The organism is Nitrospinota bacterium (assembly GCA_016217735.1).
Classification (GTDB): Bacteria; Nitrospinota_A; UBA7883; order JACRGQ01; family JACRGQ01; genus JACRGQ01.
Genome location: JACRGQ010000071.1, coordinates 1 through 43911 on the forward strand (window position 1 = coordinate 1; position 43911 = coordinate 43911).

At 58.6% G+C, this 43911-nt stretch carries 46 protein-coding genes, 1 tRNA gene and 1 pseudogene; 14 read left to right on the forward strand and 34 right to left on the reverse strand.

Annotation, left to right across the window (positions count from 1 at the left end):
* The coding region (locus HZA03_11815) for an IS110 family transposase (GenBank protein MBI5638642.1) at nt 1-119 on the forward strand (119 nt) is incomplete at its 5' end.
* Between the two features lie 483 nt (nt 120-602).
* Here HZA03_11815 and HZA03_11820 read toward each other — a convergent pair.
* From HZA03_11820 to HZA03_11830, 3 genes are all read right to left on the reverse strand, one after another.
* Nucleotides 603-1388, reverse strand: coding sequence for an aldo/keto reductase (locus HZA03_11820; protein MBI5638643.1), 786 nt, complete (start codon nt 1386-1388; stop codon nt 603-605).
* Nucleotides 1389-1406: 18 nt separating this feature from the next.
* Entirely contained in the window at nt 1407-3209 is a 1803-nt protein-coding gene (locus HZA03_11825) for a phosphoenolpyruvate carboxykinase (protein MBI5638644.1), read from the reverse strand.
* Between the two features lie 153 nt (nt 3210-3362).
* Nucleotides 3363-4121: a sulfite exporter TauE/SafE family protein gene (locus HZA03_11830; GenBank protein ID MBI5638645.1), complete on the reverse strand. Its 759-nt coding sequence runs from the start codon at nt 4119-4121 to the stop codon at nt 3363-3365.
* Nucleotides 4122-4341: 220 nt separating this feature from the next.
* Between HZA03_11830 and HZA03_11835 the strand changes: the two genes are divergently transcribed.
* A complete protein-coding gene (locus HZA03_11835; protein ID MBI5638646.1) occupies nt 4342-4710 on the forward strand; it encodes an RNA-binding protein in 369 nt (122 codons plus the stop codon).
* Nucleotides 4711-5034: 324 nt separating this feature from the next.
* Here HZA03_11835 and HZA03_11840 read toward each other — a convergent pair.
* The 4 genes from HZA03_11840 to HZA03_11855 all read right to left on the reverse strand — a co-directional run bounded on the left by HZA03_11840 (nt 5035) and on the right by HZA03_11855 (nt 8122).
* Nucleotides 5035-5121: transfer RNA gene (locus tag HZA03_11840), tRNA-Leu, on the reverse strand.
* A gap of 117 nt (nt 5122-5238) precedes the next feature.
* On the reverse strand, nt 5239-6114 hold the full coding sequence (locus tag HZA03_11845; GenBank protein ID MBI5638647.1) for an acetyl-CoA carboxylase carboxyltransferase subunit beta: 876 nt from the start codon (nt 6112-6114) through the stop codon (nt 5239-5241).
* A complete protein-coding gene (locus HZA03_11850; GenBank protein MBI5638648.1) occupies nt 6111-7634 on the reverse strand; it encodes a 2-isopropylmalate synthase in 1524 nt (507 codons plus the stop codon). The genes HZA03_11845 and HZA03_11850 overlap by 4 nt, the downstream gene beginning before the upstream one ends.
* 287 nt (nt 7635-7921) lie before the next feature.
* Nucleotides 7922-8122, reverse strand: a complete 201-nt coding sequence (locus HZA03_11855) for a hypothetical protein (GenBank protein ID MBI5638649.1) — start codon at nt 8120-8122, stop codon at nt 7922-7924.
* Nucleotides 8123-8229: 107 nt separating this feature from the next.
* On the opposite strand from HZA03_11855, the gene HZA03_11860 reads away from it, so the two are divergent.
* A complete protein-coding gene (locus HZA03_11860; protein ID MBI5638650.1) occupies nt 8230-8634 on the forward strand; it encodes a hypothetical protein in 405 nt (134 codons plus the stop codon).
* A gap of 137 nt (nt 8635-8771) precedes the next feature.
* Here HZA03_11860 and HZA03_11865 read toward each other — a convergent pair whose 3' ends face one another.
* From HZA03_11865 to HZA03_11895, 7 genes are all read right to left on the reverse strand, one after another.
* Nucleotides 8772-9029 carry a type II toxin-antitoxin system mRNA interferase toxin, RelE/StbE family gene (locus HZA03_11865; GenBank protein ID MBI5638651.1) on the reverse strand — a complete coding sequence of 86 codons (258 nt, stop codon included), beginning with the start codon at nt 9027-9029 and terminating at the stop codon, nt 8772-8774.
* Between the two features lie 4 nt (nt 9030-9033).
* Nucleotides 9034-9240, reverse strand: a complete 207-nt coding sequence (locus HZA03_11870) for a hypothetical protein (protein ID MBI5638652.1) — start codon at nt 9238-9240, stop codon at nt 9034-9036.
* A gap of 381 nt (nt 9241-9621) precedes the next feature.
* Nucleotides 9622-10002, reverse strand: a complete 381-nt coding sequence (locus HZA03_11875; protein ID MBI5638653.1) for a hypothetical protein — start codon at nt 10000-10002, stop codon at nt 9622-9624.
* Nucleotides 10003-10332: 330 nt separating this feature from the next.
* Nucleotides 10333-11274 carry a general secretion pathway protein GspK gene (locus HZA03_11880; GenBank protein MBI5638654.1) on the reverse strand — a complete coding sequence of 314 codons (942 nt, stop codon included), beginning with the start codon at nt 11272-11274 and terminating at the stop codon, nt 10333-10335.
* A complete protein-coding gene (locus HZA03_11885; protein MBI5638655.1) occupies nt 11271-11930 on the reverse strand; it encodes a type II secretion system protein in 660 nt (219 codons plus the stop codon). Before HZA03_11885 ends, HZA03_11880 begins: the two co-directional genes overlap by 4 nt.
* A complete protein-coding gene (locus HZA03_11890; GenBank protein ID MBI5638656.1) occupies nt 11927-12355 on the reverse strand; it encodes a prepilin-type N-terminal cleavage/methylation domain-containing protein in 429 nt (142 codons plus the stop codon). The genes HZA03_11885 and HZA03_11890 overlap by 4 nt, the downstream gene beginning before the upstream one ends.
* Nucleotides 12352-12870, reverse strand: coding sequence for a prepilin-type N-terminal cleavage/methylation domain-containing protein (locus tag HZA03_11895; protein ID MBI5638657.1), 519 nt, complete (start codon nt 12868-12870; stop codon nt 12352-12354). Before HZA03_11895 ends, HZA03_11890 begins: the two co-directional genes overlap by 4 nt.
* A gap of 245 nt (nt 12871-13115) precedes the next feature.
* Here HZA03_11895 and HZA03_11900 point away from each other — a divergent pair.
* The 3 genes and pseudogenes from HZA03_11900 (at nt 13116) to HZA03_11910 (ending at nt 17866) form a co-directional block, all read left to right on the forward strand.
* Nucleotides 13116-13694, forward strand: a pseudogene (locus tag HZA03_11900) (TetR/AcrR family transcriptional regulator).
* Nucleotides 13695-13697: 3 nt separating this feature from the next.
* Nucleotides 13698-14786 carry an efflux RND transporter periplasmic adaptor subunit gene (locus tag HZA03_11905; protein ID MBI5638658.1) on the forward strand — a complete coding sequence of 363 codons (1089 nt, stop codon included), beginning with the start codon at nt 13698-13700 and terminating at the stop codon, nt 14784-14786.
* The gene (locus HZA03_11910; GenBank protein ID MBI5638659.1) at nt 14783-17866 is read left to right on the forward strand and encodes an efflux RND transporter permease subunit; all 3084 of its coding nucleotides are present in this window, start codon (nt 14783-14785) and stop codon (nt 17864-17866) included. The genes HZA03_11905 and HZA03_11910 overlap by 4 nt, the downstream gene beginning before the upstream one ends.
* A gap of 9 nt (nt 17867-17875) precedes the next feature.
* Here HZA03_11910 and HZA03_11915 read toward each other — a convergent pair whose 3' ends face one another.
* Genes HZA03_11915 through vsr form a run of 11 tightly spaced genes read right to left on the reverse strand, consistent with a single transcriptional unit; the run spans nt 17876 to nt 26649 of the window.
* Complete coding sequence (locus HZA03_11915; GenBank protein MBI5638660.1) at nt 17876-19252, reverse strand: PAS domain S-box protein; 1377 nt, start codon at nt 19250-19252, stop codon at nt 17876-17878.
* A 25-nt stretch (nt 19253-19277) separates the two neighbouring features.
* A complete protein-coding gene (purQ, locus tag HZA03_11920; protein MBI5638661.1) occupies nt 19278-19967 on the reverse strand; it encodes a phosphoribosylformylglycinamidine synthase subunit PurQ in 690 nt (229 codons plus the stop codon).
* Between the two features lie 8 nt (nt 19968-19975).
* Nucleotides 19976-20440, reverse strand: a complete 465-nt coding sequence (locus HZA03_11925) for a cyclic nucleotide-binding domain-containing protein (GenBank protein MBI5638662.1) — start codon at nt 20438-20440, stop codon at nt 19976-19978.
* Between the two features lies 1 nt (nt 20441).
* On the reverse strand, nt 20442-20690 hold the full coding sequence (gene purS, locus HZA03_11930) for a phosphoribosylformylglycinamidine synthase subunit PurS (protein MBI5638663.1): 249 nt from the start codon (nt 20688-20690) through the stop codon (nt 20442-20444).
* Nucleotides 20687-21385, reverse strand: a complete 699-nt coding sequence (locus tag HZA03_11935; GenBank protein MBI5638664.1) for a phosphoribosylaminoimidazolesuccinocarboxamide synthase — start codon at nt 21383-21385, stop codon at nt 20687-20689. The genes purS and HZA03_11935 overlap by 4 nt, the downstream gene beginning before the upstream one ends.
* A 32-nt stretch (nt 21386-21417) precedes the next feature.
* Nucleotides 21418-22713 carry an adenylosuccinate lyase gene (locus HZA03_11940; GenBank protein MBI5638665.1) on the reverse strand — a complete coding sequence of 432 codons (1296 nt, stop codon included), beginning with the start codon at nt 22711-22713 and terminating at the stop codon, nt 21418-21420.
* A 12-nt stretch (nt 22714-22725) separates the two neighbouring features.
* Nucleotides 22726-23496, reverse strand: a complete 771-nt coding sequence (locus HZA03_11945) for an MBL fold metallo-hydrolase (GenBank protein MBI5638666.1) — start codon at nt 23494-23496, stop codon at nt 22726-22728.
* Entirely contained in the window at nt 23493-24437 is a 945-nt protein-coding gene (locus tag HZA03_11950; protein ID MBI5638667.1) for a hypothetical protein, read from the reverse strand. The genes HZA03_11945 and HZA03_11950 overlap by 4 nt, the downstream gene beginning before the upstream one ends.
* Before the next feature lie 57 nt (nt 24438-24494).
* Entirely contained in the window at nt 24495-25100 is a 606-nt protein-coding gene (locus HZA03_11955) for an Eco29kI family restriction endonuclease (GenBank protein MBI5638668.1), read from the reverse strand.
* A gap of 7 nt (nt 25101-25107) precedes the next feature.
* Nucleotides 25108-26277, reverse strand: coding sequence for a DNA cytosine methyltransferase (locus HZA03_11960; protein ID MBI5638669.1), 1170 nt, complete (start codon nt 26275-26277; stop codon nt 25108-25110).
* Nucleotides 26278-26649, reverse strand: coding sequence for a DNA mismatch endonuclease Vsr (gene vsr / locus HZA03_11965; protein ID MBI5638670.1), 372 nt, complete (start codon nt 26647-26649; stop codon nt 26278-26280).
* A 136-nt stretch (nt 26650-26785) separates the two neighbouring features.
* Here vsr and HZA03_11970 point away from each other — a divergent pair, with 136 nt between their 5' ends.
* On the forward strand, nt 26786-28159 hold the full coding sequence (locus HZA03_11970) for a sigma-54-dependent Fis family transcriptional regulator (GenBank protein MBI5638671.1): 1374 nt from the start codon (nt 26786-26788) through the stop codon (nt 28157-28159).
* Nucleotides 28160-28510: 351 nt separating this feature from the next.
* Complete coding sequence (locus HZA03_11975; GenBank protein ID MBI5638672.1) at nt 28511-31594, forward strand: fibronectin type III domain-containing protein; 3084 nt, start codon at nt 28511-28513, stop codon at nt 31592-31594.
* A 150-nt stretch (nt 31595-31744) separates the two neighbouring features.
* Here HZA03_11975 and purD read toward each other — a convergent pair whose 3' ends face one another.
* Nucleotides 31745-33013 (reverse strand): phosphoribosylamine--glycine ligase, encoded by a 1269-nt coding sequence (purD, locus tag HZA03_11980; protein MBI5638673.1) that lies wholly within the window; start codon nt 33011-33013, stop codon nt 31745-31747.
* A 98-nt stretch (nt 33014-33111) separates the two neighbouring features.
* On the opposite strand from purD, the gene HZA03_11985 reads away from it, so the two are divergent.
* From HZA03_11985 to HZA03_12005, 5 genes are read left to right on the forward strand one after another with little or no spacing between them, the layout of a single operon-like run.
* Complete coding sequence (locus tag HZA03_11985; protein MBI5638674.1) at nt 33112-33798, forward strand: hypothetical protein; 687 nt, start codon at nt 33112-33114, stop codon at nt 33796-33798.
* Nucleotides 33773-34087 (forward strand): hypothetical protein, encoded by a 315-nt coding sequence (locus tag HZA03_11990; GenBank protein ID MBI5638675.1) that lies wholly within the window; start codon nt 33773-33775, stop codon nt 34085-34087. The genes HZA03_11985 and HZA03_11990 overlap by 26 nt, the downstream gene beginning before the upstream one ends.
* Entirely contained in the window at nt 34080-35000 is a 921-nt protein-coding gene (locus HZA03_11995) for an NYN domain-containing protein (GenBank protein ID MBI5638676.1), read from the forward strand. Before HZA03_11990 ends, HZA03_11995 begins: the two co-directional genes overlap by 8 nt.
* A 58-nt stretch (nt 35001-35058) precedes the next feature.
* On the forward strand, nt 35059-37257 hold the full coding sequence (locus HZA03_12000) for a response regulator (GenBank protein MBI5638677.1): 2199 nt from the start codon (nt 35059-35061) through the stop codon (nt 37255-37257).
* A 42-nt stretch (nt 37258-37299) separates the two neighbouring features.
* Nucleotides 37300-37692: a response regulator gene (locus HZA03_12005; GenBank protein MBI5638678.1), complete on the forward strand. Its 393-nt coding sequence runs from the start codon at nt 37300-37302 to the stop codon at nt 37690-37692.
* 50 nt (nt 37693-37742) lie between these two features.
* On the opposite strand, the gene HZA03_12010 is transcribed toward HZA03_12005, so the two are convergent.
* From HZA03_12010 to HZA03_12045, 8 genes are all read right to left on the reverse strand, one after another.
* Nucleotides 37743-38336: a polyisoprenoid-binding protein gene (locus HZA03_12010; GenBank protein ID MBI5638679.1), complete on the reverse strand. Its 594-nt coding sequence runs from the start codon at nt 38334-38336 to the stop codon at nt 37743-37745.
* Between the two features lie 81 nt (nt 38337-38417).
* Nucleotides 38418-39206, reverse strand: a complete 789-nt coding sequence (ccsA, locus tag HZA03_12015; GenBank protein ID MBI5638680.1) for a cytochrome c biogenesis protein CcsA — start codon at nt 39204-39206, stop codon at nt 38418-38420.
* Nucleotides 39203-39832, reverse strand: a complete 630-nt coding sequence (locus HZA03_12020; protein ID MBI5638681.1) for a bifunctional precorrin-2 dehydrogenase/sirohydrochlorin ferrochelatase — start codon at nt 39830-39832, stop codon at nt 39203-39205. Before HZA03_12020 ends, ccsA begins: the two co-directional genes overlap by 4 nt.
* Nucleotides 39832-40290, reverse strand: a complete 459-nt coding sequence (gene nrdR, locus HZA03_12025; protein MBI5638682.1) for a transcriptional repressor NrdR — start codon at nt 40288-40290, stop codon at nt 39832-39834. The genes HZA03_12020 and nrdR overlap by 1 nt, the downstream gene beginning before the upstream one ends.
* A 70-nt stretch (nt 40291-40360) precedes the next feature.
* Nucleotides 40361-41605 (reverse strand): serine hydroxymethyltransferase, encoded by a 1245-nt coding sequence (locus tag HZA03_12030; protein ID MBI5638683.1) that lies wholly within the window; start codon nt 41603-41605, stop codon nt 40361-40363.
* A gap of 13 nt (nt 41606-41618) precedes the next feature.
* Nucleotides 41619-42197, reverse strand: a complete 579-nt coding sequence (rpiB, locus tag HZA03_12035; protein MBI5638684.1) for a ribose 5-phosphate isomerase B — start codon at nt 42195-42197, stop codon at nt 41619-41621.
* 124 nt (nt 42198-42321) lie between these two features.
* Nucleotides 42322-42741 (reverse strand): hypothetical protein, encoded by a 420-nt coding sequence (locus tag HZA03_12040; GenBank protein ID MBI5638685.1) that lies wholly within the window; start codon nt 42739-42741, stop codon nt 42322-42324.
* Nucleotides 42742-42749: 8 nt separating this feature from the next.
* Nucleotides 42750-43106, reverse strand: coding sequence for a hypothetical protein (locus tag HZA03_12045; GenBank protein ID MBI5638686.1), 357 nt, complete (start codon nt 43104-43106; stop codon nt 42750-42752).
* Between the two features lie 124 nt (nt 43107-43230).
* On the opposite strand from HZA03_12045, the gene HZA03_12050 reads away from it, so the two are divergent.
* The gene (locus HZA03_12050; protein ID MBI5638687.1) at nt 43231-43815 is read left to right on the forward strand and encodes a hypothetical protein; all 585 of its coding nucleotides are present in this window, start codon (nt 43231-43233) and stop codon (nt 43813-43815) included.
* The last annotated feature ends 96 nt before the right edge of the window (nt 43816-43911 follow it).

A 43911-nucleotide genomic window follows, 5' to 3' on the forward strand; every position in this document is an offset into this window, starting at 1 on the left:
CGGGAAAACCGAAAAAAGTGGCCCTTATCGCCGTCATGCGGAAACTGCTGCACATCGCCTACGGCATACTTAAAAACAAAACCGCCTTTAACCCGAAATTGCACATGAAAACCGCTTGACGTGCAAGACCGTATCTACCAAGTAAAATCCCGCGCCGCAATATTGTTACCCGCCAGCTTCCCTGATAGAGTAATCCCCATGACCGATGATTGATGCGGTGTCCGCAAGCGGATTCGAGTTCATAAAACTCGGCGCGGACGAGATAAAAGGATTTTTCCACCAGCTTTTTTACGTCTATCGGGTTATGTAAGCAACACCCCCCAGCGCCGACCTCCTCTCCGTCATTCCCGCGAAGGCGGGAACCCAGACATATTATCAAAGCTCTCTTTTTCCCCCTCTTGCTGCGCCGCGCCAATCTGTCGGCCCGCTGGGCCGATAAGGGAAGCTTGGATAATGTTTCTGGGTGCCGGGTCAAGCCCGGCATGACAGAGCGAAACGCGCCGCGCTCTTTAGGTAGGTACCCATTTTAATGGGTACATCATGCCGCAAGGCATGATCCACTCCTTTGGCGCTACGCGCCAACGTACACCAAGAAAAGAACGCTACTTCACGCGGAGGTGGTCGCCGATGCGGCGCATCCAATCCATCTCGTCCGGCGTCATCGGGCCGCGGTCAAGCGCGGCGAGCGCCTCTTCCGCCTCGGCCATGTTCTTCGGCCCGGCCATGCAGACGTTGACGGCGGGATTGGTGAGCACGAACCGGTAGCAATCCGACGCGCGCGGAGTCTGCTCCCCTTTCGGCATTTTCCCCGGACTGACCAGCCCGCCCCAGCGGGTGGCGGTATAGGTGACGATGCCGGGCCGTTCCGCCGATGGAATCGCCTCGAACACTTCCTTCTCGGCCCCGCGATGGGCGGCGGAGTAGCGCACATGGAAAATATCGAAATGCCCCGTCTTGGCGAACTCGGCGAACATGGCGCGGTTGTGCCCCGATATGGCGATGTGGCGCACCCGCCCTTTCTCCTTCATCTCCAGCGCGGTATCGATGATCGATTGCGGTGGCATATTGTTCCACCAGCCGAGCAGCAGCACGTCGGCGTACTCCAGCCCGGTCTTTTTAAAGAAGCGGTTCATGCTCCAGCGCATCAGCCACGGCGCGCGCATATAAGTCTGCGCGGCGACGATCAGCTTGTCGCGCCGCCCCTTGGCGGCGATGTTCTTGATGGCCTGATTCATGCCGGGGCGGCGGATGGAGCCGTGATAGAAATAGTTGCAGCCCCGCTCGAAGGCCATCTCGAACGCCGCGGCCGGCGCGCCGTAGCCGCCCGAAAAGCCGAGCCTGCCGGCCACGAGGCCGCTTGTCCCCAGTTCATTTTGCGGCGCGTGCATATCGTCCTCCCCCTGAAATCAGCGATCGGGCCGCCGGGCCATATCCTTGAGCAATTTGTAAAGCTCCATCGCCACGGCCTTTGGCCCCTCCTGCTCGAAGCCGGGGATGCCGAGGCGCGTGCGGACCTGCCCCACCCTCACGCCGGTTTCGAACATCCGCTTAAAAACAGCCGCCGCCACTTTCTCGTGCGCCGCGCGGCGCTGATACGCGCCGAACGGATTGGCGAAGTAGGTGCGGACCAGCCCCTTCTCGTCGGTGGTTCCCTTCGCCAGGCGCGAGCCGTCGCGGAATACCTGCAGGGCGTCTTCGGCGCGGGGGAAAAATTCCACCGCCGGCTTGCCGTCGTCCAGATGCTCGTAGTTGTTGGCGTAAAACAGCATGTCCACGGGGTAGCCCATCATCACGTGGTGGTAGGCGGTTATCGGCATGATGAGCCGGGCGTTCTTCCGGTCGGGGTTGATGAAGATGGAGCGGTCCACCTCGTCGTAGGCGTATTTCGGGTGGAGGTCGTCCAGCCGGACGAATGCGCCGATCTCGGTGCCGTAGCCGTGTACGCGGCCGTCCTCCTTGATGGCGAAGCTCCCCATGTCGTCGAAGATCACCTTGATGTCGCTGAAGTACTCCTCGGCGACGGCGCGCAGCGCCTCCAGCGTTTCGCTTTTGCCCGCGCCGGAATCACCCACGAAGGCGATGTTGGCGTAGCCCCCCTCTTTCAGCTTGATGTGCATCATCGCGCCGTGCAGCGGCAGGCGGCCGCGGTTCAGCATCGCCACGTTGTGCAGCGTCAGCGTCATCTTCTTGAAGTAGCCGAAGTAGCCGACATCGGCGTTGCGTTGCACCATCCCGGTGATGATGCCGCTCTGGCGGTCTTCGAAAAACTCGGTGTACTCCTTCATCCCCTCCCCCGGCACGCCGAACAGCACAACCAGGTCGGGCGTCTTGCCGCTGATGTCGTCGAATTCGGCCAGCTCGAACAGGTTCGCCATCGAGAGCGCCTGCGCGATGTAGTCGTGATGGAAATAGATGAACGCGGTCAACTCGCCCACCTTGGCGGGGAAGCAGAACCACTCGCCGGCATCCACCGTGATCGGGCCGTGCGGCCCGGGTATCTCCTGAAACGTCCCCTTGCGGGTGTTGGATTTCGAGTAGAGGATGAGCGGCGGCTCGATGAGCGTGATGCGGATGAACGGCACATCCTTGAACGCCTGCAGGAAGGCGGGACATTTCCACTCTATCCGCTCCAGCAGCATCGCCATGTTCGCCCCGGCGGGGAGTTGGCGGTAGACCTTCGGGTCCTTGCCGGAAAGGTGTTCGCCGATGAGGCGGTTGGTGCGCAGAACGAGGTCGCGCAGGTTCCCGCATCCGGCCATGAACTGGTCGTGGTAGATGTCGATGGACTTTTGGCCGGAGCCGTGCGGCATCTCGAGGAAGACATAGCGCTCGAAACGCCGCCAGTAGTTGTAGAGGTCCCGCCGCAGTTCGTATATCCATTCGCGGTCGTCCCCCTTGTTCAGCACGCTGCCGTATTCGGGATTGAGCGCGATGATCTCCTCCGCGCTGTGTCCCACCAGCAGGCGGAGCAGCCGCAGCACGAAATCGGGAATCTCCTCCGGCTTCATCTCCGGGCGGCGCTCGCGCAAAAAGAGATAGCCGGGAGTCCGCTTGTTCTCGATGCGCCGGATGAAGCGGACGAGTATCTCATGGAACAGCGTGCTCTTCAGCAGCTCCTGCGGCGTGCGGCAGTAAATGGCGGCGTAGTCGATGATGACTTTCTGGTCGCCGATGATGGTGAACGGATTTTTGGACGCGGCTACCGGCATATTTTGCATTGGCGCCCGGCTCCATTTGATTTCATCAGTCAAGTATACCGCACTTTCCAGAGGGGCATTTTCCGGTTTTTAGGAGCGGATGGAGAATTTGGCGGACGTGGGGGATTTTGGGGGGAAAGAAAGAATTGAAGGGTGCCGATGGCATCAATTTTTCGCGGAGGACGTGGCATAGCGCCCCCCCATGTAAATGAGCACGCAGGCAAAAAGCGCCCGCAGCCAATCGGCATCAATGGCCGCGGCCGCCATCCCTCCCGCAAAAGCGCCGGCGGCAATTCCCGGCAGCAGCCACCACAACGCTTCGCCCGCCACATTCCCCAAACGGTTGTGGGCCGCCGCGCCGGCGATACCCGCCGGAACCATCGCCAGCAGAGAGCTTCCCTGCGCCACATGCTGCCCCATCCCGGCCAGCAACACCATCGCGGGCACCATGATCGACCCGCCCCCAACCCCCATCATGCCGGAGAGAAAGCCGGTGGCCGCCCCCGCCGCCAGCAGCCAGAAGATTTTGGACCACACGCCGGGAACGCTCCCGTGTATCAGCCACGGCTTGGCAATTAATAGCGCGGCGACCCCCAGTTGAAAAATCCCGAAATACCGTTTGAGCTTGTCCGCCGGAAGGCGATGGGCGCTCCGTGCGCCGGCTCCCGCCGAGAGCACGGCGGTGGCGGCCAGCGCCCCCGCCGCCAAAAAATCAACCGCGCCGGAAAACGCATAAGTGGCGGCTCCGGCCATGCCGGTGAAGACCAGCGCCGCCAAGCTGGTGCCATGCGCGCGGCGCTGGGAAAACCCGGCCATGCCGGTTAACATCGGCACCATGACGATGCCTCCCCCCAGCCCGACCAGTCCGCCGAAAAAACCGGCGGCGGCGCCAATGCCGAGATAAAGCCCCTGCGTTCTGTTCATGCAGAGCATATGATAGGGGATGTTCCAAATAGCGCAAAATATGCACCTTACCCTTTCGCGGTACAAGCCCTCCGGCATTGGAAAAAATAATTTTCCAACTTTTCCTGTTTGTGTTATCATTTTTATGTTAGTCATGCTCCGCATTTAGGGATCCATTAAGCTTGGGCTTAAGTTCCGGTCGGCGGGGTCATATTATGTTCCGTGTTTTTTTGGAGTTCTAATGGGCAAGAAACTGTATGTGGGCAACCTACCTTATTCAACAACCGATGAATCGCTGCGCGAACAGTTCGAGCAGGCGGGGACGGTGGAATCGGCAAAGGTGATTATTGACCGCGAAACCAACCGCTGCAAAGGGTTCGGATTCGTTGAAATGGCTACCGATGAAGAATCGGAAGCGGCAATCGCTCAACTTAACGGCGTCAGCATCGAAGGGCGCGCCCTGCGCGTGGCCGAAGCTAAACCGCAAGAACCCCGCACCGGCGGCGGTGGCGGTCGTGGCGGTTTCGGCGGCGGCGGCGGTGGCCGTGGCGGTCGTGGCGGCGGTGGCGGCGGCTACGGCGGTGGTGGCGGTGGCGGCGGACGCTACTAACCGATAACGAGTTTTTAAAACCCCGTGTGCTTCGGCCACGGGGTTTTTTTTGTCCTTATTTCCGCTTTTGGCGGGATTATTTTCCACGCTGTGATGAAAACGGCCTATTGCCTATCCTTTTTGAATCCGCCCATCGGGCCGATACTTATGATGCAAAAGTGGATATTGACGCCGGAGGCCGGACTCGCCATCTCTCGCCTGCGCGTCACGCTCCGGCTCGTTCAGGCCGGCTCGTCTCCTAACCGGACTTCCATGTCCGGTTGCGCTCCCTCTTCGGTCGCGCCGGATACTCGCTTCGATCCCGGTTAATGATTGTTGAAGTAGTGGTGCCGGAGGCCGGACTCGAACCGGCACATAGTCGCCTACGGGGGATTTTGAGTCCCCTGCGTCTACCAATTTCGCCACTCCGGCGCGAACGGTGATTCGGGGATTCTAGACCGATTAATGGTGCCTGTCCACCAATTTACACACGCCGCTCGCGGGGGTGCCTGCTCAAATCGGGAACGCCCCTTTTCTTGCCGGTTGGCGTCAGGCGGTGGCGGAGGGAGCGCGGCGGGCCATTTTGGTTCCCATGTGGCGAAGCATGCCGGCGATGGTGGGCTTCAGATCATCGCGTTTCACAATGACATCCACAAAGCCGTGCTCCACGAGGAACTCCGATTTTTGGAAACCTTCGGGAAGTTTTTGGCGGATGGTCTGCTCGATGACGCGCGGGCCGGCGAAGCAGATCAGCGCATCCGGCTCGGCGATGATGATATCCCCCAACATGGCGAATGATGCGGTGACGCCTCCCGCGGTTGGATGGGCCAGCACCGACAGGTATGGCAATCCGGCCTCTTCCAGCCCGGCCAGCGCGGCCGACGTTTTGGCCATCTGCATGAGCGAGAACGCCCCTTCCTGCATACGCGCGCCGCCGGAGCAGGAGACGATGATGACCGCCGCGCGGTTATTCACGGCGCGCTCAATGGTGCGGGTGATTTTTTCACCAACCACCGCCCCCATCGATCCCCCCATAAAACCGAATTCAAACGCGGCTATCTCGACGGGATAGCCGTCCAACCTGCCGCTGCCGCAAACGATGGCGTCCATCTCGCCGCTTTCCTTCTGAGCCCCCTTAATCCGGTCGCGGTAACGCTTGGTGTCCTTGAACTTGAGCACATCCACCGCCTGCATTCCGGCATCGGCTTCCTCAAAGCTCCCCTCGTCCGCCAGCAACATGATGCGGCGGCGGGCGGGCATCGTGTGGTGCTTGCCGCATTTTTTGCATACGCGCCAGTTGGCCTCGAACTCGGCGGCGTACACCATCTCGCCGCACCCCTCGCACTTCAGGAAAAGCCCTTCGGGCACCCCGCCCCGCTTTTCGCTTTTGCCCAGCGGGGTTTTTTTCTTTGTAAACCAGCTCATTTCTTTCCCTGTCTTTCCGCCAGCATCCGGTTGAGCGCCGCCACATACGCCCGCGTGCTGGCCTCCACCGTATCGGTGCTGGCGGCGCGCCCGCGCACCACGCACTTCTTGCCGAACTCCACCTGCACGGTGACTTCGCCCACGGCATCCTTGTCGCCGGTGATGGACCGCACCTGATAGTTCAGGAGCTTCCCCTTCACGCCGGTTATCCGGTCGATGGCGTGATAGACCGCGTCTATCGGACCGTCGCCGCTTGCCGATTCGGTAATTATCGCACCTTTTTTGTTTTTCAGCTTCACCGTGGCGGCCGGGACGGTGGCGTTGCCGGTGGTAACCTGGAAGTACTCCACTTCCCATGTGTGGCCGGGCTGCGCGATCTCATCGCCGATCACCGCCTCCAGATCCTCATCAAAGACTTCTTTCTTTTTGTCGGCCAACGTCTTGAACCGCTCGAACGCCATGTCCAGTTGTTCCTTGTTCAGGCTGAATCCCAGATCGGCCATCTTTTTGCCGAACGCGTGCCGCCCGCTGTGTTTCCCCATCACCATTTTATTTTCGGAGAGGCCTATCTCCCGCGGGGTCATGATCTCGTAGGTCTCGCGCCGCTTCATCACGCCGTCCTGATGGATGCCCGATTCGTGGGCGAAGGCATTCGCCCCGACAATGGCCTTGTTCGGCTGCACGGCGATGCCGGTGACGGCGGTGAGCAGTTTGCTGGTCTTGTAAATCTCCCGCGTGCGGATGCCGGTGCCGTGCCGCAGATTGTCGCGGCGCACCTTGAGCGCCATCACCACCTCTTCCAGCGAGGCGTTGCCGGCGCGCTCGCCGATGCCGTTGACGGTGCATTCGATCTGCCGCGCGCCGTTCTGCACGGCGGTCAGCGAATTCGCCACCGCCAGCCCCAAGTCGTCGTGGCAATGCACGCTGATGACCGCGTTTTTTATGTTCGGCACGTTGCCGGCGATCCCGGCTATCAGCGCGCCGTACTCCGCCGGAATGGCGTAGCCGACCGTATCCGGTATGTTCACGGTGGTGGCGCCGGCCTTTATCGCCGCGGTGATGATCTCATACAGAAACGCGGGATCGCTGCGGGTGGCGTCTTCGCACGAGAACTCGATGTCCTTGGTGTATTTGCGGGCCATCGCGATGCCGGCCTTGGCCATGGCGATCACCTCGGGGCGCGTCTTCTTCAGCTTGTGCTTCATGTGGATTTCGGAGGTGCTGATGAAAACGTGGATGCGCCGCCGTTTGGCCGGCTTCAGGGCCAGTCCCGCCGCCGTGATGTCCTTTTCCACCATCCGGGCCAGGCCGCAGATGACCGGCCCCGGCACCTTTTTGGCTATCAGGTTCACCGCCGCGAAGTCTCCATCGCTGGTGACCGGGAACCCGGCCTCTATCACATCGACGTTCAGCGCCGCCAGTTGGCGGGCCATTTGCAGTTTTTCATCAATGTTCATGGAAAAGCCGGGCGACTGCTCGCCGTCGCGCAGCGTGGTATCGAAAATGGTTATGTTAGCCATGCTTTAATCCTTTATCCTGCCTATATTAAACGATTGCCGCCATAATTGGCGAAAAAGTGGTGCCTTACGCCGTTGGATTAAAGGCTAAGGAGGAGGATGCGAATGGGGAAGGTGAATGCAACATTCGAGCGCGCGATGCGCCACTTATCCGACGAGATGGTCATTTTCGGGTTGCCATATATTTCCATGCCAGTCATTCTATTGCATTGCCCCGCCGCCTCATAGCTTTTTTTGCGGCAAACCACCCCCTCCCGGCATAATCCGGAGTTGTAACCCATGTACATTTTTTATATGGCTATTGATACTTTTGTATACAAGACCGCTTTTTCATAAGCCGCTACACCATTGATAACAAACACCCATCTTGCGGCATGGTGATTGCTTATTCTTTGTTGCAGGTGGAAATACCTACTATTTCCTCCTCTCCGGTTAGGGGTGGGCACCTCCCACTGTCCACCCCACTTTTTTTCATCTTCGGGAAATTCCATTAAGGCGCCCCCTAAAAAACACGCCCATATCAAATCGGGCGTAAAATGTAGCTGTAAGCGAATATCGCTTATCCGTTTGGTTAACCGATAACGGAAAGGAAAAAACCATGTTTGGAAAATGTGGGACTCAAGAAAAAGAGTGCACCAACCGGCCCTGCTACTGCCGCTGCTTCGGCTGCGTTCTGTTTGCCGCCGCGCTGGTACTGTTGTTCGGATTTGTGGTGCAACTGCTCTGGAATGCCCTGATCCCTGGCATCTTCGCGCTGGGAACAATTTCCTTCGTGCAAGCGCTGGGATTGCTGATCCTTGCGCGGCTGCTGTTCGGCTCCGCCGGGCATCGGCACGGCCATCACGGATACCGCCACGGCGGATGGTGCGGATGGACCAAGAAGGATACCGGCGAATGCGGGGACTGGAATCACTACGATGCCTGGTGGCATGAAGAAGGAAAAGAATCCTTCAAAAAATACGCCGCTGGCAAAAAAGAGAAGAAGGACGCCCCGCTTCTCTGATCGGGTGCCGTTCCACCGGAATTTGCCCCTCGGCGGAGTCTCTCGAAGAGGACTCCGCCAACCGCCACGGCTGAATGGGTTGAGTTCGTCCCGCTCCGTGGGAAAGACTCCGCCGGGGGGGATAAACCAACTGATAGCTATTGGTAAATTGAATGGTCACCGACGGAATGGAAATAAACCGTCCCTTGTTCTCCAAATTCAAAAACAATGCGGTTTTTGCGATCGAGAGAAAACGCCCAAAAGTCCTTCAAGCGGCCCTGGAGCTTGTGGGTTTTTAAACGCGCATCGAACGGGTTGGCGCGAAAGACAATCTCCTTCTTTTCCGCGATTAATTTGAGACTTGAATTAAGGCTTTTGTACTGACGGGCGAATAGCGGGGAATAGATGATTTTCACAAAACTAGCGGAGAGCTTTTAGCGATTTTAGAACTTTACCTTTCCCGGAGGCTATATCCTTGCGGCTTTCTTGCAGTTCATTGAGCAACTGATTCTCTTTCCACAACCGCAACAGGTCGATAAAAAAATCCTCTTCATTTTCGTATCGCCCTTTGCGCAAGGCGGAAGAAAATTCTTTCCTAAGCTTCGGCGGAACAATTACGCTGCTCATATTGGCAATATTTTACCATAAATCACCCATCCATAAAGAGTAATGGCGTTAAAGAGAGCCTTTCTGTTTTCACCGATACCGCAAAGAAAATCCGAAAGTACACCTCTGGGAAAAAATGGAAACCACTACTGGAATCCTAGTGTAGTGTCCCAGTAACGGCTTTACAATGTGGTAGCGGCGGCCAAAATCTAGGGCTAAATGTTATTTGTCATGCCCGTGCAGACGGGCATCCAGGCTTTTCCCTCTCTGGATTCCCGCCTTCGCGGGAATGACAACTGTAAAGGGAATACCGGGACACTACACTAGAAGCAACTTTTCCAAATGCTACAAAGCAAGGCCCGACCCCGTCCCCTTATGACCTCGATTCCCATGACCACCGGGTTAGGCGCGGCCATCGCGACTTGCCCAGTAGTCATGGACGTAATTAAATTCCTTAACCCAACACGCAAGAGTGTCTTTGGTGTTTCGTCCGAGAGACTCGGCTAGCTCAAAAAAACCAGGGCCAGGCTGCATGTCCCCGTTCTTATGCACCACTATCGCCGTGAGCATTCCACGTCCCGCCCCATCTTCTTCAGTGCTGATCTCCCCGAGGAAATGAAATAAACGGAAGTCATGTGGCTCCATACGGAGGGCTGTGATTTGCGCAACAAACTCAGAATACGCAATTTGACCACGACGGCGGGCAACTGCAATCAGTATGTCCCTCCCTTGCCGCTTTGCGAGATTCCACTGTGTGCCTTCAAAGCCATATTGATTTAACATCCAGCCTCCCAACGCCTAATGAACCTTATGAAATTACATCTTCAATTACACCGAGAGCCACCATAATATACCATCGTGGCAGTCCTCACACTCTCTGATTGCTCGTCTGTCTAATTGTGTTGTGCGTCCAAAACCCTGAATCGATTCGGTCAAGAAGTGGGGAAGGAATCACTCCCTTCCCCCTAGTGTAGTGCGTCCTATTTTCCTTGGCATATGATTGCAACGGAAAACCCTGTATTTTTCACGGTTTGCTTGGTCTTGGTACTCCATGCAACGCGGGCAATATGTAAAGAAGCGTTAGACGCACTACACTAGCCACCTAAAAGTGTCCTAACGGGCGGGAGGCTGGGCAATAACAGGTTCTTTTTTCCGCACGAAGACATCATAAAAATCGTCGGCCCAATCGAGGAGCGTGAGGCGGCGGGGGGCGGTCTTGCGCACCACCACACGCACCGAGTGGGTTAACGCGCTCCCTTCGAAACGGCCGGTGGCGACAATCACAAAGGTATCCGATTTGCCGTTTGGGTCGGGGGGAGCATTGTGGGCGCGGGCATCCATGATGGCATCCACCTTGTCCTGCGGCACTCCGGATGCCAGCAACGCTTCGGGCGTGGCGGTATTGGGATTCAACGCCCCGGCGGAATAAACGGTGAGCACCTTTTCCAGGGCCGCGAATATTTTGGGGGAAATCCCTTTAACCCGCCGCAGTTCCGCCACGCTGTCAAAATCGCCGTTCTTGGCTTTATACGGCGGTTTCAGCGTTTGGTAATAATCGCTCTCGGCGCCGTTGGCGCGGTGATACTCGTCGGCGTCGGCCCAATCGAGGATGCCATCGATGGCCGCATCCTCCCCGTCAATTTTATCCGGAAACAGCGCGGCGAAAAGTCGCCGCAATCCCCCTTCGTCCCGCGCCAGGGCATTGAGATTCAGCTTCGCGTTCTCGTCGGTAATGACATAGCCCGCCAATCCGCCGCCAAGCTTCACCTGCCGCGGCGCAAACTCCGGTTCTTTCAGATCGTCGCCGACGCGCCCCAAAACATCCTGTCCGTCTTTGGCGTACACATAATCAAAATCCTCCAGCAACTCCGCGAAGGCCATCTGCGCGCCGGCGCGGGCGAGGTAATATGCCTCGCGCCCCTCCTTGAAGTTGCGCACTGCCCCGATGTCGCCGCGCGCGCTCATCGCCATTTCCGCCGCCAACGCCGCCAGAATCACCAGCAGCCATATCACCAGCAGCAGCGCGATACCCCGCTCGTCCCGTACCTGCTTCACTTCTTCACCTCCGGCGCTACAGCGCCGCCCGGCTCTATCCGCACGGTAAGCGGCGGCCACACGAACGGATCGTTGCTTTCCACCATCGCCAGCGAGAGCCGCGCCGCCAACGGCATCTTGTCCAGTTCTTTGTCGTCGGCGCTCTTTTCGCGCCAGACATCTTTCGCGTCGCTCCCCGTTCCTTCGCGGTAGAGGTACTCGCATTTAAATTCCTTGATCGTCCCCTCCCCCATCGGAACGTCCGTCCACTTTACTTCGTCAACCGGCGTATGCGGATCAAATGGCGCTTCGGAGAAAAGCAGCGCCTTCTTCTCCGCGTCGAATGAGAGCCGTTGCAGATAAAAACCGTCGGCGTCCGTCAGTGCCTTGAGGCGCGGGACGTTCGCCACGAAGAGGAGCTTGTCCGCTTCGCCGTGAAAGGCGAGGATTTTTTCGTTCTTCGCGTTCACGAAATAGTTTTGCCGCGCGCTTTTGAGCTGTCCCGCGATGAGTCCCATCCCCTCGGTGAGATCGTAATGCCCTTCCATCCGGTTCCGCCCCGCCTCCCACGAGCGGAGCGAAAGCTGAAACCCGGCGGTGAGGATGGCGGTGATCGCCGCCAGCAGGGTGATGGCGATCAGCAGTTCGAGCAGCGTGAAACCGCGCTGGTTCTTCACCGGTTCGCCTCCACCGCCGTCTTGAGCGTATTCAGGACAAGCTCTTTGGCCGTTTCGCCATCCTTCCACTCCACCTTCACGGAAAGATGGTAGAGGACTATCCGCTCGGCGGCATCGCGCGGCGCTGTTTTTTCCTTCCGCCCCACCGGTTCTTTATATTCCTCGACGGTGGTTTTATACGAGTAGTCCGGATTGCCGGAAAACGTTCCCTGTTCGCCCACCGGCGGGAAAGGACTGCGGGCCATCAGTTCTTCCAGCTTTTCGCCGCCCAACACCGCCGCGCGGGCGTGGCGCTCGCTCCGTTCGATGTTGCGGAGCGTGCCGCCATAAAGGTGGAAGATGGCGGTGAACGACACGGCAAGGATGGTGACGGCCACGAGGATTTCCAGCAGCGTGAAGCCGCGCTCGCGCACTTCGTGGTTCATTTTCTTTCCCTTACTATCCCCGCCGCTTCGTTGCGGATTACCCGCGCGCGGCCGGAAAGCGGATCGAGGGTCACGCGGTAGCCGTTTTCATCTTCGGCGCTGTCCGCTTTCATGGAGGTGACGGCGAGGTTGCACGCGGAGGCGGTTCCGGCGGGGCTGAACTCCAAAACCAGCAGCCCATCGCGGGGCGTCCAAACCTTTACCGCATCGGGGATTTTCACCGCCTCGCCGTTGAACGGCCCCGCCGGGTTTCCGGCGTCGAACCGCCCCTCGATGGCGTAGGCCGCTTTTTGCGCCGGGTCTATCACGGCGGAAAAAACGGTTTTGCGCGCGATGGCTTCCTGCCGGGCCAGCCGCATGAGGGCCGCCATCTCCCCGGCGGCCGACTTCAGTTCCGCCCGTTCAAGGGAGCGCGCGAAGAACGGCACCCCCAGCCCCGCCACCATCGCAATGACCGCCATCACGATAAGCAGCTCCACAAGCGTATAGCCGGACAGTCCGCCTCGGTTCATCATTGAAACAGGATACCGGGTGGGCGGGGAACTCGGCAAGGAAAAGGGAAATGGCGCGGATATGGCGAATGGCCGCGGCGAAGGCTGGAACGGAGCGGGATACGCCCAGCCGCGCTTGACAGTACGGAAAAAGGAAGGATAATGAAATCTGACCGACCGGTTGGTCGGTCAAGGCTGGTTCTGGAGGAATTTTGGCAAAAACCGTTTCCGTTAAAAAGACCGCGCCTAAAGAGTGCCCCGTCGTGAGCCGCATACTTGCCGCCGCCGAAAAACTTTTTGCCAAGCACGGCTTCGCCGCCGCATCCATGAGCGCCATCGCCAAAGAGGCGGGAACGAGCAAGGCGAACATCTACCACCACTTCCGCGCCAAGGACGACCTGTATCAAGCGGCGCTCCGTTTCGCCGCCGAGGGGATTAAAACGCTGCTGGAAGACGTGGAAGATAGCGGGGCGACGGTGGCGCGCAAGCTGGAGCTTTTTGCCAAGGCACATATCGAGGGAATGCGCTGTCACGCCGACATGGCGCGGCTCATCCTGCGCGAACTGCTGACGGACAGCCGCAAGCGGGGGCGCGAGATCGCCGAAAGCGGTTTTGCCCGCAATTTTTCCACGCTCACCGCGCTTGTCCGCAAAGGGCAGGAGAACGGCGAACTGCGCAAGGATATGGATCCCGCCGCGGTGACGGCGCTGGTGCTGGCGGCGAACATTTTTTTCTTCCAAAACAACGAGGTGTTGCGGCACTACCGCGAAGTAACCTTCGCGGACGACCCGGAACGCTATGTGAAAACGGTTTCTGAAATACTGCTCAACGGCATCAGGCCACGGTGACGGATGAAAGGGAAAGGCGCGATGGAAATATTCGGCTCCGGACGGAACAGGCGGATGGCGGCGGCATTGTGCGCGGCGGCGCTGCTGCTGGCGGGCGGCTGCAAGAAGAAAGAGGAAGCGCAAACCGGCCACGGCCCGCGCGCCGTGCCGGTGACCGCCGTGAAGGCGGAACTGCGCAACGTGGAGGTCCGCGAGGAATCGGTCGGCTATATCGAAAGCCGCGAGGCTCCCGCCGTGTCGGCCGAGGTAAGCGGCCGCGTGAGCGCCGTGCTGGCGGATAACGGCGCGACGGTGAACGCCGGCGACGTGCTGGCGAAAATCGACGACGGCGACCTGAAGCTGCGGCACGAGGCGGCCCTCGCCGCGGCATCCAACGCCGAAAAAAACGTGGCCCGCCTGAAAAACCTTTTCGCCGAGAAAGTGATACCCGAAAGCCAGCTTGACGACGCCCAGACGCAGCTTACCGCGCTGCGCAGCCAGCTCGCCGCCGCCGCGCGCGACCTGAAAAGGGCCGCCGTCACCGCGCCGCTCTCCGGCAAAGTGCAAAGCCGCCTGGTTGCCGAAGGGGATTATGTAAACCCCGGCAAGCCGATGTTCATCATCGACGGCGGAAACCGCTTGCAGATACACCTGCCGTTCCCCGAATCCACGGCCAGCCGCTTGGCTGCGGGACAGGCGGTGCGGCTGACCAGCCCCATCGACCCCGGCGCGGTGATGGAGGGAAAGATATCGGAAATCCGTCCGGTAATCACCAGCGGCAGCCGTTCCGTGGATGTAATCGTGAACAGGGACAACCTTGGCGGCTGGATGCCGGGCGCCAGCGTCACCGGCTCGGTGCTCCTGAGTTCCCGCCAGGCGGCGGTGATGGTTCCGGCGCTCTGCGTGATCCTGCGCCCGGCGGGCGAAACGGTCTACATCATAACCGGGGATAAGACGCGCGCCGTGCCGGTGAAAACCGGCGTGCGGCAGGATGGCATGGTGGAGATTGTCAGCGGCCTCAAGGGGGATGAAACCCTCGCCGCCGACGGCGCCGGTTTCCTCACCGATGGCGCGGCGGTAAAAATGGCTCCCGGTGCGGACAGGGCGAAATGACGCTGCCTGAGCTGTCGATACGCCGGCACGTCCTGGCGTACATGATGAGCGGCGTGCTGATGCTGCTCGGCTACATCGGCTACACCCGGCTGGGGATCGACCGCTTTCCGCAGATCGAGTTTCCCGTCATCACCATCATGACCGTGATGCCCGGCGCCAATCCGAACGTCATGGATTCCAACGTCACCAGCGTCATCGAGTCCGCCGTGAACTCCGTGCCGGGCATCAACCACATCCAGTCCACCAGCTCCCCCGGCGTATCGGTGGTGGTGGTCGAGTTCAGCCTCAGCAAAAACGCCGACGTGGCGTTTAACGAAGTGCAGGCGAAAGTGAACCAAATCCTGCGCCAACTGCCGAAAGGAATCGACAATCCGGTGGTGGCGAAGGTGGAGGTGGGGGCGCAGCCGGTGATGTGGCTTTCGCTCAACGGCGACCGGACGCTGGGGGATATGAACCTTTACGCCCGCAACGTCATCAAGAAGCGGCTGGAGAACATCGACGGCGTCGGCCAGGTTCTCATCGGCGGCGAACGCAAACGCCAGATACGGGTGAACCTGAACCTGGCGGCGCTGGCCGGGCTGGGGCTTTCGGTCAACGACGTGCTGGGGGCCTTCGAGGGCGAGCACGTGGTGCTGCCGGGCGGCTTTCTCTCCGGCTCCCACATGGAATTCCTCATCAAGCTGGACGCCGAGTTCCACAACCTCAACGACATGCGCGGGATGATCGTCGGCTACAAAGACAACGCGCCGATATTTCTGAGGGAAGTGGCGCGGGTGGAGGACGGCCTCGCCGATTACCGGCAGCTTGCCAACTTCAACGGGAAGCCGAACGTGGGGCTGGGCATCGTGAAAGTGAGCCGCTCCAACACCATCGAAGTCATCGAGAAGGTGCAGGAGCGCCTCAAGAACGAGATCATCCCGCAGCTTCCGCCCGGCCTTGCCATAGAGGAGGCTTCCAACGACGGCCTGTTCATCAGGGGCATGGTGAACTCCCTCAAGGAGCACATCGTCGAATCGGTAATGCTGGCGGCGCTGGTGGTATTCCTGTTTCTCAAGAGCTTCCGCGCCACGTTCATTATCGCCACCGCCATCCCGGTATCGCTCCTTTCCGCCATCGCGGCCATGTATTTTTCCGGCTATACGTTCAACACCCTCACGCTGCTGGCGCTGCTGCTGCTGATCGGCGTGGTGGTGGACGACGCCATCGTGGTGCTGGAAAACATCTACCGCCACCGCGAGCATATCGACCGCGACCCGGTGTCGGCCTCCATCAACGGCTCGCAACAGGTGGTCTTCGCCGTGCTGGCGGCGACGCTGACGCTGATCTCCATTTTCTTCCCCGTGATTTTCATGGGGGGGATCATCGGGCGATTCTTCCAGTCGTTCGCGGTGGTCGTCACCGTGGGGGTCATCGCCTCGTGGTTTGTTTCGATGACGCTGACGCCGATGCTCTGCTCCCGCTTTCTCGTGATGGCGGACAAAGAAACGCACGGCCCGGCCTACCGTTTCCTCGACCGGGCGTTCCTCATGATGGACCGCTGGTACATCAGATTGCTGGAATACGCGCTTTCCCACCGCTGGAAGGTGGTGCTGTTCACCGCGGCCACCGTCCTCTCCACCGGTTTCTTTTTCGCGATGGTGGGAAAGGAATTCGTGCCGAAAGAGGACGAAGGGCGTTTCATCGTGTTTTTTAAAACGCCGCTCGGATCCAGCATCGACTATGCCGCCGGCCGCCTCGCGGAAGTGGAAAAAGTGATGGCCGGCCAGAAAGAGATACTGACCTACTTCACCGCCATCGGCCTGGGACAGGCGGGGCAGGTGAACCAGGGAATGGCGTTTGTGCGGCTGACGCCAAAGGCGGAACGCAAGCTCAAGCAGTATGAGGTGATGGACGCGCTTGCCGGAAAATTCGCCCGGATACCGGGGGTGATGGCGTTCCCCTCCGCCGTGCCGATGGTGAGCGGCGGCCGCGGCGAACCGCTCCAGTTTACCCTGAGCGGCGTCAACCTGGATCAAGTGGCCGCGCTCGCGGAACAGATGAAGAAGAAACTTTCCGCCGACGGCGCGTTGGGACGCCTCGACCTCGACCTCCAGACCGACATGCCGCAGGTGAATATCAGCATCGACCGCGCCCGCGCCGCAACCCTCGGCCTTTCCGCCATCGACATGGCGATGGCGGTGAACGTGCTGGTGGGGGGCTACGACGCGGCGAAATATAACGATGAGCCGGGGGACGGCGAACGCTATGACGTACGCATAAAAGCGGCCGACGGGCAGGTCGAAAACCCCGCCGACCTCAAGAAGATATACGTCCGTTCGCGCGACGGCAAGCTGGTGCGGCTCGATACCATCGCATCGTTCAAAAAGGAGCTGGGGCCGGCCGTGATCGGCAGGCTCGATCTCAAATACGCCGCCAATTTCTTCTCCGATCCCGCCATTCCCCTGGGCGAGGCGATGAAAAAGGTTACGGATGCCGCGGACGCGATACTGCCGATGGGATACACGGTGCTGATGCGCGGACAGGCGGAGGAATTCGGCAAAACCGTCGGGTACATGATTTTCGCGTTCAGCATGTCGATCATCCTGCTGTACATGGTGCTGGCCAGCCAGTTCAACAGCTTCACGCAGCCGTTCATCATCATGGTGGCGCAGCCGCTGGCGATCATCGGGGGGCTGGCCGCGCTCTGGATCACCGGCAGCACGCTCAATATTTTTTCCATGATCGGGCTGGTGCTGCTGATGGGGCTGGTGGCCAAAAACTCCATCCTGCTGGTCGATTTCGCCAATCAGCTGCGCGCGGAGGGGAAAGACATCGACGCCGCCCTGCGCGAGGCCTGCCCCGTGCGCATGCGGCCGGTGCTGATGACCAGCTTCACGGTCATTTTCGCCATGTTGCCGGCCGCGCTGGGATTGGGCGAAGGGAGCGACACCAACGCCCCGCTCTCCATCGCCGTCATCGGCGGCATGATCTCGTCGACATTCCTCACGCTGCTGGTGGTGCCAAGCGTCTATTCGCTGGCGGAGCGGTGGTTTGAAAAGCGCGCCGCCCGCCGCCGGCAGCCAGGCCCCCGCCCGCTGTAAGCGGGGGTATTAAAAGCCGGTTCCGTCCGCCGGCAGTTTCAGGCGGAATACCGCGCGTGTCCCCCGGTTCTCGCCTTCGCTCGTCACGGAAAAATCGGCGTTGTGGTGCTCCATCACCATCTTCACCAGCGTCAGTCCCAGTCCCATCCCGCCGCTTTTGAAGCGGTACTTTCCCGACGAGTGGAGGGCGATATCCTCCAACGCGAAATACGGCTCGAAGACATCGCGGCCGCTCCCTTCAGGAATGCCAATGCCCGTGTCGGTTACCGCGATGACCGCTTCGTCCCCGTCGACGCTTGCTTCCAGCGGTACCGTTCCGCCGTCCGGCGTGAAGCGCACGGCGTTCGCCAGCAGCTCATTCACCGCCCAGCCGAGCATTTCCCGCTTTGCCGGCACGATGGAAAACGCGGGCAACCGCGCCAAATCAACGGTGAACGTGAGGCTTCTTTGTTCCTCGCCGATGCGCTTGCCGGTATGGGCCGCGCACTGTTGCAGGAGAAAATGAAGGTGGCAGGAGCGGTCTTCCCCGCGGCTCTCCCCGCCGCTCAACTGCGCCAGGAGATCGGTGGTGGCGAGGATGTCGTCGAAATCCTTGCGGCACTTCTCCAACCCGTCGGCGGCCTGCCGCAGGAGTTCCACCTGATCCGCCGGGGCGGCGAGGGCCATGGTTATCAGCGATTCCACCAACTGCATCCGGCTCAAGGGTGTGCGCAACTCGTGCGAGGTGACGGCGGTGAAGTACCGCCGCGCGCGGTTGAGCATCTCCTCCCGCGAAACGTCGCGCATCACCGCCACATAATTGGCGGCCGTCCCGTCCTGGCCAAACACGGGGGAAATGCCGGTAAGCTGATCGAACAGGCCGCCGTCCTTGCGGCGGTTGATGAAACGCCCCTCCCACGCCTTTCCGGCGCGCAACGTCTCCCACATCGTCCGGTAAAACTGTTCCGGGTGCTTGCCGCTTTTCAGGCAGTCGGGCGTTTTTCCCAAAACTTCCGCGGCGGAATAGCCGGTTATCCGGGTGAAAGCCGGATTGGCGTAAACGATCTTGTTGCCGGCGTCGGTGATGTACACCCCTTCGCCGGTCTGCTCCAACGCGGCGGCGAGGCGGACGTTGACGGCAGCCGCGGCAAACCGCTCCTCCTGATAACGGCTGTCAATCGCGCGCACATGGTTAACGAACGCGATGATAAGCAATGTCACCCCGCCCGAAACAAAGAACGAAGCAACCGCGCCGGTGACGAGATAATCAGCCGTCACCACCCCGTGAAAATACAGACTCATGGCGGCGGTGATTGCCTCGGACGACGCCACGGATAGCGCAACGCTGACCCACAAGATGTGAATGAAAGGTGTGCGGAATATTTTTTCGATGAGCCGGTTAATCATGCCGCGCCCCCCTCCGCGCCGAATCCTACGCCGTAAGCGATTTGAAAACGCCCCAGCCGTCGGTGTTGCCCAAAATCGCTTCGGAGGCGCGTTCCGGGTGCGGCATCAGCCCAAAGACGTTGCCGCGCGCGTTGCAGATGCCCGCGATGTTGTTGAGCGCGCCGTTGGGGTTGGCGCCCGGCGTTACGTTGCCGCTCTCGTCGCAGTAGCGCACCACCACTTGCCCGTTGGCTTCCAGCGCTTGCAGCGTTTCCGGGGGGGCGTAATACCGCCCTTCGCCGTGGGCGATGGGGAGTTTCAGCACGGCCCCCTTGTTCAGCGCGCGCGTGGCGGCGATGTCGTTCCGCTCCACGCGGACATGGATGTTTTTGCATATGAACTTGCGCGATTCGTTCATCAGGAGCGCGCCCGGCAGCAGGTGGCATTCGGTGAGCACCTGGAAACCGTTGCAGATGCCGATGACGATCCCCCCTTTTTCGGCGAACTCCATCACCGACCGCATCACCGGCGAGAAACGGGCGATGGCTCCGCAGCGGAGGTAATCGCCGTAGGAAAAGCCGCCAGGGAGAAATACCACGTCGATGTCCCCTACCGAGGCGTCCTTATGCCAGATGTGGCGCACGGCCGCGCCGGGAAGCAGCGAAGCGGCGTGGAGCGTGTCCCGTTCGCAGTTCGCGCCGGGGAACAGCACCACCCCGATTCTGGGATTTTTCATGGCCGGCATCACTGTTGTTTGTCGGCGTAGCGGCTGCCGAGATGATCCAGCCGGTCACTTATGGCCGCGGCGATGTTGCGCAGTATCTGTATGGCTATGGGAGGATTTTTTTCGATGAGTACCTCAAAATTTTTGCGCGAAAGGACAAGCGCTTCGGTCAACTCGGTGGCCACAATGCTGGCGCCGCGCGGCGTTGCGTTGCCGCGAACCAGCGCCATTTCGCCCACGCTCTTCCCCTTGCCATGCTGGGCGAGCACGGTATATTTCCCGTCAAGGCTCTCTTTGCGTATCTCCAGCTTGCCGCTGGTGATAAACAACACGGAGTCGCCGGGGGATCCTTCCCTCGCCACCATGGTATTGGCCGGGTAACGGCGGAGTTCCAGCTTGCTGGCGAGCACGGCAATGTCGGATTGCTTGATGTTGTCGAACATCGGTATCTCGCACATGATGTTTTTGATCCCGGCGATGTCCATCCTATTTCCCTTCCGTCACGGTGATCTGGAAGTTTTCCATCACCGGGTTGCTCAGGAGCTTCCCGCACATCTCGTCCACCTGTTTTTTGGCGGTTGCCGCGTCCGCGCCGTCGATATCCATCTCGATATGCTTGCCGATGCGGACGTTTTTAACCCCCGTGAAGCCGAGCGAGTGGAGGGCGTGCTCCACCGCCTTTCCCTGCGTATCCAGGATGCCGTCGCGCAGCGTCACCGTCACCTTGGCTTTCATTGGCCGCATATCCTCCGCACAACCTCGCGATACGATTCTTCCACTTTGCCGAGGTCGCGGCGGAAGCGGTCCTTATCCATTTTTTCCCCGCTCTCCATATCCCACAGCCGGGAGGTGTCGGGCGAAAATTCATCCGCGAGGATGATTTCGCCTTTAAAACGTCCGAACTCCAATTTGAAGTCGACCAGACGGATGCCGTGGTTTTTGAAAAGCTCCAGCAGCAGCCCGTTCACCCGCAGCGCCGCCGCGCGGATGACGTCCAATTCGCCTTGCGTGGCCCAGCCGAAAACCAGCACATGGTCGGGCATTATCATCGGATCGCCCAGCGCGTCATCCTTGTAGTAGTACTCCACCACCGGGTGGGCCAGTTGGCTCCCCTCTTCCTTGCCGAGTTTTTTGGCGAGGGAGCCGGCGAGCACGTTGCGCACCACCACTTCCACCGGAACGATGGCCACTTTTTTCACCAGCATGTCGCGGTCGTTGAGCTTTTTCACGAAATGGGTTTTCACCCCGTTTTTTTCGAGAAACTCGAAGAGATGGGCGGTGAGCATATTGTTCATCACCCCTTTGTCCACGATGGTGCCGCGCTTCTGCGCGTTGAAGGCGGTGGCGTCGTCCTTGAAGTGCTGTATCACCTGATCCGGATTGTCGGTGAGATACAGGATTTTGGCCTTGCCCTCGTAAATCTTTTCCATCTGCCTGGTCACGGTTTCCTCCGAATGCGGCGTCAGCCGCCAAATACGCGTTTGAAAATTTCGTCCACGTTCCTTAGATAATAGTTCAGGTCGAACAATTCTTCAATCCGGGCCGGCGTGAGGCGCTCGGCTATCTTCGGCTCGGCCCTGACGACATCCTTGAAAAGCAGTTCCTCGCGCCAGCAGCGCATCGCCAGCCCCTGCACCAGCGCATAGGCGTCTTCGCGGATCATGCCGCTTTCCACCAGCGCCAGCAGCACCTTTTGCGAGTAAAAAAGGCCGTAGGTGGCGTCGATGTTTTTCAGCATCCGCTTGGGATATACGTGCAGCCCCTCGATGACCTTACGCATCTTTTCCAGCATGTAATGCAGCAGCGTGGTGCTGTCCGGCACGATCACCCGCTCGGCGCCGCTGTGGCTGATGTCGCGCTCGTGCCACAGCGCCACGTTTTCCAGCGCGGTATGCATGTTGCCGCGCATCACGCGGGCCAAGCCGCACATCTGCTCGCACACCACCGGGTTGCGCTTGTGCGGCATGGCGGAAGAGCCTTTCTGCCCCTGGTGGAACGGCTCTTCGGCCTCCAGCACCTCGCTGCGCTGGAGGTGGCGGATTTCGAGGGCTATTTTTTCGATGGTGGCGGCCGTAATGGCGAGCGCCGCCATGTAGTCCGCATGCCGGTCGCGCTGAATGATCTGCGTGCTGATGGGGGCGGGAACCAGCCCCATCTTTTCGCAGACGTATTTTTCGATATCCGGGCTGCAATGCGCGTGGGTGCCCACCGCGCCGGATATTTTCCCCACGCCGATGGTTTCGACGGCGCTCACCAGCCGCTTGCGGTTGCGCCGCATCTCGGCGTGCCAGAGCGCCAGCTTGAGGCCGAAGGTGGTCGGCTCGGCGTGTACGCCGTGGGTGCGCCCCATGCACGGCGTCATCTTATACGCGTATGCCTGCTTCTCCAGCGCGGCGAGAAAAAGGTCCAGCTTTTCCAGAATCAATCCGCCGGCGCGTTTCATCAAGGCGCAGAGCGCGGTGTCCACCACGTCGGACGAGGTGAGTCCCATGTGGACGTACCGGCTTTCCGGCCCGACGAATTCGGCGACGGACGTGAGGAAGGCGATAACGTCGTGCCGCACCTCGCGCTCGATCTCGTCTATGCGCGCAACATCGAAGTTCGCCTTTTGCCTGATGACGGCAAGCGCGCCGGCGGGGATGTTTCCCAGCTTGTGGTGCGCCTCGCATGCGGCGATTTCCACCTCCAGCCAAGCGGCGAATTTGTTGTGCGGCGACCAGAGGGCGGCCATTTCCTTAAGCGTGTATCGTTCTATCATCGGAGAATTTCCTTATACATCGTGCAATTCGCCGGGGTGGTCCTGCCGCGCTATCTCGCATTTTATTTTGTGCCCCGCCGCGGCGAAAAAGCTGTCGGCCCCCACGCGGACGAGGTTGGGGTTATTATTCTGCCTGCTCAGGTGGGCGAAGATGACGGTATTGAGGCCGTCCCCCGCCGCGTCCGCCAGCAGGGCCATGCAATCGTCGTTGGAGAGATGCCCCAGTTTGCCGGCGATGCGCTGTTTCAGCGGCCAGGGGTAGGGGCCGATTTTCAGCAGCTCCGGATCGTGATTGCTCTCCACCAGCGCGAGATGCGCCAAGCGGAACTTTTCCACGGCGCGCACGGTAACGTGCCCCAGATCGGTCATTATCAGCGCGCGGCGGCCGCCGCATTCGCCCAGGTATGCCACCGGCTCGGCGGCGTCGTGCGGGATGGCAAAGGGGTGCAGCGTGATGTCCCCCACGGTGAACGGCTCATCGGGGGTGACGGTCTCAAGCCGCCCCGCTTTTTCCAGTTGCCCGTTGGCGGCCAGCGCGGTGCCGCGCGTGAGGTACAGCGGTATCCCGTACCTGCGCGAAAAAAGCGCCGCGCCCCGGATGTGGTCGGCGTGTTCGTGGGTGATGGCGATGGCTTTGATGTCCCCCGGCTCGAAGCCGATCCGCTTGAGGCGGTTTTCCAGTTCGCGGCAGGCGAAACCGGCGTCTATCAGCACGGCGCTGGTATCGCTGTGGACGAGGATGGCGTTCCCCTCGCTGCCGGAACCGAGCACGCAAAGCTTCATCTCTCGCCGCCGTTTTCGTACATGTGGTAAAGCAGCGGCAGCAGCAGCTCGTGGTGGCCGATGACGCGGTACCCCTTGCCGCCGGTGGTGACCGGGCGGTAGACCACGTTCACGCCGGGGCGGTAGTGCATGATCATGTCGAAATCGACGGCGGTGAAATCGCGCACGTCGCCGCCCAGATTGCGGGCGGCGGAAAGCGCCTTGATGAAAATTTCGGGCAGGATGACGGCGGAGCCGACGTTGAAGTAACAGCCGCCGCCGGTGAGCGTTTTAAGCATCGCGGTGAAAACGCGGAAATCGTCGAAGCTTTTTTCGCCGATGAGCGCGCCGTCCGTTTGCGGATGGATGTGGGTGATCTCGCAGCCGATGGCGGCGTGGACGGTTGCCGGTATCCCCTTGGCGGCGCAGGCGGCGAGGATGCTCTTGTCCGCGTGCGGCATTTTTTTGTCGAGGATGTATTGGCCGATGCACTGGCCGAAGCCCGTCTCCGGGTAGGCGCGCAACGCCTCCATCGTCATGGCGGCGGTCTCCTCCACCATGCCGAAGCGGCCGGTTTTCACTTCTTCCTCCACGTCCTCGCTGGTCTCGCCGATGAGGGCGATCTCAAGGTCATGCACAGCTCCCGCGCCGTTCATCGCGATGCCGGTGATGACGCCGCGCCCTATCCAGTCGATGAGGATGCTGGAGCAGCCGGCCTTGATGACGTGCGCGCCGATGGCGAAAATGACCCCTTTGCCGTGCTTGTGCGCGGCCCGCAGGTGGCCGGTGATGGCCTTGAAGTCCGACGCCTTGAGCTGCCTCGGCAGCAGGTCGGCGATGTTTTTCGATGCGCGGTAGCCGTCGACGTTGGCGAAATCGGCGATTTTCACTTTATTCGTCCGCTGGGCGATGGGGTAGCTGGTGATCTTCCCGAAATCGGCCCGCTCATGTTTTTTCGTCATACAGACCCGAAATTATAGTTCAGGATTTGGAGCGAAAGCCCCCCGATATTTTCCGGGTTAATGCCGATCAAGAAATGCCTCGATTTCTTCCGCTATTTTGGCGCGGGATTTTTTATTGTCTTTGAGTTTAGCCGCCCATGCCCTGCCCGGATGCAGAATATCCCACGGACTATTTTGTTGATTGTGCCGCCCCGAACCCGGGTCGTGGTTTCCAAAACCATCCACCACTTTGTTCCAAAGGGGTGAAAATTTCTCGATCAAGAGGGATTCGCCCAGCGGAATCCAAATATCGTCAACAGCCAAGTATCTGCAAAAAAAGTCTTTTGCATCGAGGTTTTCAGCGTCTTCAATGGATGCAAGATGTTCCTGCAACCGTTTAAACAAAACGTTCCCCGGCTGCTCATCCAAGCCGAAGCCCCCTTTCCGGGCTCCGGCGGGAACGGCCTTGCCCACATAGATGGGCCAATCGAATTTCCTGTTTTTATTTTTCGCCGATATCCGTTTATAGAGGGGAAAATTTCCCGCATAGTAGATTGCGTAAACACCCGCCCCATCGAATTTCAGGACATCCTTCAATTGATGGGCTTTCTGCTCAAGAAGGGCATCGGCGACGCTAAGCCCCAAGTTTTTTTTATCAAGTGGATTAAATGGTTTGTCGTTCATACGTCATTCAATTGTGTCCGCGAAGCAGGGATGCCACGCTTTCCGCCACCGCCTGCCCCAGCCTTACCGGAACGGCGTTACCAATCTGACGCATCGACTCCGTCCATGTGCGGGGGAACAGGTATTTGTCCGGGAAGGTTTGCAAGCGCGCGGATTCCCTCACCGTGAAATAGCGCACATCGCCGGAAGGCAAGACCATCATGTTTTCGCCCCCCGGCACACCATGATCCCCGGCCTTAAGGGTTTTCGCGGGTTCATCAAGGGGGCTGCCTGTATGCCCCGGATAGGTTTTCGCCCCATCGTTAAAAACATGGTTGGGAATTGTCCGCGCTTCTTTCGCGCGGGGATCGGGAAGGCCCGCGATGGCGTCCCGCACCGTGGCCCAAGGTTTCAGGGTTGGCCCAAACAGGCGGGATTCCATTCGCCGTATTTTGGGGGCCAATCTTTTATCCATCCGCGGAATGTGGCGGGAGGAAACGCCATGCCGTTTCCAGTAAGCTCCGCTGATCCACTGGTCAAACAACAACGCATCCTGTGAATGTGTCGGCGCCGGAAAATTCCACTCAAGGTCGATATCGGCGCGAACCGCCACAAAAAACACCCGTTCCCTTTTTTGGGGAACACCGAAATCCGCGGCGTTTAAAAGGCGGAAAAGGACTTTATAAGAAACGTCTTTCCGCCGGGATTGGGTGTGATGCCTTTCAAGGCGCGATAGATGTTCTTCCCAGCCCTCTTCCCGTTTTGCCGCCAAAAAGGGATAGGATAACTGAAGAACGATATACTCAAAATATTTCGAAAAGGCGGGCCGAAGGAGTCCTTTGACGTTTTCAAAAATGACCGCTTTCGGTTGCAGTTCCCTCACCGCCCGAACCGCTTCCGGGAATAAATCACGGCGGTCATTGAACCCCCTATGTTTTCCGGCGAGGGAGAAGGGCTGGCACGGGGGGCCTCCCGCGACAAGGGTTATTTCGCCGTTCAGCGCGGAATAATCAAATTTCCTCACGTCATGCTGGAAAATAGGCCATGCGGCAACCGGCTTCACGCCCCTTTTTTTATTTTCCCGCAGGGTCTCGCATGAATCGGCATCGTATTCAATGACCGCCTTGTGGCTGAACCCGGAGTTGGAAACCCCCATCGCCAAACCACCGGCCCCGGCAAACAGTTCGATTGAATTCACTTACCGCCCCAAGAAATTGAGAACTTTTTTCTTCATTGAACCACTGTTATCAATCTCGCATGTCCAAATAGTTAGTGCCATCCACCCCATGCGTTTAAGCATCTTCATATTATACCCGTCCCGCTTTTTATTTCCCTCCAATTTTGCGCGCCAGAATTTTCGCCGGGCATGGGGAAGCCGCCGCCCGTCCGCGCAGTTATGCCTGTGCCAAAAACAACCGTTTACAAATATCACCTTTTTCTTTTTGGCGAAGACCATATCGGGCGTACCGGGCAGTTTTTTCACATGCAGCCGGTATCGATAACCCAAGGAATGGACAAGGCGGCGGACGGCCAGTTCGGGTTGGGTATTCCTGCTTTTCACCTTGCCCATTAAGCGGCTTCGCTCTATCGGGGATAAGGGGTCTGATCTTTTTGGCGGCACGGTTTGATTTTACCGGAAAACCGGGTCCAATGCGGAGTTTGCCTGCGGCGGCGGCTTGGCGCATAATAGGCGCCGGGGGATTGTAATGGGAAATTACGAAGCGGCGGTGCTTATCGTCGACGATGACGAAGTGGCGCTATTGACGCTGGGCAGCATTCTCAAGCTGGAAGGCTTTCAGGCTCTCACCGCCCGCAACGGACTTGAGGCGCTCAATGTCCTGGAGCGGGAAAGCGTGGATATGATTATCGCCGACCAAAAAATGCCCCATATGGACGGTCCGGGACTGCTCAAAGAGATGAAGAAGCGGGGAATTTCCCTGCCGTTCATCATGCTGACCGGCCACGGCACCATCGATATGGCGGTCGCCATGATGAAGGATGGCGCCACCGACTATATGATCAAGCCGTTTGAACCGCTGGCGCTGGTGGCGGCCGTCCGCCGCAACCTGGAATTCCGGCGGCTGAATGAAGAAAACGTAAAACTCAAAAGCCAGCTAAAAGAACAATACAGCTTCCACAATATCGTCACGCAGTCCGCCCTGATGAAACGGGTGCTGGAAACAACCGAAAAAGTGGCCGCCGCCCTCAATACCACCGTGGCGATCTACGGGGAAAGCGGCACCGGCAAAGAGGTGCTGGCCCGCGCCATTCACTTCTCCGGCCCCCGCATGGCGAACAACTTCGTGGCGGTGAACTGCGCCGGCATCCCCTCCACTCTGCTGGAATCGGAGCTATTTGGCCACGTCAAAGGGGCATTCACGGGGGCGGACCGCGAACGGGACGGCAAGTTCGGCCTAGCGCAGAAAGGAACCATCCTGCTCGATGAGATCGGCGATATGCCGATGGACCTGCAGGTGAAGCTGTTGCGGGTGTTGCAGGAACGGGTATACGAAAAAGTCGGCTCCAATCAGCCGATAAAGGCCGATTTCCGGATTATCGTGTCGACCAACCGCAATTTGGAGGAAATGGTTGGACGGGGAAGTTTCCGGGCCGACCTCTTCCACCGCATCAGTTCGTTTCCGATAACGCTGCCGCCGCTGCGCGAGCGGAAAGAAGATATCCCGCTGCTGGCAAGACACTTCCTCGATCACCTGCGGGAAGAACTGGGAAAGCCGCTCCCTGGCCTTTCGGAGAAGGCGATGGAAAAACTGCTGGGGTACGGATGGCCCGGCAACATCCGCGAACTGAAAAATTGCCTTGAACGGGCCGCCATCCTCACCGAAGGCGAGTTGATCCAGCCGAAACACCTCATCATCAACGAAGATAATGACCGCGCCGCGCCCGGCGGAAGCCGGCCCGGCCATGTACATCTTGTGATAGACCTCCCCGAAGAAGGGTTTTCAATGGAAAAGGTTACGGACGAAGTGCTGAAGCTGGCCCTTGAAAAATGCGGCGGCAACAAATCAAAAGCAGCCGACTTGCTAAAACTGGACCGGAGCATCTTTTACCGCCGCCTCTAACCATCTCCCCCTGAAAAACATAAAATATCCCAAAGATACCGCACTATCACGTTTTTACCGCACAATTTAAGATGCAGTAAAATTATATATAGCTGATTTATCTATTATTACAATTGGCACAGATTATGCTAATTACTAAGCATAGGTTGTAGGAGTCAGGCAGTAAATGACAAAAAAGATTTTTAAGTTGTTTGTTGCATTGGTTTTGACCGCCCATTAAACACGTTAAAAAAACGGGGGGTTTTCCCCTCCCCTCCCCTTTCCCCCCGTTTTTTTCTTTTTCCCTTCCCTTTCCGCTTTTTCCCCGTTTTGCTATAGTAAGCGGTGAGTTCTTTCGCCAAAGGGGGGATCGTGATCAAGAAAAGTTGTTTTGCCGCCATTTTCCTGTTTGCCGCCGCCGGGGCATTTGCCGACACGGACACTCCGCCCACAGCGGTTGAAGCAACGCCGGAAGAGGTGGCTCCGCCAGCGGAAGCGAAGCCAGCAAAAGCTGCGGCACCGCCGGAAGAAGCGAAGCCGGTCGAAGCCCCCGCCCCGAAATTCGGATCCCTTGCCATCATCTCCACCCCTGCGGGAGCCGCCGTGCTTCTGGACGGCAAACCGGCAGGAAACACGCCGTTGGTGGCCGAACAGTTGACTCCCGGCGAACATATCATCCAAGTGAGCAAAGAAGGGAGCATCGGCCATACCCAGGCCATAACGGTCACCGCTGGAGCCCGCGCCGATGTGGCGGTAACGCTCAAGCCGAAGGAAGAAGAGGACAAAGCCCCCCCGCAGATCATCCATACCGTGGGACAAAAACCGCGCGAAGGACGCTCCTACACGGTACGAACCTCCGCGCGCGACAACAAAGGGGTCAAGGAGGTTTTTCTCCACTTCCGCGCGAAGCAGGCCGGAGGAGACTACGTTAAAAGCCCCATGTTCAAGCTGGCGGAAGGCCTCTACGAAGGGGTGGTTCCCAGCAACTTCGTAAAAGGGAGCACACTGCAATATTATCTGGGCGCCGTGGATGCCGCCGGGAATATTGGACTGGATGGCACCCCGGAATCGCCGTATGAGATGGCCATCCAGGCACTGGACAAAGAACCGCCGTCAATCATGCACGAGCCGGCAAAAAACATCTCCGATGCCTCTGAACTGGTTATATCAGCTAAAGTGCTGGATAACTCCGGAACCGCCACCGCCCAGTTCGCCTACCGGAAAGCGGGAGAAAAAAACTTTGTGAAAGAGGTCCGGCCCGCCACCGCCAACGGCGCGGCTTCCCTCAATATCCCGGCGGCGATGATGGGCGGCAACGCGGTTGAATACTACATTGAGGCATGGGACGAGGCGGAAAACCGCGCAACCGCCGGCTCCGCCGAAAAACCGCTCTCCATCGAAATATTAAAAGTAAAGCCCTATGCCGAAGGAATGGTGATCGAACGCAAAGAAGGGGCCAAAGAGGCGGTTATCAATATCGGCTCGCTGGATGGCCTGAAAAAAGGGGATGTGCTGAACGTTATCCGGGCCGATGAAAAAATCGTCGACCAGGCGACCGGGCAGATACGCCACATCAAGCAGGTTGCCGTGGGAAAAATCAAGGTCACGGCCCTCACCCCGAAGACCGCCACCGTGGAAGTGACCGCGGAGATCGCCCCTGAAAAAATCGTTGCCAACCAGCCCACCCAGTTGGTGCGCCTGCGCTGCGGCCCTGTGGGCGGGATCACCGCCACTTCCACCAAAATCCGCGCGGTCGATCTTGCCTGGATGCCGGCCAAAGAGCCCGAAGCGGCCGGCTATATCATCTACCGCGGCGAAACGCGGGAAGGGAAATACGCCATCATCGCAACGCTCAAAGGGGCCGAAACCGCCGCCTACGCCGACACCGACAGCAAGGCGAGCCCGATCAACGATGAAACAACCTACTATTACAAAGTGGCCGCCGTTAACGCCGAAAAGGTGGAAGGTCTCCCTTCTGAACCCGCGGCGGCAACCACCAAGGGAGGTCCCGCCGCCCCCGCCGCCTTCAAGGCGGTTTCCAATGAAATCCTCCAAGTGACCTTCAACTGGACCAAGCCGTCCGATCCGGAAACCGCCGGCTATATCCTCCAAAAGGCCGATACGGAAGACGGCAAGTTTACCGATGTACTTTCCATAAAAAGGGGGGAAGACCTCCAGGCCGTGCTTAAAGCATCCAAGGAAACGCCCTTGGAAGATGGCCGCGCCTATTACTACCGGCTGCTCGCGGTGAACAAGGTGGGGAAAGCGGGTAAACCGTCCGCCACGGTGGCCGCCACCACCCATCCGAAGCCGGAAGCCCCGGCCGCGCCGCGCATCGCCAAAGAGTTCGTCCGCAGCATCTCCCTCAACTGGGATCAACATCCCGACAAGGACGTCGCCGGCTATCTGGTCTACCGGCAGGACGCGCCGGGGGGCGAATTCAAGAAAATCGGCGAAACGAAGGAACGCGCGGCAACCGCCTTGACCGACAAGGGGAACCACCTCAAGGATGGCGCCGAATACCACTACGCGATTTCCGCATACCTCAAAGGGGGAGCCGTGGAAAGCCCCCTCTCGCAAGCCGTAAAGGCCGCCACCTTCGGCCCGCCCGAAACCCCGCGGGACTTTAAGGCAAGCGCCGGAAAATTCCGCGAAGTGCAATTGACCTGGACGCCCATCAAGCAAGAGGATATCGCCGGTTACGAACTGTTCCGCGACGCCGATGGAAAAAAACCCGAGTCGATAAAAAAACTTCCCGGGCGTGACGTGGCCGCCTACACCGACAAGGGAGGGGTGTTTGGCGCGCTAAAGGACAACGCCGCTTACCAATACCGAATTGCCTCGTATAACGTGGCCGATGTGCCAAGTGCGCAGTCGGAGCCGGTGACGGGCGTTACCAAGCCGTTGCCCGCCAAACCGGCCGGCCTTGACGGAACCAGCGGCGAAGTGAAGCGGACATCCCTTAAATGGAACGCCAACGCCGAAAAAGATATCAAAGAATATCTAGTCTACCGAAGCATGAACGCCGACAAGGGCTTCTCCCCGGCCGGAAGCGCGAAAGAAACCTCTTTCACCGCCGGCAAACTGGAAGACGGCGCAACATACTACTTCCGCGTGACGGCGAAAGATACCGACGGATTGGAAAGCGAACCGTCGGATACCGTCAACGTCGCCACCAAGCCGCTGCCAGCGGCTCCCGGCGCCCCCGCCGCCACGGCGGAACAGACCGTGGCCGGCCTTTCCTGGAACCCCTCCCCCACCGGCGACGTGGTGAAATACAACATCTACAAAAAAGGATTTTTGGGCGGGTCGATTGCCGGAACGGTCACGGATACGTCTTTCACGGTGAAAGACCTCAAAGCGGATTCTTCCTACACGTTCTATGTTACGGCGGTCGATTCCACCGGGCTTGAAAGCAAGCCCTCAGCCGCCGTTGACGTAAAAACGCCGAAATAAACAGCAACAGCAGCTACTTGTCATCCTGAGCTATAGGCGAAGGATCTCTTTCCGGAAAGGGATTCTTCGCTCCGCTCAGAATGACATGCCTAAATAATTTTTCAACGCCCCGCGGGTTCCCGCTTTTTTTCGCCTGATGCGGGAGGCCGCTTATTTGCGGTTGATGGCGCGGTGGGCGATGTCTTTGCGGTAAAACATATCCTTGAACTTGATGGTGGCGGCCCGTTCGTAGGCGCGCCTCACCGCCTCTTCGATGGTCGATCCGCCGGCGGTTACTCCCAGCACGCGCCCCCCGGCCGTCACGATCTTGCCCCCTTCCAGCTTTGTGCCGGCATGGAAGACCACCACGTTTTCAGCATCGGCGTTAAGCCCTTCGATGGGAAACCCTTTTGCAAAATCGCCTGGATAACCATCGGAGGCGATCACCACACAGACGGCGGCGTCGTTTTTCCATTGTGGCGTAACGCTCATGACGTTCCCCGCCACCGCCGCTTCCAGCAGGGTCAGCAGATCGCCGTGGTAGCGGAACATCAGCGGCTGCGCCTCGGGGTCGCCCAGGCGGACGTTGAATTCCAGCACATACGGCTCGCCGTTGCTCACCATGATCCCCGCATAGAGGAAACCGGTGAACGGGCATCCCTCTTCGCGCATCGTTTTGATGAGCGGGGCGATGACCTTGCGCCTGATTTTTTCATCCACCTCTTTCGTCACCACCGGCGCGGGACTGTAGGCTCCCATACCGCCGGTGTTCGGCCCCTTGTCGCCGTCAAAAATCCGCTTGTGATCCTGCGCGCTGGCCAGCGGCACGAAGTCCGCGCCATCCGCCACCACGATGTAGCTGGCCTCTTCACCGGGAAGAAACTGTTCAATGATGATGGTGTCGCCGCTATCGCCAAACGCACCGAACTCCATGGTTGCAGAGATAAAAATCTCCGCTTCCGTTTTGTCGCCGGTGACCAGCACCCCTTTGCCGGCGGCCAGGCCGTCCGCTTTTATCACCAGTGGAAACGGGGCGGTTTCGAGATACGCGATGGCGGAGGCGGCGCTGGTAAACGCTTTGTAGTGCGCGGTGGGGATACCCGCCTTGACGAGCATCTCCTTCATGAAGACCTTGCTCCCCTCCAACCGCGCGGCGCTTTGGGTGGGGCCGAATATCTTCAGGCCGTTTTTCTGAAACAGGTTCACCACCCCTTTGACGAGGGGGATTTCGGGGCCGACGACGGTGAAATCGATCCGCTCTTTTTGCGCGAAGGCAAGCAGCCCTTCCACGTCGTCCGCCGCCACCGGCACGTTGGCGGCGATGGACGCGGTGCCGGGATTGCCGGGCGCGCAGAACAGCTTTGTCACGCGGGGGCTTTGGCTCAAACGCCACGCGATGGCATGCTCGCGCCCGCCGCCGCCGATCACCAAGACTTTCATAACGGGCAAAAGTATACCACCGATGGCGGCGCGGTGGCGTTGAAATGACGAAAGTCATTTGACCCGCGTCCCACTGTGATAATCTGGCGTTTATGCCAATGAAAAAAAAGCCCCTGGCCACCGGCCGGATCCGCCCGGCCACCTTTGCCCCCTACATGCCGGCGGGAGTTATTGAAATCGGCGAACTGGAAAAGCTGGTTGCCCGATTGAAGGAATCCGGCGCGGAAAAAGTGAAGTTCGGCGGCGAGATGGTGTTCGTTTGGGAAGGGCATGAACGCCCGCACGATCCGGCTCCCGGCTATGAATCGAACAACTTTAAAGCGCCCCGCGTCCGCCCCGTGCGGCTCTGCAGCGCGGAGGTGTTCTGCCAGCGCTACAAACGCCCGGTGCTGGCCTTGGCGCGGGAGATCGACAAACGGTTCCGCGGAACCCCCCTGCCGGTCAAACTGCACATCGGCATCGCCGGCTGCCCGCGGAGTTGCAGCGAGCCGGCGGTGAAAGACATCGGGATCATCGCGCACAATCAGGGGTACGAAATCCTGCTGGGCGGTTCGGCGGGTCTTGGCCCGGTGCTGGCCCAGAGCGCCGGCCTTGCCAACGACGAAGAGGCGGTGCTCGCCGTGATCAAACGGGTCATCACATATATGCAGGAGGGCGGCAAAAAAATGCGGCTTGGACGGCTTATCGCCAAAATCGGCAGGGAGCGTTTCCTCGAAGAGTCGGGCCTTGCCACGCTGCTGCTGCCGTGGCAAACCACAGATGAAGAAGGTTCGGACGCGGAATAGTCCGCCCGTTTTGCATATGCCGCCGGTTGCGGTATTATTAAGCCATTATCAATCATGGACATTGAAATCGCCAGTTCATCTAACGGCCAACACGGCTACCCGTGTTGGCGGCAATCAAATGAATATTAATAATCCGCCAACGGAAGCAATGAATCACAAAACCGGCCCGCGCCGCAACGCGCGCCCCATAATCACCGAACCGCCAAAAATCACTTTCACCCCGCCGGACAACGGCGGCTTTTTCATCGCTTCGCGTTGCGCCATTCCCAAAGGAGTTTTTTATGGCTAAAGCAGTCGGCGTTTACGTGGACCTGAGCAATCTGAACATGGGGGGCGGCTACGGCATGCGCTTCGACGTGCTGCGCGATTTCGCCAGCCGCGACGGTTACAACCCGGTCCGCCTCAACGTCTACGCGGTGTTCGACGAGGAAAAAGGGCGCACCGACAGCAATTACCGCCACGGCACCAACGATTTTTATTCCACCCTGCGCGACTGGGGCTACAAGGTCATCGAGAAAAAAGTGAAGTGGTTCACCGACGAAATGGGAGTCCGCCACAGCAAGGCGAACACCGACCTGGAAATGGCCGTGGACGCGCTGCTGCAATCCGAGGGGATGGAGAAGGTGATATTGGCCACCGGCGACGGCGACTTCGTGCAGGTGGCGCGCGCGCTGCAGAGCAAAGGGCTGCGCTGCGAGGTGACCGCGTTCAAAAACGTATCGTACGACCTGAAGAAGGAGGCCGACCTCTTCGTGAGCGGCTACCTTATCCCCGGCCTTCTGCCGATAGAGGGGGGCGGCGAATGGGGCAAGCCGGGAAGCAAGGTGCGCGGCACCTGCAACAAGTTCTTCAAGGACAAGGGATACGGCTTCATGCGTTTCTTGAACAAGCTGGACAACCTCTGGATCACCGACCCGCGCAAGCCGCCCTCCCCTTATGGAAGCGCGTTCGCCCACCTCTACAACTTTCGGGATCAGACGGTGGCGGACGAACTCCCCAGCCGCGACATCGTATTCGAGTTCGACCTGACGCCGGGGGAAAAGGGAATGGAGGCGCGCAATATCGTGCCGGTGAACGAAGGACGCAAGCGCGGCAACTCTTTCGCGGCGGCCGATAAACGCGGCCCGGCGGACCACCATGAGGACTACCCGGCGGGCGACGAAGAGCTTCCCGAATATTCCGCCAACGCCGAAACGCCGTAAACGCGCGCCGGGAAACAGGGGACGTACCGATGAAGCTGAAAGGGAAGGGGTAAATAGCATGGGCTTTGGCGAATTTCTTGTGGACAAGGGGGTCATCACAAAAGAGCAGCACGATATCGCCCTGCGGCTGCAAAACAAGAAGCGGCTATTGGGCGTCATCGCCGAAGAAGAAGAGTATATGACCGCCGAGGAGGTGTGCGCCGTCATGGAGCATACGGACGGCAAACCCGACCTCATGTTCGGCGAAGCGGCGGTCTCCATGGGGTACCTGACCTCCAATCAGTTGCGCTATCTGCTGGATGTCAGGACGCGCCGCAAGGTGAGGATTGGAGACGTTCTCGTTCAAAACGGGTTCATCAATGAAGAGACCCTGCACCGCGAATTGATGAGCTTCAACGCCGGGAAAAACCGGCTCAATACAATACTGATTTGCGAGCCGACGCAAACGGTGGCCAAGATACTGGAGCGGACGCTCGCCAAATACGGCTATACGGTTCTCCTCGCCAAAACGGGACACCAAGCGATGGACATGGCTAAAAAAGCGAAGCCGGACATTTTGATCACGAGCACCACGTTAAGCGATACGGACGGATACAAGCTCTGTTTTAGCATCCTTTCAGACCCGGCGACCTCCGGCATTCAGACCGTCATCCTTTCCAGCGATATTGATAAAGAAAGGATAGACGCCGCCTTTGACGCGGGGGTGAACCATTTTCTGGGAAAACCGGTTCAAGAGAGCGAGTTGATCAACATCATCTGCCAGATGGAGAAGGAAGCCGGGGAAAAACGGCCTGAGCATATATTGGTTGTGGATGACAGCCCCGTGGCGCGCGCCCTTATTTCCCAGGAGCTTTCTCCGCAATGGGCGCACATCCACATGGCCGCGAACGGCGGCGAGGCGCTGGAAAAAGCGCGAATCATCAAGCCGGACATCATAACAATGGATGTCGAAATGCCGGTCATGGATGGGCTTGAGACCTGCCGCCGGCTTAAGGAAGACCCGGTTACCCAGGATATACCGGTAATCTTCATTACCGCGCGTAACACGCCGGAATTCCGCGAGAAGGGGTTTGAAGTGGGCGGCGTTGAGTATTTCACAAAGCCGTTCATGCCGGGGCACCTCACCTCGTTTATCAAAATGCTGCTGGAAGCGAAGAAAATACACAAGACGGGAAACATCCTCGTGGTGGACGACAGCGGCACCACGCGGCACATACTGAAATACTTCTTCGCCAAAAACGGCTACAACGTTTATTCGGCGGAGAATGGCGTGGTAGCCCTCAAGGTGCTGGAAAAGGCCGGCATGGACATCGTGGTGACGGATTGCTATATGCCGAAAATGGATGGGTTCGCACTGGCTCAAAAAATAAGGAAGGAGGCCGCATATCGGCAAATACCGGTCATAATGCTCACCGCATCCGGCAACAAGAGTGACGTTTTGAAGGGGCTTGCCGCCGGGGCAAACGATTTCCTGCTAAAACCGTTCGACGAATCCGAATTATTGGCCCGGGTGACAAGCCATCTGAAAGTCAAGAGGCTGTTCGAGCAGCTTGAAGAGGAAAAAGAGGCGCTAAGGAAAATCAGCCTGGAAAAAGACAAATTGCTGGGTTGCGCGGCGCACGACCTGCGGAACCCCATCAGTTCGATCAAGGGGTATACCGACCTGCTCCTGGAAAAGGATTGTGACGAAACGACGGCAAAAAAGTTTCTCGGCATCATCCACGATGCCAGTGACGGAATGCTGCGCCTGCTTGAAGACCTGTTGGACGCATATACGCTTGAAAGCGGTATCGTAACCCTGAATAAACAGGCTGGCAACCTGGCGGAACTGCTGGTAAAAAGGGTCGCCATCGCATCGGTGCTGGCAAAACAGAAAAACATAACGATCCACCACTCCCCGCCGGAACTGGAAGCGGTCTTTGATGCCTCAAAAATAGGGCAGGTGGTGGACAACCTTTTGGCGAATGCGGTTAAATTCACCATACCGGGGAAAAACATATATGTTTCGCTGGAGGATTACATTTCCACGGTGAAAGTTATCGTCCGGGATGAAGGGGTTGGAATACCTGACGGGGAAAAATCCAAACTGTTCAAGCCGTTCAGCAGACTGAGCGTGAAGCCGACCGGCAATGAAAAAAGCACCGGTTTGGGGCTGGCGATATGCGACGGAATAATAAAAGCGCACGGGGGGGAGATGGGGGTTGAAAGCAAAGTGGGCGTGGGCAGCGTATTTTATTTCTCAATTCCTAAAAGTTGATTGCATAAGGACAAACAGGTAATGGGCGCGGAAAGCGGCAAAATGAAAATACTTCTCGTCGACGACTCCAAGGTGGCGTTGACCATGTATAAAGATGGTCTTAGCGATGAACTGTACGAGAAGAAATATGCCCATAACGGCAACGAGGCGTTGTTGTTTTACAAGTCGTGGCAGCCCGACCTCATCGTGCTGGACATTCAGATGCCCGAAATGACCGGGTATACGGTGCTTAAGAAAATTCGCGAGATGGAAAAAGTGTCGGGCCGCCGCACGGCCATTGTAATGGCGACGGCGATGGGGGATAAAAGCGACATCGTGGATTGCGCGAAGGTGGGTATCCAGGGATATATCGTAAAACCGTTCAAGCAGGACGAACTGCCCGGCCGGCTGGAAAACTACTACAACCTGTTCCAGAAAGACGGGGGCAAACAGTAACGCCCGGTGAAAAAGGGGAACTGGCGGGCCGCCGCTCCCCCCGCCGGCGGTTATTTCTTCAATATCCCTTCAATTTCCAGTTGCAGCTTCACCTTGTCCCCCACCACCAGGCCGCCGCCGTCCAGCAGCTTGTTCCAGACCATGCCGTAATCGGCGCGGATCACTTCCCCTTCGGCGGTGAACCCGGCGCGCTTGTTTCCCCACGGATCGTTGGCGGTTCCCAAAAATTCACCGGTCAGCGTAACCGCCTTGGTGACGCCGTGGATGGTGAGATCGCCGGTCACCTGCATCTTGCCGCCGCCGAGGGAGCGGCTGTTCTTTAGCGTAAAGGTGATTTCGGGAAACTTTTCGGCGTCGAAAAACTCGGGCGAGCGGAGATGATCGTCGCGTTTCTGGTCGCCAGTGTTGACGCTGGCCGTCTTGATGGCGGCTTGGGCGCTGTTGATGCCCTTCTTTGCCTCGTCAAAGTCGAAGCTCCCTTCAAACTCGTCGAATTTCCCCTTCACATTGGAGATGACCATATGCTTGACGGAGAAGCCGATGTTGCAGTGTGCCTTGTCCAGAACGTAAGTGGCCGCCGCCGCCCGCTCCGCCCCGCCGATGATGAATGCCGTGACCGTGAGCAATGCCAACAATTTTTTCATATGAGCCTCCATAATGATTATGTGCGTCATTCTAACATTGCCGCCGCGATTTCCGCTGAAGTTTGCCCCGCGATGGGGAAATTAACGCACGGCGAGGTGGATGCCGACCGCGGCCGCCGCCAGCGCGAACCCTCCCAGCCCCACCAAGGCGATTGTGTGCCCGCGCCAGCCGATGACGGTGCGCCCAAACATGAGAAGGGCATAGACGAACCAGACCACGATGATCGGGAGCACCCGCCCCGGCTTCGGGCCGAAAAACGAGCCGAACAGCTTGTGGGACCAGATCATGCCGCTCAAGACGCCGACGCTGATAAGCGGGAAACCGAACACCAACGCCCGGTTCAGCAGAAGGTCGAGGGTGCCGAGATCCGGCATCCGTTTGAACAGGCCGCTGAAACGGTGGTGCTTCAGCTCGTTTTCCTGGATGAGATACATGGCGCTGGCGGCGAACACCACGATGAACGACGAGAGCGCCAAAAACGAAACGGTGTAGTGCATGGTGAGCCAGAAGGCGCGCACCTGCCCGCCGCTCTCTTCCGGCAACAGCATGGAATACGCCATCAAAAGAAAGGCCAGCGGAGAAACGAATGCGCCCACCGACGCGATGCGGCGGAGAAACACGGCGAACACCAGCAACACCGCCATGGTGGTCCAAGCGAAGAACGAGGTGTATTCAAACGGAGTGGTGTAGGGGCCGTGGCCGGTCTTGGCCGAAATAGCCATGAGGCCCGCCGTGTGCAGCCCAAAGCCGAGCAGCGCCATGATGACCGCCAGCGCGTGGAAAAACTGGCGCCGCACGGCGAGGTGCATGAAAAATTTCAGCATCGCCAGGAAGTAGCAAAAGAGCGCCAGGGTGAGCAACGTCTTCATTTGGCGAATTCCTTATATACCTCTTCCGCCGCGGGACGCGCGCCGCCGCGCAGCCGTTCAAGAAGGTCGCTGTTCACAATCGCCGTCATCAGTTTCATCCGGCGGTCGATATCCTTTTCCCGCGCCTGCGCCAGTTGCCGCACCTCGCCGAGCAGCCGGAGCATCACGCCATATTCCGGGCCGAAGTGCCCTTCCATCTCCTTGCGGATGCGCTTGGCCATCGCGGGGCTTTTGCCGGAGGTGGAAATGGCGATGGTCAGGTCCCCCTGTTCCACAACCGCCGGCACGATGAACGTGCAAAGCTCCGGCACGTCCACCACGTTCACCGGAATGCCCAGCGCATTCGCATCGGCGTATACGGAACGGTTCACCGCCTCGTTGTCGGTGCTGGCGATGGCGAGCGCCGCCCCCTGAAGGTCGCCCGCGCCGTAGCTGCGGGGAAAGTGCGTTACCGCGCCGCCGTCGATGAGCGGCTTCAGCGAGGGGTCTATCGCGGGGGCGATCACGGTCACCTTCGCGCCGCATTCCGCCAGCGATTCCGCCTTGCGGGCGGCAACCTCGCCGCCGCCCACCACCACGCAACGCTTCCCCAGCAGGTCGAGCATCATCGGATAGAAGCGGGGCACTATTTCTTCTCCCCCAGCAGCTTGTTGAGTTCCGCCATGAATTCGTTAACGTCGCGGAACGAGCGGTAGACCGAGGCGAAACGCACATAAGCCACTTCGTCGGTGTTTTTCAGCTCGTCCATGATCGCCTGCCCGATGATGGCGCTTTTGATTTCTTTTTCGCCCAGGTCACGCAGCCGCTTGGTCACGCGGTCGATGATCGCTTCCTTCTGTTCCACGCTTACCTGCCGCTTTTCAAACGCCTTGTCCAGCCCCTTGCGTATCTTCTCGCGGTCGAACTCCTCGCGGCGGCCGTCTTTTTTGATGATGAGCGGCAGCATCTCTTCGATGCGTTCGTGGGTGGTGAAGCGGTCGCCGCACTTGTCGCACTCGCGGCGACGGCGGATGATATCGCCTTCCTTGCTCACGCGCGAGTCGACCACCTTGTTTTCGGTGTTACCGCAAAACGGACCTTTCATGCCGCACTCCTTTGCCCGGCCGCGCGGCCGGTTGCCGCCGGGCGCCGTATCATCGTTTGCCGATTCCCGCTTACAGCCGGTTGGCGTAGAGCGGGAACTCCCTGGAAAGCGCTTCCACCTTTTTGCGCACGCCGGCGGCGACGGCGGCGTTGTCCGGCGCGTCCAGCGTCTCGCCGATCCATTTGGCGATCTGCCGCATCTCCCCTTCCTTCATGCCGCGGGTGGTGAGCGCGGGGGTGCCGATCCGGACGCCGCTGGTGACCATCGGCTTTTCGGGATCGAACGGGATCGTGTTCTTGTTCACGGTGATGCCCGCTTCTTCCAAAGCGTGCTGCGCCGCCTTGCCGGTGATCTTTTTCGGCCGGAGGTCGACCAGCACCAGATGGACATCGGTGCCGCCCGACACGAGGCGGAAGCCATGCGCGGTCAGTTCCTCGCCCAACGCCTTTGCGTTTTTCAGTATCTGCCGCTGATACGCCTTGAAGGACGGCTGGAGCGCCTCCTTAAACGCGACCGCCTTTGCCGCGATGACGTGCATGAGCGGCCCCCCCTGTATGCCGGGGAACACGGCGGTATCAAGCTCCTTGGCGTATTGCGCGCGGCACATGCTCATGCCGCCGCGCGGACCGCGCAGCGTCTTATGCGTGGTGGTGGTGACAAAATCGGAGTGCGGCACCGGGCTGGGATGCAGCCCCGCCGCCACGAGGCCGGCGAAGTGCGCCATGTCGGTCATCAACATCGCCCCCACCTCGTCCGCCACGCGGCGGAAAGCGGCGAAATCGAGTACGCGCGGATAGGCGCTCCACCCGGCGATGATGAGCTTCGGGCGGTGCTCTTTCGCCAGCTTCAGCAGATCGCCGTAGTCAACCTGCTCGGTGTCGCGGTTCACGCCGTAAGCGGCGATCTTGTAGAGGCGGCCCGATATGTTGAGCGGGTGGCCGTGCGTGAGGTGGCCGCCGTGCGAGAGGTTCATCCCCAGAATGGTGTCGCCCGGCTTGAGCGCGGCGAGGAAGATGGCGGTGTTGGCCTGCGAGCCGGAGTGCGGCTGCACGTTGGCATGGTCGACGCCGAAGAGCTGCTTGGCGCGGTCAATGGCAAGCTGCTCCGCCACGTCGACAAACTCGCAGCCGCCGTAATAACGCCTGCCGGGATACCCCTCGGCGTACTTGTTGGTGAGCACCGAGCCTTGCGCCTCCAGCACCGCCTCGGAGACGAAATTCTCGCTGGCGATCATCTCCAGCGTGTGCGCCTGGCGGCCGGTTTCATCTTGGATGGCCTTAAAAATTTCCGGGTCGGTCTTGGCGAGTTCGGACATGGCGCCCCTTCCTTTACTTGTTGTTATCTTCTTTTTTATTGTTCAATATCTGGTTCACCGAATCGTGGATCATCTTTTCTATGGCCTTGCTGTCCACTTCGTGGTGCTTGTCGAGGTAATGCGTCACCACTTTTTTCACCACGCTCTCCACGTGGGCCGTGTCGATTTTTTCCAGGCGGCGGATGTGCCGCCCCCCCTCGAAATCGGTGGTGAGCCAAGTCATCACGATCTCTTCCGCCAGCGCCGGCCCGATGACGCGCCCGCCGATAACCAGCACGTTGGAATCGTTGTGCAGGCGGCTCATCCGGGCCGAGTAGATATCGTTGCACAGCGCGGCGCGAACCCCTTGGTGGCGGTTGGCGGTGATGCTCATGCCGATGCCGGTGCCGCAGATAAGCACAGCGCGCTGATTTTTGCCCGCCGCTATCCGCTCGGCCACCACATGGCCATAGTCCGGGTAATCCACCGAATCGGTGGAATTGGTGCCGAGATCGTCCACTTCGTAACCCTGTTTTTCCAGGAGATCGATGACATATTTTTTCATTCCGACCCCGCCATGATCGCAGGCGACGGCGATTCTTCCGTTGCTAATAGTCCACCCCCGGTTACGTTAAAGGTTTTGAGTAAAACGGTAAGAGAAGATGGTATTTTATCCCCGCCCCAAAATCAACCGCTAACCCGCTTTTGGCCCCGATGACCCTAATCTATTTGCGGTTTTAAGGCCATTTTACGGTAAAGCGTTTTTCGGGATAGTTGATCTCGAGAACAAACCTGCTTAGGAAGCTGTTTACTCCAAGAAGAACAACGTTCAGGTTCGGCATGAAGTCTATCGGCGTGTTGTCAATCGTATAGATGACATCCTCGGTTTCCGGATGGAATATCTCGAATCTTGTGGAGTGGGCGTAGGCAGATGTTATGCCATTACCGGTGGATATCTGTTTGGTGATTCCCTGTTCCAGATTGTGCCCCAGAATGGCCGAGTAACCCGCCGGGATGGCGCATTCATCCGCGCCCGTATCAATAAGGCCATACGTTTTGGCGCTAAGCCCGGTGTGGGGGTTGGAGATTCTTATGCGAAGATAAGGACGCGCAATACCGCCATGCTCACGGCTGAAAGGGAAATTGCGTATTGGCATGGGGGTGGTTAATAAATGTGAACCATGCCTTCCACGGGGATATAAAAAATGACTGGTTCTTTGACGCCCATTTTCTGGGCTTCTTCGTGAGCGGCTTTCGGCGTGTCGGCCGCGCTAATTACATCCACGTCGGCAAACGACTTTTTAGCGATGTACTTGCCGGCAAAATCCTTATGGTTCTTCAAAATTATGCTTTCCAAAATTATTCTCCCTATTCGCTCATCCTTTGAGAATAACAGGGTAAACCTTGGAATAGCAAATCTTACCTGGCCCCGTTTTTGTCCTCCGCGCAAAGGCGGAGATTCAGACGTATTTTTAAAACTCTCTTCATCTTGCGCCTTGCCGAATGCTGCAAAATCCAACACATCTCGGACATTTATTTGTCACAAATCATGAAAAATACCCCGAAAAGGGTATTGACTTTGCAGGGGGGGGTATAAAATTGGACGACATGGATTGTATTTTCAAATAGCATAAAGGGGGGTGTAAATGGATAGGCCGTTGAAAGTTGAGGTCACCAATAAAAAAAATAAGTTGTTTCAGTACGCCGACACCTACTACGCGCGAGAAACAGCCAAGAATTCTGCGGCGGCGGTGGAGAGTTTGTCTGAAATTTCAAGCGGCATAGACCGTACCAACGCTAATCTACGAAGCTTGAACGAAAGCCTGAAAGCAAGCAACGACCATAACCAAAGAACCGCGAAAAACACCGAGATAACCGCCATCCTTGCGCAAAAGGATGACCAGAAAAAACGTGAACAAAAAGCTATCAAAAATGCAATATTTGCATTCAAACAGGATATGGAGTTTGTCAACTCTACTAATAAGGGACTTGCGCGGTTCCTCAAGTTGAAGACATTAACAGACTTCTGCGACCAGATGCTTGTTCCGGCCATCAACAGGCTGGATGAAATCAGCGACAAAGAATACGCCAACAATTTGATAAAAACAGTTTACTCTGGCATAGAGGAATCTTTCGCCCGCCTTAACGATGCCGAAAAGGACGACCTAAATCGGATGGAACGTCATTTACTAAGGAAGTCGTTAGTAAGGCGACATGATTATGCGGCATAACGTACATTCGGCTCGTCAAAGAACGAGCGTACCTTTTTCTGGTTGCGCTGTAGCGATTTCAAATGACCATGAGCCTTCTTCCTCAGATCGTCCGGC

What these genes read in the sequence shown, in the direction of transcription:
- HZA03_11820 (MBI5638643.1), bottom strand. Translation starts at nt 1,388, where the DNA reads ATGCACGCGCCGCAAAATGAACTGGGGACAAGCGGCCTCGTGGCCGGC.
- HZA03_11825 (MBI5638644.1), bottom strand. Translation starts at nt 3,209, where the DNA reads ATGCCGGTAGCCGCGTCCAAAAATCCGTTCACCATCATCGGCGACCAG.
- HZA03_11830 (MBI5638645.1), bottom strand. Translation starts at nt 4,121, where the DNA reads ATGAACAGAACGCAGGGGCTTTATCTCGGCATTGGCGCCGCCGCCGGT.
- HZA03_11835 (MBI5638646.1), top strand. Translation starts at nt 4,342, where the DNA reads ATGGGCAAGAAACTGTATGTGGGCAACCTACCTTATTCAACAACCGAT.
- HZA03_11845 (MBI5638647.1), bottom strand. Translation starts at nt 6,114, where the DNA reads ATGAGCTGGTTTACAAAGAAAAAAACCCCGCTGGGCAAAAGCGAAAAG.
- HZA03_11850 (MBI5638648.1), bottom strand. Translation starts at nt 7,634, where the DNA reads ATGGCTAACATAACCATTTTCGATACCACGCTGCGCGACGGCGAGCAG.
- HZA03_11855 (MBI5638649.1), bottom strand. Translation starts at nt 8,122, where the DNA reads ATGGAATTTCCCGAAGATGAAAAAAAGTGGGGTGGACAGTGGGAGGTG.
- HZA03_11860 (MBI5638650.1), top strand. Translation starts at nt 8,230, where the DNA reads ATGTTTGGAAAATGTGGGACTCAAGAAAAAGAGTGCACCAACCGGCCC.
- HZA03_11870 (MBI5638652.1), bottom strand. Translation starts at nt 9,240, where the DNA reads ATGAGCAGCGTAATTGTTCCGCCGAAGCTTAGGAAAGAATTTTCTTCC.
- HZA03_11875 (MBI5638653.1), bottom strand. Translation starts at nt 10,002, where the DNA reads ATGTTAAATCAATATGGCTTTGAAGGCACACAGTGGAATCTCGCAAAG.
- HZA03_11890 (MBI5638656.1), bottom strand. Translation starts at nt 12,355, where the DNA reads ATGAACCACGAAGTGCGCGAGCGCGGCTTCACGCTGCTGGAAATCCTC.
- HZA03_11895 (MBI5638657.1), bottom strand. Translation starts at nt 12,870, where the DNA reads ATGATGAACCGAGGCGGACTGTCCGGCTATACGCTTGTGGAGCTGCTT.
- HZA03_11905 (MBI5638658.1), top strand. Translation starts at nt 13,698, where the DNA reads ATGAAAGGGAAAGGCGCGATGGAAATATTCGGCTCCGGACGGAACAGG.
- HZA03_11910 (MBI5638659.1), top strand. Translation starts at nt 14,783, where the DNA reads ATGACGCTGCCTGAGCTGTCGATACGCCGGCACGTCCTGGCGTACATG.
- HZA03_11915 (MBI5638660.1), bottom strand. Translation starts at nt 19,252, where the DNA reads ATGATTAACCGGCTCATCGAAAAAATATTCCGCACACCTTTCATTCAC.
- purQ (MBI5638661.1), bottom strand. Translation starts at nt 19,967, where the DNA reads ATGAAAAATCCCAGAATCGGGGTGGTGCTGTTCCCCGGCGCGAACTGC.
- HZA03_11925 (MBI5638662.1), bottom strand. Translation starts at nt 20,440, where the DNA reads ATGGACATCGCCGGGATCAAAAACATCATGTGCGAGATACCGATGTTC.
- purS (MBI5638663.1), bottom strand. Translation starts at nt 20,690, where the DNA reads ATGAAAGCCAAGGTGACGGTGACGCTGCGCGACGGCATCCTGGATACG.
- HZA03_11935 (MBI5638664.1), bottom strand. Translation starts at nt 21,385, where the DNA reads ATGGAAAAGATTTACGAGGGCAAGGCCAAAATCCTGTATCTCACCGAC.
- HZA03_11940 (MBI5638665.1), bottom strand. Translation starts at nt 22,713, where the DNA reads ATGATAGAACGATACACGCTTAAGGAAATGGCCGCCCTCTGGTCGCCG.
- HZA03_11945 (MBI5638666.1), bottom strand. Translation starts at nt 23,496, where the DNA reads ATGAAGCTTTGCGTGCTCGGTTCCGGCAGCGAGGGGAACGCCATCCTC.
- HZA03_11950 (MBI5638667.1), bottom strand. Translation starts at nt 24,437, where the DNA reads ATGACGAAAAAACATGAGCGGGCCGATTTCGGGAAGATCACCAGCTAC.
- HZA03_11955 (MBI5638668.1), bottom strand. Translation starts at nt 25,100, where the DNA reads ATGAACGACAAACCATTTAATCCACTTGATAAAAAAAACTTGGGGCTT.
- vsr (MBI5638670.1), bottom strand. Translation starts at nt 26,649, where the DNA reads ATGGGCAAGGTGAAAAGCAGGAATACCCAACCCGAACTGGCCGTCCGC.
- HZA03_11970 (MBI5638671.1), top strand. Translation starts at nt 26,786, where the DNA reads ATGGGAAATTACGAAGCGGCGGTGCTTATCGTCGACGATGACGAAGTG.
- purD (MBI5638673.1), bottom strand. Translation starts at nt 33,013, where the DNA reads ATGAAAGTCTTGGTGATCGGCGGCGGCGGGCGCGAGCATGCCATCGCG.
- HZA03_11985 (MBI5638674.1), top strand. Translation starts at nt 33,112, where the DNA reads ATGAAAAAAAAGCCCCTGGCCACCGGCCGGATCCGCCCGGCCACCTTT.
- HZA03_11990 (MBI5638675.1), top strand. Translation starts at nt 33,773, where the DNA reads ATGAAGAAGGTTCGGACGCGGAATAGTCCGCCCGTTTTGCATATGCCG.
- HZA03_11995 (MBI5638676.1), top strand. Translation starts at nt 34,080, where the DNA reads ATGGCTAAAGCAGTCGGCGTTTACGTGGACCTGAGCAATCTGAACATG.
- HZA03_12000 (MBI5638677.1), top strand. Translation starts at nt 35,059, where the DNA reads ATGGGCTTTGGCGAATTTCTTGTGGACAAGGGGGTCATCACAAAAGAG.
- HZA03_12005 (MBI5638678.1), top strand. Translation starts at nt 37,300, where the DNA reads ATGAAAATACTTCTCGTCGACGACTCCAAGGTGGCGTTGACCATGTAT.
- HZA03_12010 (MBI5638679.1), bottom strand. Translation starts at nt 38,336, where the DNA reads ATGAAAAAATTGTTGGCATTGCTCACGGTCACGGCATTCATCATCGGC.
- ccsA (MBI5638680.1), bottom strand. Translation starts at nt 39,206, where the DNA reads ATGAAGACGTTGCTCACCCTGGCGCTCTTTTGCTACTTCCTGGCGATG.
- nrdR (MBI5638682.1), bottom strand. Translation starts at nt 40,290, where the DNA reads ATGAAAGGTCCGTTTTGCGGTAACACCGAAAACAAGGTGGTCGACTCG.
- HZA03_12030 (MBI5638683.1), bottom strand. Translation starts at nt 41,605, where the DNA reads ATGTCCGAACTCGCCAAGACCGACCCGGAAATTTTTAAGGCCATCCAA.
- HZA03_12040 (MBI5638685.1), bottom strand. Translation starts at nt 42,741, where the DNA reads ATGCCAATACGCAATTTCCCTTTCAGCCGTGAGCATGGCGGTATTGCG.
- HZA03_12050 (MBI5638687.1), top strand. Translation starts at nt 43,231, where the DNA reads ATGGATAGGCCGTTGAAAGTTGAGGTCACCAATAAAAAAAATAAGTTG.